The organism is Mesorhizobium sp. Cs1299R1N3 (genome assembly GCF_037179625.1).
In the GTDB taxonomy this organism is placed as follows: domain Bacteria; phylum Pseudomonadota; class Alphaproteobacteria; order Rhizobiales; family Rhizobiaceae; genus Mesorhizobium; species Mesorhizobium salmacidum.
In genome coordinates this window covers 1-47,413 of the sequence record NZ_JAPYKQ010000030.1, presented here as the reverse complement: position 1 = coordinate 47,413, position 47,413 = coordinate 1, and the positions used below count along the sequence as shown (strand labels likewise).

Here is a 47,413-nt window from a genome sequence, read left to right as displayed (position 1 = left end):
GATCGACGCTGGCCGTGCCATGGGCGGCGGCGGCGCTCACCGAAAGGGTGTGGCTGTCGCTGGTGTCGACGTCGCTGAAGGTGACCTTGCCGGTCGCGACCTGCGCCGTGGCCGGAAGATCATCGCCTTCCGAGACATTGCCGGACTGCGCGGCCGAGGTGATCTGCGGCGCGTCGTTGGTGCCGGTGATGGTGATAACGACATCGCGGGTGACGACACCGCCATGCTGGTCGTCGAGCGTGACCGTATAGGTCTCATGCACAACCTGGCCGGCCGCGAGCTTGTCGAGGGCCGAATCCGCAGCAGTGAAGGTCCAGGTGACAAGACCGCCGGAGCCGGTGCCGGTGGTGTCGGTGGTCTTGACCGCGTTCAGCGAGCCGAGCTGGCCGCTATAGTCGGTGCCCTTGAACACCGCCGAGGCCAGATGCACGTCGGTAAGGTCGACGTCGCCAAATGCGATGGTGCCGGTCGCGGTCTCGGTCGGCGTGTGGGCATCCTCGGTGACGGCGCGAACAAGACTGGCAGCGCCAATCACCGGCGCGTCGTTGGTGCCGGTGATGGTAATAACGACATCGCGGGTGACGACACCGCCATGCTGGTCGTCGAGCGTGACCGTATAGGTCTCATGCACAACCTGGCCGGCCGCGAGCTTGTCGAGGGCCGAATCCGCAGCAGTGAAGGTCCAGGTGACAAGACCGCCGGAGCCGGTGCCGGTGGTGTCGGTGGTCTTGACCGCGTTCAGCGAGCCGAGCTGGCCGCTATAGTCGGTGCCCTTGAACACCGCCGAGGCCAGATGCACGTCGGTAAGGTCGACGTCGCCAAATGCGATGGTGCCGGTCGCGGTCTCGGTCGGCGTGTGGGCATCCTCGGTGACGGCGCCGACAAGAGTGGCAGCGCCCATCACCGCCTTGTCGTTGGTACCGGTGAACTGAACGGTGGCCGTAGCCCAGCTCAGCGTGCCGTTGCCGAGTTGAATGGCATAAGTTAGCTTGTCGGTAAGAACCTGGCCTGCCCCAAGCGCCTGAATTTTCGCGTCGATATCCGCCTTGTCGTAGTGGATCATACCATCCGTGCCGATCCAGATCCGTGCGCCCAAGGAACTCGTTTCCGCGGTCGCGACAGGAACAGCGAGTGCCGCAGCATCACTCGAATAGGCGGCATCACGAATGAGCAGGTCCGACGGCGCGGGTGTTTTCGTCGCCGTAAGAGCGCTATCTGCGTTGTCGATCGAGTAGAGCTGCTTGGCCGCCCCGCCAGAATCATTCGCCAGCACATTCAGGACAAGTACACTGCCGTTCACGTCTTCCGAAAAGATGAAGGCATCGTCCTGTGCCTGCGGTGTATTGGAGAACGACGTCGTAGTACCGCCGGCACCGGTGACCTGAGTAGCCATTTTTCAACCCCTGTTTTTTTACGCAGACGCCCCTACGCCTGTATGTTGATAGTCCTGTACGACCACGCTCTATCCGAGCGTCGATCCCAAAGATCGGCACACTGCTGGGTTGGAAGTGAAGTGCAGTGCATCATCAGCGAGCCTGCCGGAAGAAGAGCCGGCTGGAGCTTGCGGATGATGATCGCTTGATGGCGGCTGCGACACGGTGATCGCTGCGCTACGTCTCCCTGCCCCAATTGCTCGTCTAAAACGTCGGTTTCCGATCAGCGATTTTAGACGGTTCTTATATTAGGAGATTATTAACTCTATGATGCTGGAAACGTCAACGTCGTAGTTTGCAAACAGTTAATAGTTAAATGTTGAAGCAGAGCCACGGCCGCGGTGGCCCAGAGAACGTACCAAGAACTGTGATTTATTAGCATTTTCGGCGCGGGACCGACTGCGGCGACGTAAGAGGGCAGCCGTAGGAGCGTCAGCATAGCGCCGCCACAGGCGGGACGCTGGACCGACGGCCCCGGCGAGGAGTGCCGCGTAGGACGCATGTTGCGATAATATGATGGGGCCGCCCTTTATCGTGAGGCCGTAGAGAAGATGTTGCGGCTACTCGGCCATCCACTCTAACGGGACTCTCGGGGCTGTTGCGATCCGACGCGGCAGATTGGTCCCATGACCGACAGATTCGCCACCCAAATAACGACAATGGCGCCCGGAGGATCAGAGTCGATTCGTCATGAGCACTTGGGACGGCGCGAAAGCTCGGCCTGTTCGAAGATCGCCAGTTGATCGTCGAGTTGAGGTAACGGGCGGTGCTCTCTCAGCCCGAATCTTGGCAAGTTCCCGCTTTATGAAAGGTTGATTGCGACGTTGCGCAGGAGCGCAACGGATTTTCGCATACCTTCCATCGCGGGCAACATCATGTCCTCGTGCTCGATTGACAAGACATCGTCGTAGCCAACCTGCTTGAGCGCGGTACAAAACTGCCGCCACCAGGTCTCACCGTGGCCGTATCCGAGTGTGATGTAATTCCAGGCCCGTTCGGCATAGAGGTTGGGGGGGCGCGGATCGAGCGTGCCGTCGATGGCCGCGGTGATTGGCTCAATCCGGGTATCCTTGGCGTGGACATAGTAGATGGCCGAGCCGAGCGCTCGAATGGCGGCAATCGGGTCCGCGCCCATCCACAGCGGATGACTGGGGTCATAGTTGGCGCCGACCGTTTCTCCGACAGCGTCACGGAGCTTGAACAATGTCTGGACATTGTACACGGCCTGATGGCCATGCAGCTCCAGGCACAGTTTGTGAATGCCGACATTGTTTGAAAACGCTACGAGGTCGCGCCAGTAGGGAATTATCCGCTCTTCCCACTGATAGCGCAGGATCTTGAGGCATTCCGGCGGCCAATCGGTGATGATCCAGTTCGGGTTGGCGTCACCCGGTCCGCCCGGCAGGCCCGACATCATTATTACACGATCGATCTCCATCAGGCCGGCCAGCCGAATGGTGTCCCGTGTCACGCTATGGTGGACGTTCCCCTGCGGCCCCGGGTGCAGTGGATTGCCCGAGCAATTGAGCGCTGCAATCGTCAGTCCGTGATCCCGGATCTTGGCAACGAATTCCTTGCGCGTGGCCGCGCTCGCCAGCATGGCCTGCAGGTCGATATGGGGCGCCGACGACCAGTTGCCGCAGGCGAACTCCAATGTCTGAAGTCCAAGCTCGGCCGAGGCGCGCAGCATCTCGTCGAATGAGAGGTCGGCGAGGCTGTCTGTAATCATCCCGATCTTCATCTGGAAGCTCCTCGTTTCGATTTGCACTAAAACCTGACGGTCTCGAACCTGCCCGACTTGGCGGAGGCAAGCGCTGCCTCGCACAGGATCATCGCTTTGCGGCCGTCGCTTGCCGTGACGTCCGGCCGTCGTCCTGTTTCGACGCAGATAATGAAATGATCGATCTCGGCAGCGTAGGACTCGGCATAGCGCTCAACGAAGAAGTAGTAGGGCTTGTCGCGCGATATCGCCTTTGCGCCTGATAGTTCGACCGATGTCGGGATCCTGTTGCCGGCTCGCAGCATCCCATCCGCGCCATGCACCTCGATGCGCTGGTCGTAGCCGTAGGCGGCCCTGACGCTGTTGTTAATGTGACACTGCCGGCCGGACGCCGTGCGCAGCACGAACATCGCGGTATCGTAGTCGCCCAGCTTGGCATATTGCGGCGCGACAAGTGACGACCCGGTCGCGAAGAGCTCCACCGGCTCCTCGCCCAACAGGTTTCGTGCCATGTCGAAGTCGTGGATGGTCATCTCCCGGAAGACGCCCCCTCCCCCGGCCAGCGCTTCCTCGGTTTCCGGTTCCGGATCCCGGCTGGTGATAATGACCTGTTCAACGGCGCCGATCTCGCCTTGCGCAAGGCGCGCCTTCAGCGCCCGAAAACTGGGGTCGAACCGACGGTTGAATCCGATCTGAAAGGGCACACCTGCCTTCTCGACAGCCACCAGACATTGATCCGTGCGCTTGAGATCAAGATCGATCGGCTTTTCACAGAAGATCGCCTTGCCCTTGGCGGCCGCGGCCATGGCCAGGTCCGCATGCGTTCTCGTTGCCGAAGCAATGAAAACCATGCGGATCGATGGGTCATTGATCGCGGTCTGGGTGTCGGCGATCTCAGCTCCTGTTAGGGCCGAGACCTTCGAAGCGGCCTCGGTGTTCGGATCAACGATGTAGCGCAGGCGCACCCGGGGATGGCGCGCCAGGTTGGCTGCATGCACCTGGCCGATAAGGCCCGCTCCGAATAGACAGACATCGATCATGCGCTTGATTTCCCTGAAAGGCCGCGTGGTGTCGGGCGGCCTTGAGCGTGGCCGGGACGGCGACTTGATTGAGGTGAGTGGCTGCCCAGCAGGGTCGTCATTTGACGGCTCCCATGGTCAGCCCGCGAACCAGATGGCGCTGCACCAGGAGCGCGAAGAAGACGATCGGCAGCGCGCCGATGACGCCGGCCGCCGACATCGAGGCCCAGTCGGTGTCGATGCGGCCGATCAGCGTGGCGGTGCCGCGCGGCATCGTCATCGCCCGCGGCGTGGCCGTCAGCGCCAGCGCGAACAGGAATTCGTTGAAAGTGACAAGCACGGCAAAGATGGCGGTCGCCGCGAGGCCGGGTGCTGCCAGCGGCAAGGTGATGCGCCGGAACGCACCGAAGCGGGAATCACCGTCGACCATAGCGGCTTCCTCGAGGTCCACGGGGATTTCGCGAAAAAAGCTCTCCATCATCCAGACGCAGAAGGTGATGTTGAAGGCGGTGTAGGTGGCGATCAAACCCAACCAGCTGTCGAGCAGGCCGAGCTTGAGCATCAGCAGATAGACCGGGATCAGGATGACGACCGGCGGCACGATGCGCAGCGTCAGCAGGAACAAGCCGACCTTGCGCTCCATCGCGAAAGGCAAGCGAAAGCGGGCGATCGCATAGGCGCCCATGGCGCCGGCGACCAGGGCGATCGCCACGGAGAAGAATGTCACCACCAGCGAGTTGGTCAGATAGGCGCCAAACTGCTTCTCCGTGAACAGCCTGATGTAATTGTCCAGTGTCGGAACATGCGGATAGAGCGTGCCTTCCTGGGTGATCTCGCGATTGGACTTCAGCGAGGTCGAGACGAGCCAGTAGATCGGCAAGAGGACGATGGCCAGCACCGCGCTCATTACCCCGATGCGGGTCAGACGACTGTTCATGATGCGTCGACCCTGCGCAAAAGCCGCACGGCGCTAAAGGCCAGGGCAAGCACCACGAGACCGATGGTGACGAAAAGTGCTGCCGCATAACCCGTCTGCTGGAACTTGAAGGCAGTGTCGTAGCCATAGATCGAGACCAGCCGCGTCGCCTCGCCCGGTCCGCCCCGGGTGAGCACGAACACCTGGTCGAACGTGCCGAAGGCGTCGATCGTTCGAAGCACGATGGCGATCGCCAGCACGGGCCGCATCATCGGAAAGGTCAGGTCGGCAAACACCCGCCAGTTGCCGGCGCCGTCGACGCGGGCAGCCTCGAAGGGTTCGTGCGGCAGCGACTGCAGGCCGGCCAGCAGGATCAGGAACATCAGGGGCGTCCATTCCCAGACATCGAGAACGACGAGGCCGATGAAGGCCTTGACGGGGCTGCCGAGGATCTGCACCTGGCCGCCGCCCATCCACTCGGAGATCGCCGTCAGCATACCGGCGTCGCTGGCATAGATCAGCCTGAAGACGATGGCGACGACGACCGGCGTGATCACCATCGGGATGATCAAAATGGTTCTGAGCAAGCGGATGCCGCGAAATTCCCGCAGGCAAAATAGCGCCAGGGCAAAGCCCAGGATCGCCTCGAAGATGACCGACAGGGCGACGAATTCGACCGTCACCCAGAGCGCGTTCAGAAACTGCGGATCGCTCCACAGCTGGATGTAGTTCTGCATGCCGACATCGGCGACGACCGAGCCGTAGCGATAGACCTTGGTGCTGGCGCGCAGACCGTCCCACAAGGGATAGACGAGCACGCCAAGCACGATCAGCACGCCTGGCGCCAGCATGAGATAAGGGAGGGCGAGGTCGAGCCCCGCCCCCTGCAGACGGTATTTGCGGCTCTGCGTCCCGCCGTTTGCCATCAATAGTAGCCGACCGAAGACAGGTAGTCCTTGACCTGCTTGGCGGCATTGTCCAATGCGGCCCCGCCACCCGAGCCAGCCTGCAGCGCCTTGTTGAGCTCGATGCCGAGCAGTTCCTCGACCTTGGCCCAGTCTGGCGTGCGCGGCCGCGGCAGCGCGCCGGCGTCGAGTTGCTGCAGAGCGACCGGGATCAGCCGGTTGCCGGGCTTGGCAATGCCGAAGGCGCTGCGCTTGACCGGAATGGAACCTGCTTCCGACAGCTTGGCCTGAATGTCGGCGCTGACATACCACTTCAGGAATTCGACCGAATTGGCCTTGTTGGGCGCCGATTTCGGAATGCCGGCGATGAAGATGCCCATCTGGGCGATCGCCGCAGTCTGCTTCGGCACGACACCGAAATCGAGCTTGCCCGCCACTTTGGTCTGCGTCGGATCGTCGGCCTTCAGCGCATTGCCCGAATACTGGATGATCGCGCCGGCGTCGCCGCCCAGGATCGCCGCACCTTCCTGATCCGAGTCGAATTCGACGACGCCGCTCGGCGCGTTCTGCTTCATGGTGCCGACGAAGAATTCGGCGGAGGCCTTGCCTTCGGCGGAATTGAAGACCGGGTTCCATTTGTCGTCGAAGAAGGATCCGCCAAACGACAGGAAGACCGGATACCAGCTGGTCACGATCGGATTTCCGGAAACACCGCGGAACACGACCGGATATTTGATCTTGCCAGCCGCAACGCCTTCCTTGCCCTTGGCGATGACTTCGTCCCAGGTCTTCGGCGCACCGCTCGTGTAGACATCGTTGCGGTAGGTCAGGGTCTGCAGATCGCCGACGAACGGCACGCAGATCAGCGTTGGCGTGGCAGTTTCGAAGCCTCTCACGCGTGCGCCCTTCTGCGGCGGCCAGTAGCCCATGTCGATCATCGAGCCGATCCAATCCTTGTCGCCGCCGTCGATGCCGGCCGCGCCGAGATCCTCGAGCACGTTGGCCGCGCCGAACTGCGGCACCCATGGATCGTCGAGAAGGTAGAGGTCGTACTGGCCGGCGCTGTTCTTGGCGTCGGCGAACCACTTCTCCAGCGTCACGCCATATTCATCCTCGAGGAATTCGATATCGAAGCCGGCATTCTTGGCGAGCGGGATGATCTTCTGTTTGAACGGCGTCAGGCCGCCATCGGCGAAAGCGCCGATGATCACCTTCTTGCCGGCCGCCCTGACCGGTACAGGCAGGCCGATTGCGGTAAGGGCGGTGCTGGCAAGCGCCAAGCCAAGTCCTCCCTTGAGTACGGAGCGGCGAGTAAGTCTGCTTCTGCTGGACTGTGTCATTTCACTCTCCATCACTGTTGACCCTGTGGACGGCTGTCAGGCCGGCCGAATTGAAGAAGCATGCGTTCGACACATCGAAGGTGACCGCGATATTGGCGCCGACCGCGCCCCTGAAGTCGCGGCCAGCGCGGACCGAGACATTGCCGCCGCCAAGCCGGACGTTGACCAACGTCTCGTTGCCCATGGGTTCGACGACATAGATCTCCCCGGGCAGTGCGTTGGGCGCGCCTGGCTTTGAAACGCTCATATCTTCCGGCCGCAGCCCGATCTCGACCACTTGCGCCGCGCGGCATGCCGCCAGCCGGGCGGCGGGAATCGCAACCGGCGTTCCACCGATCGCGATGCCTTCGTCGGCCAGTGTGACCGGAAGGATGTTCATCGGTGGATTGCCGACGAAGGTGGCGACGAAACGGTTGGCCGGGCGGTCGTAGATGTCGGCCGGCGGAGCCATCTGCTGCAGCTCCCCGCCGTGCATCACCGCGACGAAGTCCGCCATGGTCAAGGCCTCCACCTGGTCGTGGGTGACATAGAGGGTAGTTGCGCCGAGCCGCTGACAAAGCCGCTTGATCTCGCCGCGCATGGTCAGGCGCAACCTTGCGTCCAGGTTCGATAGCGGCTCGTCCATGAGGAAGGCCGCCGGATCGCGAACGATCGCGCGCGCAAGCGCCACGCGCTGCCTCTGGCCGCCGGAGAGCTGGCGCGGCCGCCGATCGAGCAGGTGGCCGATCTCGAGAACCGCTGCGACCTCATCGATCTTGGTGCGGCGCTCGCTGTCCGGCATGCTGCGGATCCACAGCGGATAGCCGATGTTCTCGCCAACAGTCATCTGCGGATAGAGCGCATAGCTCTGGAAGACCATGGCGATGTCGCGGTCGCGCGGCTGCAGCCGGGTGACCTCACGCTCGCCGATGAAGAGCTTGCCGGCGCTTGGCATGTCGAGGCCGGCCAGGATGCGCAGCGCCGTCGTCTTGCCGCAACCCGAAGGACCGAGCAGGGCCAGGAACATGTGGTCGGGGACGGCAAGGTCAAGCGAGCGCAAGACGTTCAGCGCGCCGTAGTTCTTGACCACACCTTTGTACAGGACAGAACTCATTGCCGCTCCCCAGCGCCCCGAAGGGTATCAGTTCTCCCGTTCCTTGACCTCGAAACCGGCCGTGAGGGCCAGGTCGCGCAGGTTGCGATAGCCCATCGTCGCATAGGTAAGCGGATGGGCCTTGCCAGGATCCTGTTCGGCCTCGACCACCAGCCAGCCGGCATAGCCATTGTCGGCCAGCACCCGCAAAAGCGTCAAATAGTCAATGGACCCATCTCCTGGCACGGTGAAGATGCCTTCCATCACCGCGCCCATGAAGCTCATATCCAGGGCGCGAGCGCGCTTCAGCACATCCGGTCGCACATCCTTGCAGTGCACGTGGACGACGCGGCCGACATGCCGCCGCAGCAGCGCCTCGGGATCGCCGCCGGAAAACAGGCAATGGCCGGTGTCATAGAGGAGGCCAACGGCTTGCCCTGAACTGGCCATCAGCCTGCCGATCTCGTGATCCGTCTCGATGATGGTTCCCATGTGATGGTGAAAGGCCATGCCGACGCCGAAATCCGCGAACCGTTCGGCCAGTCGCGTTATCTTGTTGCCGTAGGACTTCCACTCGCCGTCGGCAAGCTTGGGACGCTGTGAGATCCGATCGTGAATGGCGCCATGGCGGCCGCGCGATGTGTCGGCGTAGACGACGTGCTTGGCGCCGAGGTCGCGCAGCAGCATCAGATGCGGCAGGATGGCGTCGAATTCCTCCTCGACCTCCTTTTCGCAGATCCGGCCATCGTACCAGCCGGAGACCAGTTCAAGGCCATGGGCCGCGAGAACCGCAGCCAGCGCCTTGCTGGCACGCGGGAACTTGCCGCCGAGCTCCGTTCCCGCATAGCCGGCTTCGGCCGTTTCGGAAAGGCAGACCTCGAGTGGTATATCCCCGCCCAGCTCGGGCACGTCGTCGTTGCTCCATGTGATCGGATTTATGCCTATGCGGACAGCCATTATCGCTCCTCATCGTACAGGCCACGCCATTGCTGGCGGCGCCTCATCCGAACCAATCAGGTCGGTGAAGGCGTTCCGCTTGTGGTCTGTCTGGCCAGTCGTTCCCTCTTGCTTTTCATTTAGGCGCCGATCTGTCTCCATCGCGAGAGCCAGTTTGGCGGGAAGTGAAGGTGCCAGTTTCAATTGGCGCGGCGCGCGCCTAAGCTCGATCCGCTCTCTAGCCGCGAGGCCTTTCCGATGCAGATATCAAGGCGAAGGCGCCAAGCTTTTCCGATGGACGCGCTGATTATCGATCGGACAATCGATGAACCGATCCATCGCCAGCTCTATCGGCAGATTGCCGACATGATCCGTGGGCGTCGCCTGGCGCCGGGATCGGAATTGCCATCGACGCGCGCGCTGGCTGAGGATCTGGGCCTCGCCCGTAACACTATCGTAGGTGCGTATGACCAGTTGGCGACGGAAGGCTATCTGGTAACCCGGCAGGGCGCGCGCGCGGTGGTCATCGACCTGCCCGTGAACTCGACCGATCAGGGCAGCAAACCCATTGCCACGGCAGTCCATCGACCGCTTTCCAAGCGCGGCGAGAGCCTGATGCAGCAACCCTTCCATCACGGATCGCCGGGACGCTTTGCCTTTCATCCGGGCATGCCGGACCCGCAAAACTTCCCGTTTGGCGTCTGGGGCAGGCTGCTCGCACGCCGGGCAACGTTTGGCGCCGACATGTTGTTCGGTACCTATCATGTGACCGGCCTGCCGGCGCTCAAGGAGGCGATTGCCGGCTATCTGATCTCGGCCAGGGGGGTGCGGTGTTCTCCCGAACAGATCGTCGTGACGACGGGAGCACAGGCGGCGTTCGATCTGCTGGCGCGTCTGCTGCTCGATCCGGGCGACACGGTCTGGCTGGAGGAACCGGGCTATTACGCGGCCAAGGCGACTTTCACCGTCGCTGGTGCCAATATTGTGCCGCTTGTCGTTGACCACGACGGCTGGCAGATGAGCCCGCCCGAGGTTTCACCGCGCCTGATCTATGTGACGCCCGCCTGCCAGCATCCCTTGGGGATCACGATGCGCATGGACCAGCGGCTGCGACTGTTCGAAATCGCCGAGCGCAACAATTCCTGGATCATCGAAGATGATTTCGACGGCGAGTACAGATTTCAGGGAAGGCCGGTCCCCGCCATACAGAGCATGGATTACGCTGACCGGGTCATCTATGTCGGCACCTTTGCCAAGCTGCTGTTTCCAGCGCTCAGGCTGGGGTTCATGGTCTTGCCCACCGCCTTGTGCAAGGGCATTCCGCATGCACTGAGCACCACCGGGCAGTTCGCACCCCTGGTGCTTCAGGCGGCGCTGGCCGATTTCATCGATGAGGGCCACATGAGCCGCCACCTCAAGCGCATGCGTCGCATCTACGCCGAGCGACGTAAGCTTTTCTACGAATTGTGCGAGACCGAACTGGCCGATCACATGACCCTTTCGGCGGCGGAAGCCGGTATCCAGGTCGTTGCCTCGCTTCACGAACGTTGCGACGATCGGGCGGTCGTGCATTGCGCTGACAAACTCGGTGTCAACGCATCGCCGCTGTCGAAATATTACTGGTCATCGTCGGGCAATGGCCTGGTGCTTGGCTATGCCGCCTGCAACAAGGCCGAGAGCGAAGCGGGTATCCGACGTCTACGCCAGGCCATCGAGCACGTGCGGACTTTGTCGTGAGTCCGTCTGCCGCCATGAACTGGTGGTTGGCGCCGCCAGATTGGTCGAGTGTTGCCAACTACTCGGCGCTAACTACTTCCGGGTTGTCTGAAGGGTGAAACATCCGGAAATTGGGCGGACTGAATGGCAGGCCCAGAGGATTTACAAGGTTTGTTGAGACTTGCCGCTTCGCTGCAGTCCGCCGTCGCCGATCCCGCTGCACAGCGTGGTCGGCTATGCGCCGAATGCTCCTCTGGAGCCTGTTGTGCGGCCGGCTCGACCCTACCGGCAAAGGTTAGTTCACCTATCGGCCAATGTTGAAAAGCTATCCTAATGTGGCCGACCAAAAGACCCCGATGGCTCCGACCCTGTTTTATATCATCGCAGTTGGGAACTACACACCTAGGACTTTTGCTCTGGAGGGAGAGAGATCCTTTCCCGTACGGACTGCTCCGTCGTGTCAGCCGCGGACTTGACGATTTCACCAATCTGGTCGGCCACCGTGCCTGGTTGCGTGTCCTGCCGTCCAGCTTCCTGCTTGATCGTCTCATAGGCGTCTGCGGCAACGTGCTTGGCCTGATCGACGCCTTGCTCGAGCATGCTCTCCGAGCTCTCGCGAAGCTTCTCGCGATATCCGCCCAGTTGCTCATCCTCCATCGCGGTATGGGGCAGCATGGCGCCTATCGCGGCGCCGATGGCGAGACCGACCGCCGCAACGGCCAAGGGCTGATCATTCAATAGCACCTGTGCCGAGCGGCTGGCTTTCGCAGCCATGTCGCCGGCCGTCGATCCTGCACTGGCAGCGTTGCTCGTCAGTCCTTCGGCGGCCCCCCTTGCTGCTCCTGATATTGTGGCGCCAACGCTGCTTGCGGCCGACGAGAGCGATTCAGCGGTTTCGGAGAGCGTGCTGCCCAAGCCGGCCCCCTCCGCCTCGTCACGCCTGCTGGGGGGAGTAGTCGCCGCATACGCGGCCGGGCCGCGGCTGCCGTTCGACGGACCGCTGCCCAGCATCAGCCAAGCCAGACCTGCGCCCACCATGGTCACGGGCAAAGGATTGTCCCTGACCTGTGTTCTCAGGTTGTCGAGCATGGCCGAACTTTCTCCCCCGGAGAAGATGCCGGTGAATTCGTCCAGCAATTGCCCCGGTGTCATCTTGCCTCGAATGGATTCGGCGGTTTCCACCACCCTGGCGCGCGCGGCCTCCGCCTCGCGTTCAAGTTCGGCTGCGGATTTCTCGGTCATCTCACTTGTTCCTTGATCACATTCGCGTCGCGCCTGAGCTGTTCCTGGGTCCGCTCGGGAGTCAGTTCGGAAGGCGCCATGCTTGCCGTCCCGGTGCGCAGCAGGATAACGCCAAGAATTGCCACCACCACGCCGACCAACAGGGAGGACCACCCGGCGCCCAGCCCTGCCCGCGTCAATGCGATGACCAGTGCTTGCAGCAGCACGATCAGGGCCGCGAGCAGGCAGATTGCTCCGCCCAGCACCTCGGCGGCGCCAGCGCCCGTCTTGGTAAGCTTTTCTGACAGCTCGGCCCGCAGAAGCCTGGCTTCGGTTTGCACCAGCGTGGTGACGTTTTGGGCCAAGTCGGTCACCAGGGTCGCGAGGCTGGGATTGTCCTGCGTGTTCATCTGTCTTGCTCCGCATGCTGCGTGGCCAGATCGTCATCTGTGCGGTCATGTCCTCGGGACCCGTCCGTCGACCGATCAGCAGATCGAGCGGTCTGGGTGTTGGCTTCTCGGGAGGCACTCCGAGCTGCTTGGGGGCTCGTCGGAGGGGAAGCTTTCATGAAGCGTCCAAGCGCCAATCCGGCCAATACGGAGCCAGCGAGCAGGGCCCCGGGGTTTTGCCTGCCGAAGGACTGCACATCCTCAAGCACCTGGCCGAACGGTTTTTGTTTCAACGAGGAGGAAAGCCGCTCCAGGCCGCCGGCGGCGTCCAAGGCAAATTTCGATGCAGTCCTTTCATCATTGTTGGCCAGGTGATCACTGGCCGCGCGTAGGGCGCCGCCCAACGCCGCCAGGCTCGATGCGATGTCGCGCTGCGTCTCCTGCGCCTTGTCTGAAACAACCTGCGTGGCTTCTGTCGCGTAGTCGCCAGCCTTGCGGCTCAATTCGTCGCGAGCATTGTGAAGCAACTCGCTCGCGCGCTCTTGTTCCCGATCAAGCCTGTCGGAAACGTCAGTTGTCGCCTTGTCGAAATCAGTGGGTTTACGGCCCTGGCCATCATTACGTTGCATGGGTCACCTAGTGAAAACCGAGGAAGGAGAGGACCGCGAGCACGACAACGACGAGGCCGATAAGATAGATGACACTGTTCATGGCACGTTCCTCCGTGCTGCCCAACTTCATGGAACCTGCGATGTTCCGTCGGCAAAGAGCTTTTTGAGGTCCAAGAGCAACGCAGGCAGAGTTGCCGAAAGTTCCTTCTGAGAAGAATGCCTTCCGAGCCAATCCATTAAGCCACCATCAAAGTGCGCGTGAGAGAAATCGCTGGTGCCGTCGCGGGCTTGGCTGCGCGCGACGCCGTCGCTGGGCAGCTAGCTGGGCTGATGGGCCGTCAAAGCGCAGATGTGATACAAAGCGCACTGCAAAGCGCATCCAGCAAGGCGGGCGACATGCAGATCGTCAATCTCGACTGGAAGGAACTGGACGGCCCCAACGTCGAGCCGCCAACACGGCGCGGTTTCGGCACGACGCTGCTGGCGAGGGTGGTGGCAGTGCAATGCGATGCCAGCATCCAGCTGAATTATCTTCGGGAGGGCCTGCATTTTCACCATGGCGCTGCCATTGCGCGAGATCAGGCTGGTGCCGGCCCACTCATGAAGCCGATAGCAGTGCCGCTTTGGCGATAGCCCGCGCAAGGCTTCGCTGATATTGATGGCAGCCGGAAAATTCCTGGATGCACCAGATGACATCGAATTCGGATAAGGCGGAGACGGTCGAGCAGTTGCTCGAAACGCCGGACCTTGCCAGCGCGCTTGAAAGCGAACAATTCAAGAAGTTCCTCGACCAGGTGCCAATTGCAATCGCCGTTTCGGATGTCAGCGGGCAAGAACGTGTCGTCTATGCCAATCCGGAGTTCGAGAAACTGTCCGGTCTGAAGGCGGCCAAGCTCGCCCAGAAGCATTGGGCGGCACTTTCCGGCATCGGCCTGCACCAGCAGAAGGATCGCGCGCTATCAAGTGCGGTGGTCGACGAAACCGATTTCGTCGGGACCTTCCGACTGGAGCGGGGCGAGGACAAGCCTGCAATCGTCGACGTCTATTCCAACGTCATCGAGGATGACAATGGCAGAGCCTGCTTCCGGCTGGTGGCTCTGGTCGACGTCTCGGCCCATGGCGAGACCGAAGATGCGCGCTCGATCGAGGAGCGCGTTCGCGAGAAGGACACGCTGTTGCGGGAATTGCAGCACCGGGTGAAGAACAATCTGCAGATGATCACCGCCCTGATCCGCCTCGAAACACGCAATGCGACCGAGCCGCACCGCAACCGCTTCGAAAGACTGGCCGGCCGCGTCGACGCCCTGGCCATCCTTTATCAGACCCTTTCGGGCGAGGAGCACAAGGAGGAGGTCGATCTCGGCGTTTATCTCAGTCAGATCGCGTCGGCCGTAATGGCCTCGCATGCCGTCGAGGGCATTCGCCTCGACATGAAAGTGGACACCTATCCGGTCTCGGTCAACGTTGCTATGCCCACCGGCTTGGTGGTCAACGAACTGCTGACCAATGCGCTCAAGCATGCATTTCGCGGGCGCGACAGTGGGACGATCACCCTGCACAGCGTCGTAAACGGCGATGGTTGCCGCATCGTCGTTGCCGATGATGGGATCGGGTTGCCGGAAGGCGAGAGCTGGCCCAAGCAAGGCAAGCTCGGCGCGCTCATTGCACAGTCGCTGAGCGAGAACGCCAAAGCGGAGTTCCATGTGACTTCCAGCGCTGACGAAGGCACGCGGGTCACAATCGTGTTCAAGCGCTCTGCCGCCGAAGGCTAGGCTGGATTACAACCGAACCCGTTCTTCTTCTCCCACGTTGAAACTGGTCGACCTGCCTTAAGTTAATCGCAGAAAGTCGACGGAAGGCACGCAACAGGTTTTGGCTCTTCTCTCTTCCTCTAACGAGCAACCACCCCTCCGGGGTTCGTGGGGTCGGTCCGCGACGATAGAACCTGACGGGCCTAACGTTGGTCTTGGTCTCCTCCGCCATGGGAGAAGGATTGGAGTTCCTGCATGTCGACGCTTTCATCGCCGTCCTCGTCGACAGCGTTGAAAATCCGCCCAATGAAATCCTGAACCTCCGTCTGCGACAGCGCACCATCACCATTGGTGTCAATGACAGCAAACATGATGCGTATTTTTGCGCCCTGCATCATATCGGCTGCCGCTCTGCGGCCATGTCTCATGCGCCGCGTTTCACGATCGCTCATTTCGTCGTCCTGAAGCGTTGGGACGCTATGCAGCCGCTCTGGCCCAGGGCCTCGGTCCATTTCTGTCCTCTCCTGCAGCATCTCACCCATCATCTGGCGCATCATCCGACGCATAGCGTCCTGGTTCTGTCCGGCCTCTCCGGCGGTCTGATTCTGGGCTGGTACTGCGGGCTTGGGATCTGTCGATTGAGCAAAAGCCGACGAGGCGAGCATAGCGAACGCCGCGGCTAATACTGTAGTTGTGAAGGGTCGTGCCATTGGGATCTCCTTTGACGATTGCCACGCCGACTACCCGGCGTACCGCCCAACCAGCAGCTCAGTTCATGGTTCCTGGGAATCAGGCGCAAAAGCGCCGACTTCTCCTGCTGTAGGGCCGGCACATCTGAGAACGGAGCCGATCATAGTCGACGAGGTGCCCAACGAGGGCGTGCAAGCAGCGCGATCTACCCGGTCGTATGCTACGCGGTTAACAACCATCGGCCCTTAGCGATCTCACCATGCGAACGACAATCGAATCATAGGGGAGCTTTTCGGCGCGGCTATAGTTGACGGTAAACAGGGCCGCACGATCGCCGCAGACTTTGATGGCGCGAACATACAGGATCTGCCCGTCCTTCACGCCCGAATAGCTGGCCCATTGCGGCCTCACTCGCCTATAGGTCAGCCTCCAGCCTTCGGTTTCGTTTACTGCCATGCGATGCTCAATCTCGGTGCGAAAACTCGCCTTGCCGAGTTGCGCGCCCCACACGGCAAGAAATGCTTTATTTTCGCCCTCGAAGGCTGCCCCTTGATCGGAACGCTGAGTCAGCACAAACCCAGGTGGAACATCGAACACGAAGCCAAAGTGCTTGATTCCGAAGGCCTGCCATCCCTGAGCACCGAGCAGCGATGTGGGCATCATCGTGATAACTACACTCAGCAGAATATGGAGAACATGTCTCATGGCGTGATCCTAGCGCCTCGGCGGCCCGCGCCAGGTCTGTGTGCACGTCGTCGAGCAGCGTCGGCTCGCCCGAGGCATTCGTTTGGTGATCGACTGGGTTGCCGCTTGGGGCCATTTAGTTAGTGGCATAGGGAAAATCCCTGGTGATCCTGGCAATTAGGCCGCGCAAAAAGCCTGTCAGCCCTGGAAAGTGCTTCCAGCGTCTGCGCGCCAATGCCCGTTTCCACCTTCTGAGGTCCGCTCGGCTCGTTCGGGCCGGAGCCAAACCCAAGGTGTCCCTTTTTTAAGGCGGCGACAGCACTCTCGGAATTAGTCTCGCCCGCTCGGCAGCAGCGTGAAGCACCGCGTCAGCTCGGCGTTCAATCCTTCAAAGCGTCCCGAATTGCGTCCTTTGCCTTGCCAACCCCTTTTTGCAGGCTGCCTTCGGCCTTGTCGGCGGCTCCGTCAGCGCGAAGCTTGTCATCACCCGTTGCCTTACCGATTTTGTCCTTTACCTCGCCGCGCAGCTTCTTTGCTGAGCCCTTGACTTGGTCCTTGTGCATGGTTCTTCTCCTCGTTTGATCAGAACCAACGTGTGCGATATCTGAAATGTTCCAGAGGAGCAGGATCGGAGTAGCCCCGCGCTGGGCCCGTGCCACACCACGTCCACATCCCCACGCGCTAACATCATTGCACACCTTCCCAGTTACGGACAAATGGCGCGGGTGATGAACACCGTTCTCCCGCAGTTGATTGCACCTTTTGCCCTCGAACAGCCACCGAAGCTTTGAATGGACGGACGTGTACTGAGCATTTCGAGGGGAAACGTTTTAGTTTCATCGACGTTGTTCCTGGGCTCGTGTCAGATCAGGGAAACATCGATGGACAACGAAGGCACATCCGCTCTCCACGGTGATAACCCGGTCGCCGTTACCGATCGCGCTATGCCTGACGTAAAGGAATTGGCTGCAATAGCTTTCCAACGGACGCGAATGCCGATGGTGGTGACTGATGCCACCCAGAAAGATTTCCCTATCGTGCTGGCGAACCAAGCTTTTCTGAACCTCACGCGCTATGGGACGAGTGAGGTACTTGGACGCAACTGCCGGTTTCTTCAAGGCCCAGCGACATCCCCTGCGGCGATCGCCGAGATCCGAGCAGGATTGCAGGAGGAGCGTGAGATCAACGTCGAGTTGCTGAACTACCGAAAAGATGGATCGGCGTTCTGGAATCTGCTGCACATCAGTCCAATCCATGATGACGATGGCCGTCTGGTTTACCATTTCGCATCTCAAATAGACCGCACAGATTTTCGCAGGATCGAGAGCCTGGAAGCGTCAGAGCATCGGTTGCTTTTGGAGGTGGACCATCGAGCCAACAATGTACTTGCCCTTGTCGACAGCATCGTGCGCTTGACGAGATCTGACGACGCCGCGCTATATGCCGCCTCCGTCCAAAGACGCATACAGGCCCTGGCTAGGGCGCATGGCTTGTTGTCGCAGCGGGCCTGGCACGAGATTCCATTGCGGGAAACAATCTCATCTCAAATTGAGCCGTACGGAGCGACACGCGCTCTGCTGGATGGTCCTGATGTCATGCTTGCAGCACATTCTGTTCAGCCGTTGGCGCTGTTCATTCACGAACTAGCAGTCAACGCGGCTTCCCACGGCTCGCTCTCGAAAGAGAGGGGTCAGCTACAAATCAAATGGCAAGCCAGACCGCAGAATAGTGGTTTCGTCCTCGTGTGGGAGGAAACCGGGGGACCACCCCCACCTACGTCTCCGCCAGAAGGTTTTGGAACGTTGATGACCGAAGCTACAATTCGCCGACAGCTTAAGGGATCACTAAACCGCGAGTGGTCCGATCAAGGGCTAAGGATCGTAGCTGAAGTGCCCAACGTCACAGTCTCGCGGTAAAGAGACTGCATGGGTCCACGGCGGTCTCTGCCTAGCATTGTGCTCGCACCTGAACGCCATCGCTCTTCTATCTGGTTTGCAGGATGGCTGCTTCGGCAGCGACAAAGCTGCTGCCGTAGGCCAAAGCTTGCGGAAATGAAGAGCAAAGGCGGAGCGGTTCCGGGCTCGACCTTGATGGGCCCGCGCAAGCGGGCAAGGGAGGTGACAGCGCCCGCTTCGCCGGACCAGGTGAGTGAAGGTCCAACTGCGCTATACTCGCTTGAACTAACGCTTGCTGTTCCTGGCCCGTTGATTATCGTTGAGCGTTCCTGAGGCAGCACGGGATATGGACTTGCCTCGTCGATGAGTTCGATCGCACCTGCTTGCTTTGATCGCCGCCGCGGTGGTCCCGGTTTGGCTGTGTTAGCGCCGGCCTCGGCGCTTCGGCGGGTGGCTCGAATGGCGTCAATGCAGGAGCCGGCGTCTCGGTCGGCAGTGGTGGGGCCAACGCCGGCCTTGGCGCCTCTGTGGACGGCACGAGTGGCGTCAATGCCGGAGCCGGCGCCTCGATTGGCGGATCCAGCGGAGCCCTGCTCTGTCAGGGGATAGCTACACCAACTCCATCAGCCGCTGCTGCAGGAGATTTCCGCGAGAGCATCCGGGAGATTAGGCCTGTCCTGGTGCCACGCGATCGGCGAGTTCAGGCGCGATCAGTACCGTGCTCTCCGGCGACCAGTTCAGCACAACTTCCTGGCCCTCGGCCAGCCTTTCGGCACCTGTATTCTGCACGATCACCTTTAGCGTCTGGTCACCGCGCTCGACGAAATAGGTGCTGTTGTTGCCGGCGAAGATGCGCTTCGAAATCTGGCCCTTGAGCGTGTTGGCATTGGCGTGATCAGACTTCCCCGTGCCAGTCGAGAACTGGATGCGCTCCGGCCGCACGGCGCAGCTCGCCTTTCCACCCGTGGGCACGGACGCGCCGACAGAGGCAGCGATCGTCGTGCCGTCCGGTAGCTTTACGCCGTTGCCGGTCGCATCGCCGCGGAAGATGTTGGCGTCGCCGAGGAAGGTCGCGGCGAATTCGCTTTGCGGCCGGTCGTAGATTTCTTCCGGCGGCCCCTCCTGTACCAGCCGGCCGTCGCGCAATATGCCGATGCGGTCACTCATCGTCAGCGCCTCTTCCTGGTCGTGCGTGACGAAGATGGTGGTGATGCCGATCTCGCGCTGGATGCGTTTCAATTCGATCTGCATGTCGACGCGCAGCGCCTTGTCGAGCGCGCCGAGCGGCTCGTCGAGCAGAAGCACGCGCGGCTTGGTGACGATGGAGCGTGCCAGCGCAACGCGCTGCCTCTGGCCGCCGGAGAGTTGATGCGGCCGGCGGCCGCCGAGCTTGCCGAGTTGGACGAGGTCGAGCGCGCGCTGCACTTGCGTGGCGATCGACGCCTTCGCCTCGCCGCGCACCGAAAGGCCAAAGGCGACGTTGTCGGCGACGCTCATATTGGGGAACAGCGCATAGTTCTGGAACACCATGCCGATGCGGCGCTTCTCGACCGGCACGCGCTCAACGCTTTCACCGCCGATGGCGATGCGGCCGGTATCCGGAAAGTCGAAGCCGGCGATTTGGCGCAGCAGCGTCGTCTTGCCGCTGCCCGAGGGGCCGAGCAGCGCGTAGAAGCCGCCATCGGCAAAATCGATCGAGACATCGTCCAGCGCCTTGTGCGCGCCGAAACTGCGGGAGACGTTCGCTACCTGGACGCCGGCCATTATTTCTCTCCGCCGAATTTGAAGAAGCGTGCCGTCAGCAGCATGAGCGCCATGGATACGACAATGATGATCGTCGAGACCGCATTGATCTCGGGCGTGAAGCCTTTGCGGATCGCGGCATAGATTTCGACCGGCAGCGTCGTCTGGCCGGGCGTCGACAGGAAATACGAGACCACGAACTGGTCGAACGACACGGCAAACGCAAACAGCCCGCCGGCGATCACCCCAGGCATGATCCATGGCAGCGTGACGCGCATGGTCACCTGCCACTGATTGGCCCCGAGTGAGCGCGCCGCCTCTTCCAGCTCCGGGGCGAAAGTCTGTAGCCGGGCCGAGACGACGACGATGACATAAGGCAACGCCAGCGCCACATGGCCGAGCAGGATGGCGAACAGGCCGCGCCCGATGCCGACGCCGAAGAAGAAGATCAGCATCGCCGTGCCGGTGATCAGCCACGGAATGGCAATCGGCGGGAAGAGCAGCGCCTGCAGGAATTTCTTGCCGCGGAACTCGTAGCGGTAGAGCGCGAGCGAAGCCATCACGCCCAACACCGTCGAGATGATCGTGGTGATGACGGCAATCTCGATGCTGTTCCAGGTCGCCGCGATCAGCTGGTCGTTCTGCCAGAGCGAGGCATACCAGTCCGTCGTCCACTCGAACGGCAATTGGTAGAAGGGCGATGTGTTGAACGACATCAGCGCCATGATGATGATCGGCAGATAGAGGAAGGCGAGCAGCAGCACGATATAGAAGCGCCCGAGCCATTCGAGGATGCGCGTCGTCGCCATCAGCCTGCCCTCCGCAAAACTGGAGCGGCGAGCGCCAGGATAATCAGCACGACCGCCAGCAGGATGAAGGACAGCGCAGCACCCAGTGGCCAATTGAAGACGGCGACGAACTGGTCCTCGATGACTGTGCCGTAGAAGGTCCCGGTGCGGCCGCCGAGGATGCGTGGCTCCATGAAGGAGCCTACCACCGGCACGAAGATTAGCGCTGAACCGGCGATCAGGCCGGGCATCGACAGCGGCATGATCACCCGCCACAGCACCTGCCGCCGCGAGGCGCCGAGCGACCGGCCGGCTTCGATCAGCGAGTCGTCAATGGCCTGCAGCGTCAGGTAACAGGTCAGAACCATGTAGGGCACGTAGGAGTGCACAAGGCCGATGATGACGGCGGGATAGGAATACATCAGATCGATGTTGATCTTGAACGGCAGGACCGCGTTGAGCGCCGTGTCGAGAATGCCGCCTTCGCGCAGCACCATGGCCCACGAGAAGATGCGCACCAGGCCATTCGACCAGAAGGGCAGGATGACGAGCAGGAAAATCGCCTCGCGGCTGCGGCCCTTCAGCACCTTGGCCAGCACATAGGCTGCCGGGTAGCCGATGACGACGCACCACAGCGTGACCTCGAGCCCGAGACGCAGCGACGCGAGCAGCAGTTTCGAATAGAGGCTTTGCGAAAAGAAGGCCGCGTAGTTGCCGAGCGTGAACGACCACTCCTTCCCGGCCAGCGGCAGATCGGTCATGAAGGAGAAGAACACCATGGCCGACAGCGGCAAGAAGATCGCCACCGTCAGCCACAGATAGGCGGGCAGGAGAAGCGGCAGAGCGGGCCTCAATCCACGGCGCGAACCGATCGCAAGCTGGTCGGCCATTTTGCCTCTCCTCCGAAAGACGCGCGTTATTTCACGTTGACCTTCAGCTCCTGCCACAGCGCCAGGTACTTCTCGCGCTGCTCGTCGGTGATCGGCGCCTGGAACTGGATGCGCTTGGCGACCTCCGGATCACCCATCACCTTGCGGTTGAAGGCATCCCCGGGCAGTGCCTCGACCGCCTTGGTGTTGGCGGAAACAGGAGCGCCGACCTTGGTGACCCATTCGACATAGAACTTCGGATCGATCATGTAGTTGATGAAGGCCTCAGCGCCGGCGACATTCTTGGAGCCGACCGGGATCGAGAAGGCGTCGAGCCAGGCGACCGAGCCTTCCTGCGGGATGACCAGCGAGACCGGCAGCTTGAAATGCGTCTTGGCGCGATCGGCCGAGCCGCTCCAATAGGTGCCGATGTCGATCTGGTTGGAGGCGACCATCTGGTTCCAGTCGTTCTCCGAGCTCCAGAAGGTCTTGATCTGCGGCATGAGCGAGGTGAGCTTCGCTTTGACCGCTTCCATATCCTTGATGTCATTGATGTTCTGTCCCGAAGCCAGCGCACCGAACTGCACCGCCTCGACGGCGTCGTCACGGATGATGACGCGCCCCTTATGCGCCGGGTTCCACATCTCGGCGATGCTCGTCGGCGGCTTGTCGAACGACTTATCATTGATGGCCAGCGCTGTCAGGCCCCACACCCACGGCACACCATAAACCTTGCCGTCATGGTCGAGCATCGGCGAACCGGCCTTGTCCTTGGCGATGTCGGCATAGTTGGAGAGTTTTGAGACATCGATCGGCTGGATCAGCTTCCCGGCCATCGCCTGGTCGTTGAAGGCGGCATTGATCATGACGACGTCGTAAAGGCCCGGATTGGTGCGGATCTTGGTCAGCATCTCCTGTTCGGAGTTGAAGAAGTCGTTGACCACCTTGAAGCCGGTCGCCTTCTCGAAATTGGCGACCGCCCACGGCTCGTCGGCGCCATAGCCTTTCCAGTTGAGCACATGCACTTCCTCGGCTGCTTGTGCTGCCAAAGGGAATGCATAAACCGTGAATGCAGAGACGAAGACGGCGGTCGCCTTCAGAAAAGCTGTCAGGCTGGGTATGCGCATGTTTTCTTTCCTCCATTGTTTGCCCGGTTGATGGGCTTGTTAAGTTGCAGTCGCTTCCTCTCGGCCATGCGCGGTGGTTGCTGGGCCGTTCCGGTTCAGGAATTCCTGGATTTCTGCATGGGTGGGCGCCGAGGACCCGCCATGACGAGTGACGGAAAGGGCGGCCGCGGCATTGGCGTAGCGGGCCGCCTCGCAGGGTGGCGTGCTCCGCGACAATGCGCTGACGAAGGCGCCGATATGCGTGTCTCCGGCCCCATTCGTGTCGACGGCTTGCACCTTGAAGCCGGGCACCGTACGAGTGCCGCCATCGGCTGTGCGCACGGTGCAGCCATGCGTGCCGGCGCGGATGACGACGCCTTCGGCCGTGGGGCAATGCTCGGCAAGCAATCTGATCGCGACGGACCGGGCATCGCCGGCGCCGGCGATTTCGGCGGCCTCGTTGGTGTTGCAGCTCAGCCAGGTCGTACGCGCCAGCACCCTGTTCAGGATTGGCCGTGGAATGTCGGCGATCACAGGTGTCGGGTCGAAGACCAGAGGAATGCCGGCCGGCAGCGCCTCGATCCAGTCGGCGAGCACATCGCGGCTGCCTGGATAGCTCAGCGTGTAGCCCGAAGTGAAAACCCAATCGCCCGGGACGACTTGGATCGGCTTCATCATTTCCAGCGCGAGCCGGCTCTCGGCGCCTGGCCATGAAACGAAGGTGCGTTCGGCGTCGCCGCTGATCATGGCGACGCAATTGCCGCTGTCCATCGAGGGAGACGGCGGCGTCAGCGTCTCGATGCCTTCGGCCGGGAAAGCGGCGCGCAGAAAGTCGCCGTCAGGTCCTGTCCCCAATTGCCCACCGAACACCACTTTCATGCCGGTGCGACTTGCCGCGACCATCATGTTGAAGCCGCCGCCGGCGACGCGCGCATAGCTCGTCGCGGTCTTTTCCGTGCCGGGCGCCGGCAAGGCATCGATACGGTAGACATAGTCGACCACGGCGCTGCCGACATGGACGAGCCGCCCGCTCATATGGCGTCCTCCTTGCCTGGGCCGGTCTTGGAGTCGCGTGCGGCGACCAGATCGGCAACCAGTGCGCAGACGTCCGCGACGTCGATACCATGCAGTTCGGAGATGCGATCCTGCGGCAGCTTCGACAGGCCGGCGCAGGCGCCGGCCATGCCGGCGGCGATGGCGCCAATCGTGTCGGTGTCGCCGCCGAGATTGGCTGCGATGACGGCAGCCCGCCATGCGTCGCCTTGCGCGACCTCCAGCACCGCGAATGCCGCCGGCACCGATTCCTGACTGGCGACACCGGTGCCGACCAAATCGACGATCAGCTTGATTGCTTCTCTTTCGGCCTTGCCGCGAACAAGCGCCTGCGCCCAGAGAATGCGCGCGGCGATGTCGCCGCCTGTGACCCAATGGCCGAGCGCGGCGCCAAGTCTTGCCGCTGCGACCGCATGGCCGCAAGCGGCGCGCCAGTCGCCACCCGAGACGCCGAGACTGACAGCGGCAGCGACCGCGGAAGCCGATGCAATGGCTATCGAGGTATTGTGCGTGGCCCGGCAGGTTTGTGCGACCTTCGCGACGACGGCGTCGAGCGGCTCCGGCGGCATCATGATGCCGACCGGTGCGATGCGCATCGCCGCGCCGTTGGTGTCGCCGCCGCGCCCCGCCTCTTCGGCCGGCACGCCGCTGTTGATGGCGTCGATGGCCCGTTTGGTCGAAGGTCCAAGCAGGTCGTAGCTGCCGCGCGCCTTGACGTCGCGCTCCCAGTCGAGCAGCGCGTTGACCCAGCGCGCATGGTCGAAACGCTCGCCGGATTCGACAAGGATGCGGCCAAGCAGCAGCGCCTGTTCGGTATCGTCGGTAACCGTGCCGGCCGCCAGCCCCTTCGACACCGGATGATCGGCGGCAGGCACGACGAAATCCTCGACATGGCCGTAGAGCTCGGCGATGCGAGACGTCGACAGAAGTTGTGTCGGCATGCCCAGCGCATCGCCAAGCGCCCCGGCGATCAGCGCGCCCATTGCCCGATCCATCAAGGCAGCGTCCGCCATGCTCAGAACTCCAGATGGAGCGCGAAATGCGCGGGATTGAGCAGGCTGGTGACGAATTCGATGGCGCGTCCGTCAGCGGCGCGCGTCAGGCGGCGTGTGCGCAGGAAGGGCGTGCCGGGCGCGCAATCGAGGATCGCGGCGTCGGCAGCGCTCAGCATCTCGACGTCGACCCATTCCTCGCCATGATCGGGAACAAGCCCTGCCACGCGCAGTGTCTGGTGCAGCGAGCCTTCGCGCAAGCCGCGCAGCGGTATGTCCTCCAATTCGGGCGACAGCGGCAGACGGCTGCGCTCGATCGAGATGGCGTGGCCGTCATCGGCATTGGTGCGGGCGCGATCGACGGCGATGAAGGACCGACTCCCGACCCCGAGCCTGGCCGCCAGTTCCGCGTCCTCGATGATCTCGAGCCGCAATGTGCGGGTCTCGGCATTGGCGCCCGCATTGGCAAGTGCGCGCGACCAGCCGATCGCGTCATCGACCGGCATGCCGTCGAAGGTGACAAAGGATCCGATGCCGACCTTGGTTGTGATGAGCCCCCGGCTCGACAATTCTTCGAGCCCCTTGCGGACTGTGTTGCGACTGACGGAGAAGCGCTGGACGAGCTCGTTCTCGCTCTGCAGGCGGTCGCCGAACCCAAGCAGGCCGGAGCGTATCTCATGCTCCAGAACCGTCGCGATCTGCTCGGGCTTGCCCGTGCCGGGAGTGAGTTGCATCGCGCGGCGGGCGATATCGATACCTGTTCACTGAACCTGTATGATCCTGTTCAATAGCTTATCTGAAAACAACCGTCAACGGGGCACTGCCTGCTTATCACCCACCGAACTCGGTTGGCATTAGGCTACGCGTGCTTCGCGCCCAAGCCCTCGCCACGACCCCTTCCAGTTGTCAGACGCGGAGGAAATGCCACCGCGCCAACCGTCCAATTTTGTACGTTAGATGTGAGCCTTCAGGAGGTCGTCCATTCGGACCTGGTGGCGGTCAGTAGCGGGGGGTTTGCTTACTGCATCGGCAAAGGCTCGCGGAGCTTCCTGATAAACAATGTGCGCGTCGTTCGATATCTCGCGCAGAAATTCCCCGCAGACCCTTCAGAATTTTAAGGGCGACCGAGCCTAAACAACCAGATGGTTAGCCGCGTCGTTGACGTGGTGGCGCAGACAGTGTTCATGGCCGGCGCCGATCCGGCCATTTTCCCAACAGCGGCGTTGCATCGTTCTCAATTGCCGAAGTGCCTTTTATTGGGATCAGTGACGGCTCTTCAGTGTTGCGCTTACGTCCAATTTTCAGGGCTTCGATTTCGTCATCACGCCTTGCGATCCGGCTTTCCAAGTTTGCAATGCGCTCTGTCAAAAAATAGCGGCCAACGATGAACCCTCCGCCTCCAAAAAGAACTGCGAAAGTCATGAAGGCTATAGGGTTGGCGATCACCAGAGTCGCATTGGTCTGGAAGAAAGTGATCAGATCGTGCATTTTGAACATCCTCTCAGTTCCGGGGAAGTTTGTGGATTTCCAATCTCACCGGGCCACCTCGATCGCAGTTCGTGCAGAGAAGCGCCCGCTCAACGGTACTGAATAGTGCGTCCTTCCCGTATCGCCCGATCAGCGCAGCCGCCTTCACCTCGGCGTGATGAGAGCAAGTCTTGCACCACGCCCGCAGCCTGTGCCATTCGCGTAAGTCCCCGAGGGAGACATCCAGATCGGCATGAATACTTCCGTCGACAATTGCCTGTGGCGGGATCTTCACCTCCCCAGGCGTCAAGATTTTTTCCATGACATGCCGGCTGTTGTAATGGATCAGCAGCATGCCGGGTCGACGGCGAATTGCAGCCTGCCAGGCGGCTTGGCTGACTGTCGCATCCGGGGACGTTGAAATCGTTTCGAGATGGGTCTTTTCCTCCCTGTCCCAGACTTCGATGCGGAAATTGTCCTCGGCCGTATTCGCCATCAGGTCCGTCCCCTGTGCCAGCCGCGAGAGAAGCCGTTGGAAACTGCCGCGCGCGACAGCGCGAGCTCACGTTCGAGTTCAGTGTTCCTGGATAGAACGTGCAGCAGTGCGACTACGCAATCGCCGCCCGCCGCAGCGATGGCCTGCTGCACCGCGGTTTCCAAATCCGACATAGCTTCGCCGCCCGGCGCGTTCTGGCGCTTTCCCATAGCCCTTCCTGCTCATATGTCTTTTCAGGAATAAGGAATATATTCCTTCCTCGTCAAGGCCGCTCTTGACTTTTTGTTCTTATTTCGTTCACTGTTGACCAGATTGGCCGCGGGAGGCGAGTTATGAGGCGTCAGCTGGAAATCAAAGGCGCTTCGCCGGAAGAGAAGCACCGCGGCATCGAAGCGGCCAAAGCTGTTCTTGCCGCAGCGGGAATATCCGCGGAAGAGGCAACGGATGGGATGTTCGCGCTCGAAAACTGGGACGATTCCAGCTTTGACGACGATGAAGCACCCACGGAGGACGAGGATGTAGCGGCGGCGATCTGGATGGACGCCAACAAGGCGGCAATCCTGGCGTGCTGCGCTGACTGGCCAAGTGATGCGGTGCCGGAGAACTATCAATTCCTTGAGTTGGTGGATTGATGTCCGACCACGGCCTGCCTTCCCAGAAAAAGCCGAAACTCATCGTTGTCGTGGCCTTTGACCGCGGTGACGATGGCGAACTGTTCACGGCCTATGGCCCGACTGATCAGCAAAGCGAGGAGCGCGCGCTCAGGATGGCCAAGGGGCTCGCCTCGAAGCATATTGGCGTGATCGCCTGGAGCCGAGATGCCGACCCTGCACTAGGCGATTACGGTCCGCCCACAACGCTATTCGTCAGCGGCGATGTCCCAGACATGGAATAGGCGCCGCCGTGTCACGCGCTTTCAGGCCGCACAGTCTCCACCGAGAGCGCCCCGGCCGAAAGCGGCCGCAAGAGTTCGGCCTCGGGCTTTGTAAGATCGAGCCAAGCCGGCCAATTTTCAGGCTTGAGCACAACCACCTGGCGGTTGTGATATGGCGCAACGTCCGCCCCGGGATCGGTCGTGAGCATCGTGAAGGTCGGCGGCTTGTTGCCGGTGCCCTCACGCCATAAGCCGGCAATCGCCATAAACGGAGCGCCGTTGAGCGTAAACCGATGTTTGGCCTTTGGATACTTGATGCCAGTGAATTCGAAGAATGCCGACGCAGGAACCAAGCAGCGATTGCTGTTTGCGAATTGCCTGCCTTCCGAGCGGAAATTGAACACTGGTCCGCCTTTCGGTCCTGATGGCGGGAACCCGAACGTCATCGATGCAAGTTCTATGACGTCGCCGCCGGCACGCATAATTGGAGCTGGGTCGTTGATGCGAATGTCGTCTGCGTGCGGCAGATCGAGTTCGGTCTGATGGTTCGGGATCTTCAACGTCAGCGAGGCCATCATCCGGCAATATTCGGCCCAGAGGACGTGCTGCTCGTAGTCATTGCACATGGGAGCCCCTTCGGCATTCTTGCAGGAACAGAACGAAGACCTGGACGCTTGACAGCGCCAGCATTTCTACGCCGACTTTCGGCTCTTGGCTTTTGCGCCGCCCTTGATGCCTTCCTTGGCCAGGCTCTTGCGAAGAACCGAGGCCAGATCGACGACATTCTCTTTTGGTGCGGGCACCGGCTTGGGCGGCGCTTTGCCTTTGCGCTTGGCGTCGATCATGGCGATTAACGCGTCTTCATATGTGTCTTCGAATTTCGACGGATCGAACTTGGTGACTTTCTTGTCGATCAACAGTTCGGCTATCTCAAGAAGGTCTTCATCGTATTTGTGGCTTTTCAAGCTATCAAACACGGTCTTTTCCGACGTCATCTCGTTGTGAGTGCGCAATTCGGTCAGCAGCATCCCCTTCTGGAAAGGTTGGATCAGCACCTCGCGCCCGCGCTGGTAGAGCACCACGCAAGAGCGCGCAGCCACGCGCTTGTTCGCCATCGCGTCGCGAAGAACGCAAAAGGCTTCGAGGGAGGCGCCGTCCGCCGGGATCAGATAATAGGGCTTTTCCAGATATCGGGTGTCGATGTCTTCGATCGCGACAAATGAATCCACCTCGAGCGTGTGGGCCGATGTCAGCTTGAGTTTCTTGATCTCGTCAGGCTCGATATTGATGAAATGGTCCTTGTCCACCTCATAACCCTTAACCTGGTCCTGGCTCTCGACGACATCCCCGGTCTCTTCATCCACATACGCGCTTTTGACAGGCAGGCCATCTTCACGGTTCAAAATCTTGAAGTGGATCTTGGAGGCCTCGCTGGTCGCACCGACAATCTTCACGCCGCACGAAACCGACCCGACCTTCAGGAAGCCCTTCCAAACCGCTCGGGGTGCCGCCATGACGTTGCTCCTTTTGTTGCCGCCAGTAACAACACTCGAAGTCGTCGCCCGTTCCGCCGAAGTGTCACGAGACTCCTCCGGGCGAGGTTGGCGACAGCATCGACCATGACTGCGAAAATGCTGTCAACTTCCTCCCCATCTCTGTTGCCGATATCCCTTCACGGCATTGCCGATCACGCGTTCACTGGTTCCGCCGAGATCCGGCGTGGCATTGAAAGCCGCCGCTCATACGAAGACGACTCGCCGTCCGCTCTGGTGAACCCACATGGCAAAGCTAAAGTGCTCTCGGCTGCTAGCCACCTGAGAGTTGCCCGGCAGAGGTCGTAGGCGCGCTCTGCGTCAGTGCGATGAAGACCTACGGTGCCTTCTCAGCCTGGTAATCGCCGAGCGTCCGACAGTGACTACGCCGCCGCAGTCAATCCGCACCGTCAACTTGTCGGCTTTGCGATCAATGCGGATAATGTCCCCAACAAGAACGACTTTATCTCCAGCGCGGGTTTTAGGTGGTGGGTCAACCGAATAGGGTGAGTCATAGGACGGAATGCTTACTTTGGCGCGTCCGCTAGGCAGGATCGTGGTGACCGTGCCCGTCAACGCGACCTCGTCGCCGATCTCAAGTTCCCGGGGCACACTATAGTGTAACATAGGCCTCCTCCGGCGCGTTCCAGATGTTAATGCCGGTAAACTGACTTGGTTGCGTGAAATCGCAAGTCTCTGCCCCCTCGCCTCCATCGGGCCGAGCACCCTTTCCAAGTGGGGCTTCCGGAAGCGCGGGTGGGAATTTCCAGCGCCGCCGATCAATGAAATATTTGATCGCTGGCGATCAGAAACCGGAACTCACCAAGCGTGAGAAGCTGTCAAGCGTGATCGCGGCGACACTTTCCTCGCCTTCGGGCGCCACCGATTCAGGTCGAGTAATCTGAGCCCGCTCCGACTGGCCGGCTTCGTACTCGGAACCTTGTCTTGCACGGCATGTTGAGCATGCGGTGGTCAATTCCTCAGGTGCAGTCACCGAGTCCGTCGGTGGCCATGCGGCGGGCTTTTTCATTGGTGTTTAATGGCGGCACAGTTCACTCGGCACCGAAATTGCATCCTGCTATGAGCCTGGGTCACCCCGCCCCGGGCAGTCCCTTGGTTCATCCCTAGGGACGCCCGCCGCTGCCGTGAATGGGGCGGCGGGTCTATTTGCGGGCGACCCTGACCTTACGTTGAGGAGGGATCACGCCATTAAATGGACCAAGTGCGTACCACCCAAATCGCGAATGCGATGGGCATAGACCACCGCCTCAATCGGTCAACCCGCCGCAACCACTCCAGACTCTCCCGCTGCCGAAAGGTGGCGGGCTTCTTCCAGCACGGAACCTTGTCCGTCGCTGAAAATTGACCCAACGGCGACAGCGTTGCACAGGGCTGTCGCTGACCAAAGACCCAATCTCTGGTCGGCCCGCACCGCCCCGAGCGGTGCGGGCTTTTCAGCCACGCAGAGGGAATTCCCATCGAACCTGAAGGCCAAAAAGCGCCCCGCCGAGTTACAGGACAACGTGGGTCCGCGCCATGCGAGACATCGTTCGGACCGCCATACAAAAGCCCGCCGGCGGAAGCTGGCGGGCTTTTGACGCCGCGCGCCCAACGTCAACCGCTGGCCCGAGGGCGGGGGAGAGTCGAAGCGCGCGTCTCGCCGATCGCTGGATCCCCTTCATCGGGTGGCGATATGAAAGGATGTGAAGGGGGCCGACGCAGAGCCTGAGAGATACCGCGCCGGTCTCGGCGACCCGCAGGCCCGCCGCGCGCTCACGTCGTGGCTTTCGCCTGCTTATGTTCCATTAGCGATGCGGATGCCCAAATGGAACCGTCCCCCTCCCGATGTGCATTCATGGTCAGGTCCAACGGAGGACAGCGCAATGTTCATCATAGTCAATGCGCGGTTGGAAGCTGATGCCTGTGGATCACGCAAGCTGCATGCGGCGCCTTAACAGAACCCCGCTCTGGAGCGGTTTCTCGTGAGAGGGCGAGCGTGTGACCCAACGGCCTTGTCAGATTCTGCCTCTGCCTTTGACCGACTCCGGTTCAATCCGGCCATGTCCCGGCGTCGGCAAGTCTGTTCGTGCCGAGGAGGTCCTCCATTCGGCGATGGTGCCATCCGGAAGACTTACTTGCGTCCCCGCGCGGCAGGCAACACCCTTTCAGCAATTCCATTGGCCGCAGCAGCGCTTGCCTGAGCCCGTGCTGTGGTCAGGAACGGGAGTAGGAACCCGCTCCGTGTAGAGTTCTGGAGCGGGTTCCTGCTGCCTCAATGGTGTCTTATCAAAGCCGCGCCGAGGGCGGCGGCAATGCCTTGGTCGAGCAACAGTGGTGTCTACTGGCCCGCTGATCTGGACAAGCTCCAGCGGGTGTTTGATCGGCTGTGTAGCGAGCGCCGTCTAGCCAAAAAAGACAGGGAACAGCGGGAATCCCTGGCCAGGGAAGTGTTCCAGGTTTTCGATGCCGGGACCACGAACGAAGCGGACCTATTGCGGGCCATTTCGAGGCGGGTGAGACGTCCCGCTTGATGGAGCTTTCTATGTGGCCTTGTCCATCAGTGGCGTCTTCCGCGTCGGCGTTTTATAGGGCGTCACCAGTCTGACGGTATCGGCATCGACGGTGACGGGAATGCCCAGGTTCACCGTCACGTGATTTTCGTCGATGTGGGTGACGCTGCCAATCAGCTCGATGTGCTGCCCCTTCTGCACCTTCGTTGTTTGATCGACGATCGAATGCGGCTGTCCATAAGAAGGGATGGAAACGCTCACATGGTCCTCAGTTACCCGCCGCCGGACGGTTGCGGTTATCGCGACCTCATCGCCGATCTTGATGCCCTGAGCCATACGATGATTCTGGGGCGGTCAACGCCCTCGTCAAGCAAGCGCTAATACTTGCATTTTCGCCACCCCGGTGACACGGCTTAGAGCCGCCAAGTTATGCGGGCCAAAACATTAGTGCTCCGAACACCACGGCAACTCCGCCTGCCGCCACAGCCATACTACGACTAGTTGCGATCTCGAACGGGTCGCCGCCATTTAGTTGGTCGACGATCGCTTCGCGCCATACACCGATCGCAGTTCTTTTTCGATCTGTCGCTGGAGGATCCGCGATAGCTCGATGGCCCTCTCCTCGTCACCGACCAGGCTGTTGATAAGTTCGGCGCCGACCCAGCCGTGCGCGTAAATCGCTCCGTCCTGCGAGAGCTTGTTCAGCAACTTGCACACGCACTGGCATAAGGCGCGACCCTAAATGGCAGACAAAGCCGCTTGGCAGGTAGCCGGCGCCGCCCCGGCATGCTGCTGATCCACTACAACAGCCGCCATGTCACGGAAAAGATCATCACACCAGGCCAGGTCGTGATTCCGCCGCAAACGTTCATCGATGGCAGCGTTCACGCCGGCTTGGATGTTTCCCTTGGCGACCTCCGTGAGTGGCACACTTTGCGGGCCTGGTGAACAAAATGCTTGCATCATGCCGAGATGAAGCCGGCCGGGCTGATCCGACGATATGGCAAAGGCGCGCTTTTTAGCACCATCGAACGCGCGCTGTTCTGCATGAGCCTCGACCGGGGCGGGCCGGTCCGGCTCGAGGTTCACAATGTGCCACGAAACTGTGGGAGTTGGAGAATGCATAGCCACTCGACAACTCGTGGAACTCCTCAAAATTGCCGGGAAACGTGTGCGCCAGGTAGCGCACGATCTTGGAGTTATCCATCAGCCGATGGAAATATGCGTTCCCGGCACCGAGTTCCAGGCTCGCCAAACCACGCCGCTCAAACGCGCTCAGAAACGCGGCACCTAGGGCGCTGACCTCGGGTTCCATCATGCGGTACTGATCCTGAGTCAGGTTGGCGATCATGGTCGGATGGAAGTCCTTGACCAGCATCCTCTGTGGCGTAAGGGCGACGAGCATCTTCACGTAAGTGAATGTGACCCGGTCCATGGCAACCATTAGCCTCGCAATCTCCAATTGCCTGGCTGGGAGAACATGCCGGAGCAAACCGAAGATTTTCACCTTTACCGGGCAATCACGAAGGCGGTCGAGAACCTCGGCGCAAATCCCGTGGGCGGGTTGCCAGGCCTCGCTTCCGCAGGGAGAGATTTCACCACAAGGTGGAGTTGCTGCCGGTCCGACCCTCGTGGCTTGCAGCCTTTGAGCCAACAGTTTCGGTATGGTGGGAAGTCCCTCGGACGCCAGCAAAGAGTGAAACCGCATGTCACTCATTATCAGACGAAGCGCTTCGACCAAACGCCCCAAGCGTTGTTCTGTTTCAGCTACTTCCCTTATGAAATCGCGTTTGCGTCTGCACTCCGCCTCATAGGTTGCCAGGAGCCTGGGTGCGAAGAGCTTTTCTTTTGATCCCGGCTGATCAGCGACAATGTTCCGGGCGTGTCGCTGGTTGCTGTCGCGCAAAACTTTGTGAGCGGCTTCGCGGGTCAGACGACGCTTCGAACTCACCATAGGTCCTCAGCACCTGTTCGCCCTGCCAGCCGGACAAGCGGACCGAGCGTGGCAAAGAGGTAGGTGTCCAGCGGTGCTCCATTGTTGGCGCGCAAGACCGATTTTCCGAGGATTTCGGACGCAGGGGCAATCAGATAATCCCGAATGGCCAGATCACCAGGGCTCATCCTGATCAGGGTGAAGATGTCGGCGAGCGACTGGCGCTTTGTGTCCAAAGACCAGAAGGGATATCCGTGGTCGGAGGCGCAGCACCGCGCGATCTCTATCGCAACAGAGAACTCCTCATTGATCCGGAAGACGTCGCTCTTTGTATCGTGAGTCGCCGTTCCGCCTGCCACTTCAATCGCTGCCAGCAGGTCCTCGATCGCCTGTGCACGCAGCGACGCCATTCGCTGCTTGGAGGTGATAAACTGCCAGTTCTTCGGCGGCTCATAGCCAATCAATTCGTAGGACTTTAGAAGGCTTCCGAAGCGATGGTGGTATAGACTCGCTGCGGGGCAATCGGGTGCAGCGTCGATGATGGAGGTAGACAAGGCGCCTCGGCGCGCCAGGACCTTCCTTAATGCCATCAGCATCTCTTCGTTGCTCACACGCGTATGCGAATAGAGCCTCTTGTGAATGACTTGCGCCCGTTCGAACAGCTTGAGGTCGATAATGGGCTCGAATGCCTCTTCCGCTCGCACCCACTGTTCGGGAGGATTGTGCACTGCCTTTCCTTTGAGCTTGCGGGAGCGTCTGTTCCAGACATTGGTGCCAATGTATTTTTCATTGGTCAGCACCCCGCGCACCGTTTCCTGCTTCCAGGGTCGACCAAGGTCCGTCAGCACGCCGCGCTTGTTCAGCAGCCTTGCCATCTCAAGATCTGTCTTGTTTGTTTTGACGAAGTGATTGAAGATCCACCGCACCGTTGCAATCTCTTCTGGCGGCCCGGGTACCAGGATCATCCTGTCAGTGTGCAGGCTCTTTTGTTCGTGCTCGGAGAGGATAAGTTTGGGATGTCCCGAGTGGTCCAGCAATTGGCGTCTTAAACCGAGCCCTGGCTTGCCGCCTTGGCGGAACCCAAGCCGGACCAGCCTTGCCTGGCCTATGAACGTCTTTTGCGAGAGCATGCGGCTGTGCTCGGCTGCCATGCTGCGTTTAATGGCCTTAAGCACATCGGAGCCGACGCTGCCGTCGTTCAAGAACTGCTCGGCGCAGAATTCGATACGCACGCCGGCCATATGGCAGCGGTATTCGTAGGAGGCGCTTTCATCGATGTTCTGAAAGCGTCCCCAGCGGCTGACATCATAGACAACGATGGTTTCGAAATCGGCACGCCCGCTCTCCACATCGGCGAGCAAACGTTGAAGGCCGAGGCGCCCTCCCAATTTGAGGCCGCTGCGCCCGGCATCCTCGTAAGTGGCGACGATCGCGTAGCCCATTATGTCGGCATAGTCGCGGATGGCATCTTTCTGGTTGTCGATCGAGTAGGTCTGGTGCTCTTTCGACATGCGCAGATATTGAGCAGCGCGTACTACGCGCGTGCCTGCAGTCCGAAGGGTTGCAACCTTGTCCATCGCGTTGCGCCATCGCATCGATGTCTTGAAGATAGCGAAGGACGGCCTGCGAGTTGGTTAGCAATTCCAGTCCAGTTTATGTCGAATCCCCGGCGTCGTTCGTTCGTCATTGCGGCGCAACCGTGTGCGGATGGCGCAAGCGCCTGGGCATGCTCTCGCTCGGCATGGCGAAGCCAATTGGAAAGGGCTTTGTCAAGCGCCGACCAGCGATGATGGGAACGTGAAGGCTGGGTGAGAACACACATTCGTAGTTTCCGCTTTGGAAACCATGGCTTTCAACTACCGGCAAACCTTGTCTCACTTCGTGAGCCGGCGCGCCGCCGTTCCGCCGCAATGCAGCCGCACTCGGGCCATCGCCCCCGCTTGTCAGTTCCCGGGGCGTCAGAGGAGTTCCAGTCATGATCGTTAGAAAGGCTATTTTGGCGGTGCTGGTCACCGCGGCACTCGCGGGCTGCCAGTCGCGGACAGAAGGCCAGCAGCGCGCCACCACGGGTGCGCTATTGGGCGGCGCCGGCGGTGCTCTCGTCGGCCAGGCCATCGGCGGCAATACTAAGAGCACCGTCATCGGCGCGGCCAGCGGCGCGCTGCTTGGCGCCGTCGTCGGCTCCGCCACCACCCCGCAGCGCCGGGAGGACCAGCTCTGCCGCTACCAGGACCGTTACGGCCGCATCTACACCGCGCCTTGCGACGACCGTTACTACAACGGCAATTGTTGACGAGCTTCCGACTGTGTGAGCCGGCGCGTTAACGCCGGCTCACACACACCGTCGTTCCGTTGTACGCTTTGCGGGATAGGACGGTATTGCGGCGGGCAGCAGGAGGTCGAGCATGATGAGCCTTGCCGGTGCCCTGAAAAATCGCGGCGGGCATGCAGTGAAGCTGCTGCTTCGCTACGACAACCGCAACTGGCTGAGCATCCGCCAGATCGAAGCCTTCACGGTTTTCCTCGAAGCCGCCAACCGCAAGTCGCGCGAACGCGCCCTCCCTGCTTGAGCCGGGAGGACGCGATCTCCGTCGAATGGCTGACCTAGTTGACAGTCATTTGCTTGCGCCATTTCCAAGGCCTATCGAACGATCCTGCCCATAGGCCGTACTTGGCTTTCCTAGCGTCAGTCTGGGCCTTGGCATAGAAGCCAGCACTATATTTCGGCCAGTCGACCGCATAGCCCTTCTTGACCACCCATTCGCCGATATCGACACCGCCTGCCGTGCAGACGGCCACCATGCGCCTGAACTGGTCGCGGTCGACCTCGATGCAGGATGTCGGGCGATGCGCCTCGAGAAAGTCCGCCAGCGCGAGAGATGCCTTTTGCCCGCAATGATATTTCTAGCCGCGGCGTCAAGGCACAGCTGCGCGCTTTCCGGCGCGTCAATGCCGTTCAAGCGAATTCGCTGCCCGTGAATTTCGATGGTGTCGCCGTCGATGACAGAGGGGACGCCCGACAGCGGCGCGGCCGTGGCAGGCAGAGGAAGGATAAGTAGTGCAGCGGCTAAGAGGCAGGCGCCGCTAGCCTAGGCAATTGCTAAGTCATGTCTAGTTGTGAGCTTTCCATAGATTATCCATTCGGCCCGACTGTGGAGACTGGAGTTACCAAGTCCAGATTCAACGGAGGGTCCGAATGAACATCCATAAGAATGCCCGTCTGACGCTGCTGCGTCGAGAGGAAATGGCGCTGTCGGCGATAGAAGGCGGCCTTTCTCAAGGCCAAGCGGCGTTGAAATATGCGGTGACGGCGAAGATCGTGGCGGGTTGGGTCGAGCGCTATAAAGCTGAGGGCCGGCCGGCATGGCCGACCACTCGTCGCGACCCAAGCAAATCCCCAGCGCCACCGAACCGCCGATCGTTGAGCGGATCGTGGCGCTGCGGCGCCAGCGCCTCACCGGTCAGCATATCGCGCATGAGGTTGGCGTTCGCCAGCAACGGTGAGCCGGGTGCTTGCGCGCGCGGGCCTTTCGCGACTGACGGACTTGGAGCCGGCCGAGCCGGTGCTACGCTACGAGCGCGAGCCATCCCCCGCCGCATGAAGTCGGTAATGTGTCGATATGAATGAAAGATCCCGCGACAGTCGTGAATGACCGCTGACTTGGAATGACCGCTGAGGGCGGCTTCCCATCGGTTGCGCCGACCCGTCGAATGGCAAAATTCCTCACGCAGCGGGTCGCAGGGCCGCCCTCAGCAGCATTCCGAACAAATCGCGCGGCTCGTCGGGGTCGGCCAACAGATCGAGTTCCTCATAGAGGCCGGTCGCCTGCAGCTGGTCGCGCACATAGCGCAGCGCCGAAAAATCCTCGATCGCGAAGCCGACTGAATCGAACAGCGTGATCTGCTTGGCGTCTCGGCGGCCTTGCGCCTTGGCGGCAATCACTTGCCAGAGCTCGGTCACCGGATGGTTTGGATCCAGCTGCTGGATCTCGCCCTCGATGCGGGTCTGTGGCGGGAACTCGACGAAAATGTCGGAGCGAAGCAGGATGTCTCTGTGCAGTTCGGTCTTGCCTGGGCAATCGCCACCGACGGCGTTGATATGGACGCCGGACCCGACCATGTTGTCGGTGAGAATGGTGGCGCACTGCTTGTCGGCGGTGACGGTCGTGATGATCCCGGCACCTTCGACCGCCTCCTGTCCACTCCCACAGATGGTGATGTCAAAGCCCATGCCAGCAAGGTTCTTCGCGCATTTTTGTGACGCGGACCGATCCAGGTCATACAGCTTCAGCGTATCGACGCCGGTCAGCGCCTTGAAAGCGATCGCCTGAAATTCCGACTGGGCGCCATTGCCGATGATGGCCATGGTGCGAGTTCCGCTCGGCGCCAGATACTTGGCGGCGACCGCGGACGTGGCGGCGGTGCGAAGCGCGGTCAGGATGGTCATTTCGGTGAGCAGCATCGGGTAGCCGTTCCCGACGTCGGCAAGCACACCGAAGGCGGTGACCGTCTGCAAACCCTGACGCATGTTCTTGGGGTGACCGTTGACATATTTGAAGCCATAGAGCCGCCCATCGCTTGTCGGCATCAGCTCGATGACCCCGTCATGGCTATGCGAGGCGATACGAGGCGTTTTATCGAACAGTTCCCAGCGCCGGAAATCTTCCTCGATGTAGCTGGCGAGCTCGGTCAGGAAGCGCTCCACGCCGATGGCAATGACCAGCTTCATCATGCGATCGACGCTGACGAAGGGGACGATGTTCAGCTTTGCCGCGGTCATGATCAAAAGCTCCCGGAATGGCTGCGGGTGGGACGGTCCATGATGCGGCGGCCCATCAGGCTCGCCGTCAGGTCGACCATCAGCGTCGCGGTTCGGCCACGCTCGTCCAGAAACGGGTTCAACTCGACCAGGTCCAGGCTGGAGACGAGCCCGCTATCAGACAACATCTCCATCACCAGATGCGCCTCGCGGAACGTCGCGCCTCCGGGAACCGTGGTGCCGACTGCCGGAGCGATCGAAGGATCGAGGAAGTCGACGTCGAGACTGACATGCAGCAGTCCGGCTTCCGCAGACACGTGCGCCAGGAAGGCCCGCAGCAGCGGCGCGATGCCATGCTCATCAATGGCGCGCATGTCGTGCACGATCACGCCTGCCTCATTGAGGGCCCTGCGCTCCGCCGGATCGACACTTCGAAGTCCCATCGTGCAGATACGCGATGGATCGACCGCTGCCGGCAAATCCGGGAAATAACCGGCGAAGCCCGGCTGGCCGCTGGCGTAGGCGAGCGGAACACCATGCAGATTGCCACTCGCGGTGGTGTCGAGCGTGTGGAAGTCCGGGTGGGCGTCCAGCCACAGCACGAACAGCGGGCGTCCGGTCGCGGCGGCGCGGCGGGCAAGGCCCGATACGGTTCCTGCTGAGACTGAATGATCGCCGCCGAGAAAGATCGGCATGGCATCTTCGCTCGCCGCATAGGCGGCCTCGGAAATGGCGGATGTCCACGCCGAGATTTCAGGCAGAGCCTTCAGCGCCAGGTTGCCGTGCACGACGCGTCTTACCGGGATTGCCTGGACGGCGCCCATATCCTCCACCGCATGGCCGAGGCTGGACAGCACCTCGACAAGTCCGGCGGTTCTCAGCGCGCTCGGCCCCATCTCACATCCCATTCTGCCAGCGCCGTCTTGCACCGGCGCCCCGACGATTTTGCAACGCATTGTTTTTCCCGCGACCAAGTTCTGATAAGCCGCGAGGAGATCATGGCGAGCCGGCGATATGAAGGGGCAGAATTGGCAATTCGGGAACAATGTTTATTGTAATGGCAGCAAAATTGGTCAAAATGGTAACTCGATGGATGCGCTGGACGAACGGCTCGTTACCTTGCTTCGGCATGACGCTCGGCGCAGCGTGTCGGATCTCGCTGTCGATCTCGGCGTCTCGCGCGCTACGGTCAGGGCACGTATGGAGCGGTTGGAACGGTCCGGCGACATCATCGGCTACACGGTGGTGCTGCGCGCTGACGCTGTCGACCAGCGCATTCGCGGTATCATGATGATTGAGATCGAGGGGCATGCCGCCGACCGCGTGGTCCGGACGCTGGGGGGCTTCCCCGAAGTTTCGACTATCCATACCACCAATGGCCGCTGGGATCTGGTTGTCGAGCTTGGGACCGCCTCGCTGACTGATTTCGATGCGGTGCTGCGGCGCATCCGGCTCATTGCCGGGATAACAGGCAGCGAAACCAGCCTTCTCTTGGCTACACCGCGCACGACCCGAGCGCGGCTGACCTAGGTATGTCGACTAAGATCGGTTCGAGCAGACGTAGTCGCAGCAATGGCGCGCCGTCCAACCGGCCGAGGCGGCGACGCCACAAGGTCAGTATCGGAATATTCACGCGTTCTTCAAGCGTCACAGCGTCGGCGAGGCGCTGGCCACAGCCGGAATTGGCCAAGCAAGTCCACCTCCAGCGACCGGCCGGGATGCTTCGCGAATGGCCGGGATCGCGCCATTCACCAAACGTTGTTTCTATTCCTTTTTTCTGATTCCGAGCTCGATTTGTATCCCAATAGGTAGCACAATATGTAGCACATTTCTCGGCAACTTCAGGGACATGCTGTAGTTGAACCGCACCGGGTTTGCCGGGGGCTCGAACTCGTGAGACCGTCGAGCTATGACCAGCAAAACAACGAACAAATTCATCTGAAGTCCGCGCCCGAGCGGTGCGGCTTGTTTTTGACTACGAAACCGAACATACCTCTCGATGGGCGACCGTTTTCCTCGATCGCAGCCAACATCGGGTGTTCGGCGCTCACACTCGGGCGAGGTGAACAACGGTTCAACACCGGGCATTCCCGGGGGCGTCCCGGAGAAGATGAAGGCTCTGGAACGGGAGAACCGGGAGCTTCGTCAGGGCGATGGCCTGATGGGTCCGCCTCTGTTCAAGTAGGCTGCGACGAGTTCGCCCGCGAGATGAACCGTCTGCGGACGGGGAGCGGGCATCCATCGATGCGGCTCAGCGAGAAAGTCAAGCAGCCCTACCGAGATTGTAAAGTAAGGTTCCGGAACCCTATCTATGGACGCTGAACGTTGCAGTTACACCAAGCAGGCTGAGACGTCTCGGCCTTCGTGGCTTGGTCGCCTCCCAAGCGCCTGGAATGAGTTGTACGGCCCCCCGATACGCTTCCAGAAACAAGACGTTCGTTCCGATTGATAGATGCTGCCGCAATGCAGTCGACGGTTGCATCTCATCGGCGGCGCCCTGCGAGTCAAGTCGCATTTTTCGGCTAGCTGGGCGTAGCCCCCCGAATAAACCTTGCGGGCTTCGCGCGTCGCCGTCTTGGACTTCCCTCCGCCATGTTCTTGGCGAGTCCGACGAACCGGAGGACGGCACGCTTTGGATTCGATTCTAGCCACACGCCCCTGATCGAACTGACGCTGTTTTTCCCGCGAAGCGGCTTCCACAGGGCAGAATCGGTGGCGACTGTCCTGACATAGCTCGCCGCGGCTAAAGTGATGCCTTGCCCCAGTCCCACCTGGAAGATGACTGTCGCCTGGTTCGCGCGACACGTATGAATAGCAGGCCCGCCATCGGCCGCAATGCGTTCGAGCAGGCACAGGTCCGACGGCGGCCCTTCCACCCCAACCGGGACGAGCAGAGGCATGTCCGCGAGGTCGGACCATCTGAGCACCGGCCTCTCGACAAGAGAATGACAGGACGGCAGGAGCACGAAGAGGCGCTCTTGCCAGAACACTTCGCTGCTGCAGAATTTGGAGGTGCCAATGTGATGTGTGAACATAAGGTCGAAGCGCCTGCGGCGTATTGCAGAAAGGTATTGGCCCGATGGGACATCCTCAATGGTCAGCCTTACGTCCGGGTACAGCTTGCCGAAACGCTCGATGAGGCGTTTGAGGAATTCTCCTCCTGTCACCCAGCACAGCCCAATCCTGAGTGTCTTGGCATCCTTGTTATCGCGCACACGCTCGGCGAAAGCATCGAGCAGGCCGTCGTAGTGAGCCCGCACGTTTTCGATCCAGGCGCGGCCTGTCTTCGTCAAGCGAACGCCGCGCACATCGCGCTCGAACAGCTGCATGTCGAGAAGCTGTTCGAGTTTGACGACGTTGCGGCTGACCGAGGATTCCTGGACTCTCAGGGCTCTTGCGGCCTGACGCAAGCTTCCGTGATCCATGGCCGCAAAAGCATAGGTCAGCAACTGGATGGCGTTCCCGTTCCGCGTCATGTCCATCGAGCTTCGTGACCATCGCTGCAGGAGGCGCCTGTCCCGCCGGCATGCGATCGGATGCGTATTGCGGACAGGCGGCACTCAGGCGGATCAACAATCTCGCCTGCCCGCCTGGAGCCTCGCGCAGCTGCCACCCCATGGCTGCGTCACATCGGATTGTCCGTTATGGCGATCGTCGCTGCGTCAGATACGCTGGTCTCGTAGACATATTCATGCGGAATGGCGGGCGCTGACATCTGTGAAGCGTAGAGGCCGAGATTTTCCTTGCTGTTGCTCGCCGCAAGACTGCAGAAATTGCCGCTGTTCCACGTCATCGTGCAGTACTTGAAATGCGCACCTACGGAGCGCGCCATCTCTGCCAGTGTCACCTCATTGTTGAACATGGTCCCGAGGACGTCCGTCTTCTTTTTTGCAATTTCGTCCGGGGGAAAGTACCTCGCCTTGAAGCCATAATCCTTCTGGTACTCTCGACGCTGGTAGTCGCTTTCATCGGCCGCCCTGAATTTCTCGACGAAGACGAAGATGCCACCGTCCTTGAGGTGCTGGGTCACGAACTCTATCTGCTTGGGTCTGTTGGGCGAATACATCTGGAATGTTGTGTCCTCCAGGATGACGTCGAAGCCTCGCGTGAATTTCTTCAGCCGCCGATCGGATCCGAGCGCATCCTTGGTCAACCAGTGGAACGGGCCGATGAAGAATTCGGCGTGGGCCGGTTCGCCATACGCCATGAAGGATTTGTAGTTCTCGGGGTTCGGGCTGCAGGACAGCGAAAGAATCTGCCCATCCGAAAATTCGGACAGTGTTCTGGCCATCGTGCCTTCCGCCGTTCCAAGACTGTACAGCGACAGCGCAGCACCACGGCGCCGGGCATAATTCAGCACCGCGTAGGCCATCCGGCACTCCTCCTCCAATCTGTAGGGAATGCTGCCGTGATAGTGCTGGTCGAAAAAGCCTTGCCGGGCGGCGTGCAGGCGAACGAGATCGCGCACGAGTTCATCGCTGGGCAGAAGGCGGGGGTCGGCCTGAGGCTTGCGAACTGGCATCCCGCTTTTGCCCGCTGCGGTTGCCGCAAAAAACCCTGCCAGTTGGTTGATCCGTGGTCCTTGGTCGCACTCGGCCAGAAAATCATTGAGCCCTCGCATCGCACTATGTCTCCCGCACCGTTGCTTTGGTGAGATGCCAAGAGATCAATGAGAAAACTCCACTCATTAAGAGCGGTCTAATGTTTCAAACTGCTTTGAGTCTTGGCCAGGGCACTGTTAGGCCTACCGAACACGATCGGCTTTCCTGAGATTGCCATTTTTTTACTAAAGTCACATCTTCTACCAATCCTGAGTTAGTTGTGATTTGTCCAGCAACCTATGGTTAGGCACAACACCGGAGGGCGGGCTACTCTTAGTATGAAGGCTGCTCCCATCCGTGGACACCCCTTGCTTCGATCCGAACAAGATCCGCCGTTCACACCACCAGACGCTTACACACCAACATGAGAGCTGGGGCAACGTGCGGGCTGACTTGATCAGGAGAACTGGTCTGGAGCGCCAGGAAACAGCAATTTCGTTCCCGGGCCATATATTCCTGATGAACCTGAAAGGGGCGGCAAGCCGCGGAGAGGATTTCGTCGACGGGCATCGGATCTCGTTTTCGCCGCGGCGGGCTGGCTCGGTAATCCATATGCCTGCTGGCAGTGATTGGACGGGGTGGGACGAGGGAGAACCCACGGCCGCCTACCTGCTCGTCTCAATTGAAAAAGGATTTACCGACGAAGCGTTCGGCGGGATGGTGCGCCATTGCGACCTGCCGGCTTCGATCGGATTTCGGGACAGCACCGTGGAGATGGCTTTGCAGCGGATCGCCATCGAGCTCAGGCAGCCCGATCCGATCAGCGTGACGATGGTCGAGAGCCAGGCGATGCACTTGCTCGTTCAGATGGTCAGGCGCAACGGCCACTATCACGAGCCGGCGAAAGGCGGGCTGTCAGCCTTCGATCTCAAACGGGCAATCGCAATGATCGAAGCCTCGTCGGACGAGACACCCACCCTCGCCGATCTGGCAAAGGAGGTCGGTATCAGCCGTTTCCATTTCAGCAGGGCTTTCAAGCAATCTACCGGGATGACGCCACACGCGTTTATCGCGCGGCGTCGACTGGATCAGTCCGCCGACATGCTGCGATCGACCAATATGTCGGCGACGGAGATCGCGCTAGAATGCGGGTTCGGCAGCTCAAGCCATTTCGCGATCGCCTTTAAGCGGGCATTCGGAGCCAGTCCGACGGAATACCGCCGCCGGTCCAGGATTTGATTCAATACTTCCGCTGATTTCAGCAACGAACTGAAAAAACAAGCGTGATTGTTAAGCGGCAATCTGGGCAGTGGGTATGACAAGCGCCCATTGGATGCGCAGCCCTTGTCAAATGCAATTCAAATTCACGCTGACCTGAGATCAAGCATCCAGTCCCGTCTATGGCTTGGATTCATGGCGAGCACGCTATCGGCGGCAGTCGGACGAAACGGATATTACATCGCATCCGCCTGGACTGTTGTCGCAGCAGGCTACGGAAGCGCCGGCGTGGCGATACTGCTTGCGACCGTCAGTGTCGTCGAAATCGTTGCGAGCCCTCTGGCCGGCCTGGCAGCGGACCGGTTTGACCGACGGCGATTGAACATCACGGCCGACCTCGGTCGCTTTGCCATCTTGCTCGCCACGGCTTGCACGCTTCTCTACAAGGACGCCTTTTTAACGCTCTGCCTGTCAGCGGCGCTCTTTTCCATTTGCGATCGTGTCGCACTGACCGCCTCGCAAGCGATGATCCCTCTCGTGACGGGAGGCGCCGAACTTGCGGCATCGAATTCCATCATCTACTTCATCATGCAGTTTGGCAGCCTCGGCGCAGCGTTGCTAGCCGGATCATTACTGGGTGGGCGCTCCCCTGCCCTGACGCTCATGGCCCTCGCCCTGTTGTTCCTCGTTTCAGCCGGCTCACTGTTCTGGATGCCAGGCCTCCTCCTGCAACGTGTCAGAACGGCCAAAGGCCTGGCACCGAACTTCGATAAGCATCTAGTTCGTCTGTTTGCCGCTTATGCCCTTCTTTATGGAGGCGCGGTGCTGGTCACGGTGATGGGATCAAGCTTCGTCTTCGAAGAGCAGCACGGCACAGCCGCCGATTTCGGCTACCTTGAGGCCGCGTGGTCGGCTGGTTCGGTTATTGGGGCGGCTGTTCTCGTCAGGCTGACACGAGCGACAAGTGGTCCTATACTGCACCTCATGCTTTTGGCCTCAACGGCGCTCGCGTTGATGTCGTTGATCACTGCGCGCGCGCCTTGGACATTGATCGTCTTCGCCGCGCTCGGGTTTCTCTACAATCTGGGCCGGGTGAGCATCGAGGTCACACTGCAGTCGCGTACGCCTGACAATGTATTGGGCAGGGCCAAGGGCGTCATGCACAGTCTCGCTGTCGCGCTGGGACTGGTCATATTCAGCATCGCTGGCGTTATGGGCGAGAGTGTATTTCCTTCGACGATCTTCTTCGGATTCGGCGTGGTGCTCCTTATCAGCATTCCTGCATTGAGCATCGGCATCGCACAGCGAAAGGACGAACCGTGAGGTGGACGAGCTAGCGACCGACACAGGCGCCAAGCAGGCGGTGCTGGACTCTCTGGCGACGCTCTATCCTTGGACGCGCTCCTATCATCGCCGCCGGCTTCGCGATTATGCGTCCCGCTTGTTCGAAGCGCCTGCCCAGAAATCGGAACCCGAAATTCGCAGCCGCGCGTTTGCCAGGCTGCTCGACACGATCAGGAATGCGGGAACGCGAAACGGATTGCCGATCAACGCCGTCTCCCAAATATGCAAAGATCTAGAACAACGCCGCGTGTTGCAGACCGGCCCGCATTTGTTTCTCCTCATGGAGCCAGAGGCCTATTACACGCACATCTTCAGCCTGCTTGGCCTCTCGGCGCATGGCTGCTCGACCTACGTTTCCTATGCCGTTTCAACGGTGAGTCTCGTTGAAAAGCCCCGCAAGGGGCCAGGCTGGATCACGCTTGGCGGGAAGCCGGTCAACGTCTTCGGTCTCAGCCGAAGCCGGATGATCGGATACGGCCTTCTGACCGGGCCTGGATCATACCGGTTGGAGCTGGTGCCAACGGAGCGAAATGCCGAGGGAGAGGCCCTCGCCCTGCTTCACAGCCTTCTGCCGAAGACGCAGTTCGAGCGGCCTGCGCATGCCATCAAGGCAGCCAATCGCATCCTCTGGCCAAAACTGTTCGGAGAGAGCTTTGCCTTCCTGCAAATCGACGATGAGGATGTTGCCGACCTGGTGGCGGACCACCTGTCAGACGAGGGTTCCTGGCTGCGTACGAGGTTGCTGGAAAGCCCAAAGCTGGCTTTGAATATCCTTGACGAGATCGACAGGCTGGCGGCTGGCCCCTGGGGTGGCTGGCTCGCGCGCGGTACCGATTTCTTTTGGCACTATGAAAACGGAAAGCGCCTGCCGCTGCGCATGGTGGGTGGAGAACTCATCAATCTGGCGACCAGAATGAAGGTAGCTCGCTTCGCGGCTCCCGATATCGTTGAGCGGCTGGCGAACCGCAGCCTTATTCCCAACCTGCTCCTTATGTTTCTGGTCCTGTCGATCCTGCCCGGCGTGCGCGCGCTCGGAGGCAGTCACCAGCCGGTCTATTATCCCCTGATGCGCTACGTCATTTGTCGGGCTCTAGAGACCGCAGACATGGATGCGGACTTTCGACGCGCTCTCGCGAGCGATGATGTGCCAGGAGCTTGGGGGCATCGCGTCATTGAATGCGATGAGGATCCATTCGAGTCAATCCGAAAGGGCAGCATAGGCGAAACCAGGGAGGTCATCGACCGCTTCGGCGATATGCCTTTCGCTGATGCCTGTGGCGGTCTGAGCAGTTTCGTTTCTGATCCGTCGTGGACTGAACTTTGCTCACAGCTGCGGGAGCGAGCGATTGCCCCAAGCGTCTTTTCCTAAGAGTGGGCAACCGCCCGTGGCTGAGGTCAAAATGAGCAGCACCTGCCGTCGCAAAATCGATCACGGAATGGCGCATTCTTGGCCGAAAACAGTCCGCCCGCTTTTTGGTGATCCAGGTAAGACGAGCTGCCGCTACCCGATACGCAAGCAGTCGATCGGAATGAATTTGGCCTGGCTTGGCAGCCGCAGAATATTCAGGACGCTGAGGCCAGCCAGAACGCCCAGAGATGGAGCACAATTCGCAACGTTATTCGCGATGGCGGCTTGATCCTCTTGTCTGCAGTTGTTGCAGCGGAGGTTCTCCGCTGCACGGATGACGGATTAGCCATTCTTGCACGGAGATCGGGATCGTAGTGACCCGTCCGGCGTTGAGAGGCGCTGCCTAGCCTACGGAAAGTTCAAATGACCCGCATCGCTACCTTCAACGTGAACGGCGTCAACGGCCGCCTGCCCGTGCTGCTCAAATGGCTGGATGAAACCGCGTACGACATCGTCTGCCTTCAAGAGCTCAAGACATCCGA

General features: G+C 60.6%; 48 protein-coding genes and 3 pseudogenes. 16 read left to right on the top strand and 35 right to left on the bottom strand.

What is annotated here, in order from left to right:
* The 8 genes from O7B34_RS30800 to iolE all read right to left on the bottom strand — a co-directional run.
* The coding region (locus O7B34_RS30800) for a VCBS domain-containing protein (RefSeq protein ID WP_337143518.1) at nucleotides 1-1,393 on the bottom strand (1,393 nt) is incomplete at its 3' end.
* 842 nt (nucleotides 1,394-2,235) lie between these two features.
* Nucleotides 2,236-3,174: a sugar phosphate isomerase/epimerase family protein gene (locus tag O7B34_RS30795; RefSeq protein ID WP_337143517.1), complete on the bottom strand. Its 939-nt coding sequence runs from the start codon at nucleotides 3,172-3,174 to the stop codon at nucleotides 2,236-2,238.
* A gap of 26 nt (nucleotides 3,175-3,200) precedes the next feature.
* Complete coding sequence (gene iolG, locus O7B34_RS30790; RefSeq protein WP_337149481.1) at nucleotides 3,201-4,193, bottom strand: inositol 2-dehydrogenase; 993 nt, start codon at nucleotides 4,191-4,193, stop codon at nucleotides 3,201-3,203.
* Between the two features lie 97 nt (nucleotides 4,194-4,290).
* Nucleotides 4,291-5,109, bottom strand: a complete 819-nt coding sequence (locus O7B34_RS30785) for a carbohydrate ABC transporter permease (RefSeq protein ID WP_337143515.1) — start codon at nucleotides 5,107-5,109, stop codon at nucleotides 4,291-4,293.
* A complete protein-coding gene (locus tag O7B34_RS30780) occupies nucleotides 5,106-6,014 on the bottom strand; it encodes a carbohydrate ABC transporter permease (RefSeq protein WP_337143514.1) in 909 nt (302 codons plus the stop codon). Before O7B34_RS30780 ends, O7B34_RS30785 begins: the two co-directional genes overlap by 4 nt.
* Nucleotides 6,014-7,273: an extracellular solute-binding protein gene (locus O7B34_RS30775; protein WP_337149479.1), complete on the bottom strand. Its 1,260-nt coding sequence runs from the start codon at nucleotides 7,271-7,273 to the stop codon at nucleotides 6,014-6,016. The genes O7B34_RS30780 and O7B34_RS30775 overlap by 1 nt, the downstream gene beginning before the upstream one ends.
* A 61-nt stretch (nucleotides 7,274-7,334) precedes the next feature.
* Complete coding sequence (locus O7B34_RS30770; RefSeq protein ID WP_337143512.1) at nucleotides 7,335-8,426, bottom strand: ABC transporter ATP-binding protein; 1,092 nt, start codon at nucleotides 8,424-8,426, stop codon at nucleotides 7,335-7,337.
* 27 nt (nucleotides 8,427-8,453) lie between these two features.
* Entirely contained in the window at nucleotides 8,454-9,362 is a 909-nt protein-coding gene (iolE, locus tag O7B34_RS30765; protein WP_337149478.1) for a myo-inosose-2 dehydratase, read from the bottom strand.
* Between the two features lie 273 nt (nucleotides 9,363-9,635).
* Between iolE and mocR the strand changes: the two genes are divergently transcribed.
* Nucleotides 9,636-11,078: a rhizopine catabolism transcriptional regulator MocR gene (gene mocR, locus O7B34_RS30760; RefSeq protein ID WP_337143510.1), complete on the top strand. Its 1,443-nt coding sequence runs from the start codon at nucleotides 9,636-9,638 to the stop codon at nucleotides 11,076-11,078.
* Between the two features lie 381 nt (nucleotides 11,079-11,459).
* Here the strand turns inward: mocR and O7B34_RS30755 are convergent, their stop codons facing one another.
* From O7B34_RS30755 to O7B34_RS30745, 3 genes are read right to left on the bottom strand one after another with little or no spacing between them, the layout of a single operon-like run.
* Entirely contained in the window at nucleotides 11,460-12,299 is an 840-nt protein-coding gene (locus O7B34_RS30755) for a hypothetical protein (RefSeq protein ID WP_337149477.1), read from the bottom strand.
* Nucleotides 12,296-12,688, bottom strand: a complete 393-nt coding sequence (locus O7B34_RS30750) for a phage holin family protein (protein WP_337143508.1) — start codon at nucleotides 12,686-12,688, stop codon at nucleotides 12,296-12,298. The genes O7B34_RS30755 and O7B34_RS30750 overlap by 4 nt, the downstream gene beginning before the upstream one ends.
* The gene (locus tag O7B34_RS30745; RefSeq protein WP_337143507.1) at nucleotides 12,685-13,296 is read right to left on the bottom strand and encodes a hypothetical protein; all 612 of its coding nucleotides are present in this window, start codon (nucleotides 13,294-13,296) and stop codon (nucleotides 12,685-12,687) included. The genes O7B34_RS30750 and O7B34_RS30745 overlap by 4 nt, the downstream gene beginning before the upstream one ends.
* Before the next feature lie 378 nt (nucleotides 13,297-13,674).
* On the opposite strand from O7B34_RS30745, the gene O7B34_RS30740 reads away from it, so the two are divergent.
* Nucleotides 13,675-13,911: a hypothetical protein gene (locus O7B34_RS30740; RefSeq protein WP_337149476.1), complete on the top strand. Its 237-nt coding sequence runs from the start codon at nucleotides 13,675-13,677 to the stop codon at nucleotides 13,909-13,911.
* A gap of 56 nt (nucleotides 13,912-13,967) precedes the next feature.
* Nucleotides 13,968-15,050, top strand: a complete 1,083-nt coding sequence (locus O7B34_RS30735) for a sensor histidine kinase (protein WP_337143505.1) — start codon at nucleotides 13,968-13,970, stop codon at nucleotides 15,048-15,050.
* 182 nt (nucleotides 15,051-15,232) lie between these two features.
* Here the strand turns inward: O7B34_RS30735 and O7B34_RS30730 are convergent, their stop codons facing one another.
* The 3 genes from O7B34_RS30730 to O7B34_RS30720 all read right to left on the bottom strand — a co-directional run bounded on the left by O7B34_RS30730 (nucleotide 15,233) and on the right by O7B34_RS30720 (nucleotide 16,966).
* Nucleotides 15,233-15,739, bottom strand: coding sequence for an EF-hand domain-containing protein (locus tag O7B34_RS30730; protein ID WP_337143504.1), 507 nt, complete (start codon nucleotides 15,737-15,739; stop codon nucleotides 15,233-15,235).
* Between the two features lie 208 nt (nucleotides 15,740-15,947).
* Nucleotides 15,948-16,424, bottom strand: a complete 477-nt coding sequence (locus tag O7B34_RS30725) for a hypothetical protein (protein ID WP_337143503.1) — start codon at nucleotides 16,422-16,424, stop codon at nucleotides 15,948-15,950.
* Between the two features lie 359 nt (nucleotides 16,425-16,783).
* Nucleotides 16,784-16,966 (bottom strand): CsbD family protein, encoded by a 183-nt coding sequence (locus tag O7B34_RS30720; protein ID WP_337143502.1) that lies wholly within the window; start codon nucleotides 16,964-16,966, stop codon nucleotides 16,784-16,786.
* Between the two features lie 318 nt (nucleotides 16,967-17,284).
* Between O7B34_RS30720 and lov the strand changes: the two genes are divergently transcribed.
* Nucleotides 17,285-18,319, top strand: coding sequence for a blue-light-activated histidine kinase (lov, locus tag O7B34_RS30715; protein ID WP_337143501.1), 1,035 nt, complete (start codon nucleotides 17,285-17,287; stop codon nucleotides 18,317-18,319).
* 645 nt (nucleotides 18,320-18,964) lie between these two features.
* Here lov and O7B34_RS30705 read toward each other — a convergent pair.
* The 10 genes from O7B34_RS30705 to O7B34_RS30660 form a co-directional block, all read right to left on the bottom strand.
* On the bottom strand, nucleotides 18,965-20,062 hold the full coding sequence (locus O7B34_RS30705) for an ABC transporter ATP-binding protein (RefSeq protein ID WP_337143500.1): 1,098 nt from the start codon (nucleotides 20,060-20,062) through the stop codon (nucleotides 18,965-18,967).
* The gene (locus O7B34_RS30700; RefSeq protein ID WP_337143499.1) at nucleotides 20,062-20,850 is read right to left on the bottom strand and encodes an ABC transporter permease; all 789 of its coding nucleotides are present in this window, start codon (nucleotides 20,848-20,850) and stop codon (nucleotides 20,062-20,064) included. Before O7B34_RS30700 ends, O7B34_RS30705 begins: the two co-directional genes overlap by 1 nt.
* Nucleotides 20,850-21,719 (bottom strand): ABC transporter permease, encoded by an 870-nt coding sequence (locus O7B34_RS30695; RefSeq protein ID WP_337143498.1) that lies wholly within the window; start codon nucleotides 21,717-21,719, stop codon nucleotides 20,850-20,852. Before O7B34_RS30695 ends, O7B34_RS30700 begins: the two co-directional genes overlap by 1 nt.
* 26 nt (nucleotides 21,720-21,745) lie before the next feature.
* A complete protein-coding gene (locus O7B34_RS30690) occupies nucleotides 21,746-22,825 on the bottom strand; it encodes an ABC transporter substrate-binding protein (protein WP_337143497.1) in 1,080 nt (359 codons plus the stop codon).
* A gap of 39 nt (nucleotides 22,826-22,864) precedes the next feature.
* Entirely contained in the window at nucleotides 22,865-23,839 is a 975-nt protein-coding gene (locus tag O7B34_RS30685) for a PfkB family carbohydrate kinase (protein ID WP_337143496.1), read from the bottom strand.
* Nucleotides 23,836-24,870, bottom strand: a complete 1,035-nt coding sequence (locus tag O7B34_RS30680) for an ADP-ribosylglycohydrolase family protein (protein ID WP_337143495.1) — start codon at nucleotides 24,868-24,870, stop codon at nucleotides 23,836-23,838. The genes O7B34_RS30685 and O7B34_RS30680 overlap by 4 nt, the downstream gene beginning before the upstream one ends.
* Nucleotides 24,871-24,872: 2 nt before the next feature.
* Nucleotides 24,873-25,598: a GntR family transcriptional regulator gene (locus O7B34_RS30675; RefSeq protein WP_337143494.1), complete on the bottom strand. Its 726-nt coding sequence runs from the start codon at nucleotides 25,596-25,598 to the stop codon at nucleotides 24,873-24,875.
* Nucleotides 25,599-26,031: 433 nt separating this feature from the next.
* Nucleotides 26,032-26,337 (bottom strand): hypothetical protein, encoded by a 306-nt coding sequence (locus O7B34_RS30670; RefSeq protein WP_337143493.1) that lies wholly within the window; start codon nucleotides 26,335-26,337, stop codon nucleotides 26,032-26,034.
* 13 nt (nucleotides 26,338-26,350) lie between these two features.
* Nucleotides 26,351-26,812, bottom strand: coding sequence for a hypothetical protein (locus O7B34_RS30665; RefSeq protein WP_337143492.1), 462 nt, complete (start codon nucleotides 26,810-26,812; stop codon nucleotides 26,351-26,353).
* Nucleotides 26,812-27,021, bottom strand: a complete 210-nt coding sequence (locus tag O7B34_RS30660) for a hypothetical protein (RefSeq protein ID WP_337143491.1) — start codon at nucleotides 27,019-27,021, stop codon at nucleotides 26,812-26,814. Before O7B34_RS30660 ends, O7B34_RS30665 begins: the two co-directional genes overlap by 1 nt.
* A 123-nt stretch (nucleotides 27,022-27,144) precedes the next feature.
* Between O7B34_RS30660 and O7B34_RS30655 the strand changes: the two genes are divergently transcribed.
* Both O7B34_RS30655 and O7B34_RS30650 read left to right on the top strand, forming a co-directional pair.
* Nucleotides 27,145-27,444 (top strand): hypothetical protein, encoded by a 300-nt coding sequence (locus O7B34_RS30655; RefSeq protein ID WP_337143490.1) that lies wholly within the window; start codon nucleotides 27,145-27,147, stop codon nucleotides 27,442-27,444.
* Entirely contained in the window at nucleotides 27,444-27,707 is a 264-nt protein-coding gene (locus tag O7B34_RS30650; RefSeq protein WP_337143489.1) for a hypothetical protein, read from the top strand. The genes O7B34_RS30655 and O7B34_RS30650 overlap by 1 nt, the downstream gene beginning before the upstream one ends.
* Before the next feature lie 11 nt (nucleotides 27,708-27,718).
* On the opposite strand, the gene O7B34_RS30645 is transcribed toward O7B34_RS30650, so the two are convergent.
* From O7B34_RS30645 to O7B34_RS30630, 4 genes are all read right to left on the bottom strand, one after another.
* Nucleotides 27,719-28,312, bottom strand: coding sequence for an SOS response-associated peptidase (locus tag O7B34_RS30645; protein WP_337143488.1), 594 nt, complete (start codon nucleotides 28,310-28,312; stop codon nucleotides 27,719-27,721).
* A 66-nt stretch (nucleotides 28,313-28,378) separates the two neighbouring features.
* Entirely contained in the window at nucleotides 28,379-29,200 is an 822-nt protein-coding gene (gene ku / locus O7B34_RS30640; protein ID WP_337143487.1) for a non-homologous end joining protein Ku, read from the bottom strand.
* 2,558 nt (nucleotides 29,201-31,758) lie between these two features.
* Nucleotides 31,759-32,064 (bottom strand): hypothetical protein, encoded by a 306-nt coding sequence (locus O7B34_RS30635; protein WP_337143486.1) that lies wholly within the window; start codon nucleotides 32,062-32,064, stop codon nucleotides 31,759-31,761.
* Nucleotides 32,065-32,256: 192 nt separating this feature from the next.
* Entirely contained in the window at nucleotides 32,257-32,436 is a 180-nt protein-coding gene (locus O7B34_RS30630; RefSeq protein WP_337143485.1) for a hypothetical protein, read from the bottom strand.
* A 78-nt stretch (nucleotides 32,437-32,514) separates the two neighbouring features.
* On the opposite strand from O7B34_RS30630, the gene O7B34_RS30625 reads away from it, so the two are divergent.
* Nucleotides 32,515-32,676: a hypothetical protein gene (locus tag O7B34_RS30625; RefSeq protein ID WP_337143484.1), complete on the top strand. Its 162-nt coding sequence runs from the start codon at nucleotides 32,515-32,517 to the stop codon at nucleotides 32,674-32,676.
* Nucleotides 32,677-32,746: 70 nt separating this feature from the next.
* Here the strand turns inward: O7B34_RS30625 and O7B34_RS30620 are convergent, their stop codons facing one another.
* Together O7B34_RS30620 and O7B34_RS30615 are read right to left on the bottom strand one after the other, a co-directional pair.
* The gene (locus tag O7B34_RS30620) at nucleotides 32,747-33,682 is read right to left on the bottom strand and encodes a plasmid partitioning protein RepB C-terminal domain-containing protein (protein WP_337149475.1); all 936 of its coding nucleotides are present in this window, start codon (nucleotides 33,680-33,682) and stop codon (nucleotides 32,747-32,749) included.
* Nucleotides 33,676-35,238 carry a recombinase family protein gene (locus O7B34_RS30615; RefSeq protein WP_337143482.1) on the bottom strand — a complete coding sequence of 521 codons (1,563 nt, stop codon included), beginning with the start codon at nucleotides 35,236-35,238 and terminating at the stop codon, nucleotides 33,676-33,678. Before O7B34_RS30615 ends, O7B34_RS30620 begins: the two co-directional genes overlap by 7 nt.
* A 398-nt stretch (nucleotides 35,239-35,636) precedes the next feature.
* Between O7B34_RS30615 and O7B34_RS30610 the strand changes: the two genes are divergently transcribed.
* Both O7B34_RS30610 and O7B34_RS30605 read left to right on the top strand, forming a co-directional pair.
* Nucleotides 35,637-35,954: a YMGG-like glycine zipper-containing protein gene (locus O7B34_RS30610; RefSeq protein WP_337149474.1), complete on the top strand. Its 318-nt coding sequence runs from the start codon at nucleotides 35,637-35,639 to the stop codon at nucleotides 35,952-35,954.
* A 112-nt stretch (nucleotides 35,955-36,066) separates the two neighbouring features.
* Nucleotides 36,067-36,231: a hypothetical protein gene (locus O7B34_RS30605; protein ID WP_337143481.1), complete on the top strand. Its 165-nt coding sequence runs from the start codon at nucleotides 36,067-36,069 to the stop codon at nucleotides 36,229-36,231.
* 34 nt (nucleotides 36,232-36,265) lie between these two features.
* Here O7B34_RS30605 and O7B34_RS30600 read toward each other — a convergent pair whose 3' ends face one another.
* Entirely contained in the window at nucleotides 36,266-36,493 is a 228-nt protein-coding gene (locus tag O7B34_RS30600) for a thermonuclease family protein (RefSeq protein ID WP_337143522.1), read from the bottom strand.
* A gap of 364 nt (nucleotides 36,494-36,857) precedes the next feature.
* Here O7B34_RS30600 and O7B34_RS30595 point away from each other — a divergent pair.
* Nucleotides 36,858-37,245, top strand: a pseudogene (locus O7B34_RS30595) (helix-turn-helix domain-containing protein); the annotation flags it as partial.
* 140 nt (nucleotides 37,246-37,385) lie between these two features.
* Here the strand turns inward: O7B34_RS30595 and O7B34_RS30590 are convergent.
* The gene (locus O7B34_RS30590) at nucleotides 37,386-38,441 is read right to left on the bottom strand and encodes an ornithine cyclodeaminase (protein WP_337143480.1); all 1,056 of its coding nucleotides are present in this window, start codon (nucleotides 38,439-38,441) and stop codon (nucleotides 37,386-37,388) included.
* 2 nt (nucleotides 38,442-38,443) lie between these two features.
* Nucleotides 38,444-39,376, bottom strand: a complete 933-nt coding sequence (gene rocF, locus O7B34_RS30585) for an arginase (protein WP_337143479.1) — start codon at nucleotides 39,374-39,376, stop codon at nucleotides 38,444-38,446.
* Between the two features lie 133 nt (nucleotides 39,377-39,509).
* On the opposite strand from rocF, the gene O7B34_RS30580 reads away from it, so the two are divergent.
* Together O7B34_RS30580 and O7B34_RS30575 are read left to right on the top strand one after the other, a co-directional pair.
* A complete protein-coding gene (locus tag O7B34_RS30580; protein WP_140508126.1) occupies nucleotides 39,510-39,950 on the top strand; it encodes an Lrp/AsnC family transcriptional regulator in 441 nt (146 codons plus the stop codon).
* Between the two features lie 379 nt (nucleotides 39,951-40,329).
* Nucleotides 40,330-40,584, top strand: a pseudogene (locus O7B34_RS30575) (IS3 family transposase); the annotation flags it as partial.
* Between the two features lie 358 nt (nucleotides 40,585-40,942).
* Here O7B34_RS30575 and O7B34_RS30570 read toward each other — a convergent pair.
* Nucleotides 40,943-41,902, bottom strand: coding sequence for a LysR family transcriptional regulator (locus O7B34_RS30570; RefSeq protein WP_337149473.1), 960 nt, complete (start codon nucleotides 41,900-41,902; stop codon nucleotides 40,943-40,945).
* Nucleotides 41,903-42,045: 143 nt separating this feature from the next.
* Nucleotides 42,046-43,041 carry a class I SAM-dependent methyltransferase gene (locus O7B34_RS30565; protein WP_337149472.1) on the bottom strand — a complete coding sequence of 332 codons (996 nt, stop codon included), beginning with the start codon at nucleotides 43,039-43,041 and terminating at the stop codon, nucleotides 42,046-42,048.
* 277 nt (nucleotides 43,042-43,318) lie between these two features.
* On the opposite strand from O7B34_RS30565, the gene O7B34_RS30560 reads away from it, so the two are divergent.
* From O7B34_RS30560 to O7B34_RS30545, 4 genes and pseudogenes are all read left to right on the top strand, one after another.
* Nucleotides 43,319-44,200: an AraC family transcriptional regulator gene (locus O7B34_RS30560; RefSeq protein WP_337143477.1), complete on the top strand. Its 882-nt coding sequence runs from the start codon at nucleotides 43,319-43,321 to the stop codon at nucleotides 44,198-44,200.
* A 174-nt stretch (nucleotides 44,201-44,374) separates the two neighbouring features.
* Entirely contained in the window at nucleotides 44,375-45,502 is a 1,128-nt protein-coding gene (locus O7B34_RS30555; protein WP_337143476.1) for an MFS transporter, read from the top strand.
* A gap of 1 nt (nucleotide 45,503) precedes the next feature.
* Nucleotides 45,504-46,892, top strand: coding sequence for a hypothetical protein (locus O7B34_RS30550; protein ID WP_337149471.1), 1,389 nt, complete (start codon nucleotides 45,504-45,506; stop codon nucleotides 46,890-46,892).
* 402 nt (nucleotides 46,893-47,294) lie between these two features.
* Nucleotides 47,295-47,413 (top strand): annotated as a pseudogene (locus tag O7B34_RS30545) (exodeoxyribonuclease III); the annotation flags it as partial.

Excerpts from the sequence above, each read along its gene's own strand:
- O7B34_RS30590 (WP_337143480.1), bottom strand. The coding sequence starts at position 38,441 with ATGACCGCGGCAAAGCTGAACATCGTCCCCTTCGTCAGCGTCGATCGC.
- O7B34_RS30645 (WP_337143488.1), bottom strand. The coding sequence starts at position 28,312 with ATGTGCAATGACTACGAGCAGCACGTCCTCTGGGCCGAATATTGCCGG.
- O7B34_RS30785 (WP_337143515.1), bottom strand. The coding sequence starts at position 5,109 with ATGAACAGTCGTCTGACCCGCATCGGGGTAATGAGCGCGGTGCTGGCC.
- O7B34_RS30615 (WP_337143482.1), bottom strand. The coding sequence starts at position 35,238 with ATGGACAAGGTTGCAACCCTTCGGACTGCAGGCACGCGCGTAGTACGC.
- O7B34_RS30650 (WP_337143489.1), top strand. The coding sequence starts at position 27,444 with ATGTCCGACCACGGCCTGCCTTCCCAGAAAAAGCCGAAACTCATCGTT.
- mocR (WP_337143510.1), top strand. The coding sequence starts at position 9,636 with ATGGACGCGCTGATTATCGATCGGACAATCGATGAACCGATCCATCGC.
- O7B34_RS30795 (WP_337143517.1), bottom strand. The coding sequence starts at position 3,174 with ATGAAGATCGGGATGATTACAGACAGCCTCGCCGACCTCTCATTCGAC.
- O7B34_RS30685 (WP_337143496.1), bottom strand. The coding sequence starts at position 23,839 with ATGAGCGGGCGGCTCGTCCATGTCGGCAGCGCCGTGGTCGACTATGTC.
- O7B34_RS30610 (WP_337149474.1), top strand. The coding sequence starts at position 35,637 with ATGATCGTTAGAAAGGCTATTTTGGCGGTGCTGGTCACCGCGGCACTC.
- O7B34_RS30755 (WP_337149477.1), bottom strand. The coding sequence starts at position 12,299 with ATGACCGAGAAATCCGCAGCCGAACTTGAACGCGAGGCGGAGGCCGCG.
- O7B34_RS30605 (WP_337143481.1), top strand. The coding sequence starts at position 36,067 with ATGATGAGCCTTGCCGGTGCCCTGAAAAATCGCGGCGGGCATGCAGTG.
- O7B34_RS30665 (WP_337143492.1), bottom strand. The coding sequence starts at position 26,812 with ATGGCGAATACGGCCGAGGACAATTTCCGCATCGAAGTCTGGGACAGG.
- O7B34_RS30635 (WP_337143486.1), bottom strand. The coding sequence starts at position 32,064 with ATGGCTCAGGGCATCAAGATCGGCGATGAGGTCGCGATAACCGCAACC.
- O7B34_RS30695 (WP_337143498.1), bottom strand. The coding sequence starts at position 21,719 with ATGGCCGACCAGCTTGCGATCGGTTCGCGCCGTGGATTGAGGCCCGCT.
- rocF (WP_337143479.1), bottom strand. The coding sequence starts at position 39,376 with ATGCGTTGCAAAATCGTCGGGGCGCCGGTGCAAGACGGCGCTGGCAGA.
- O7B34_RS30620 (WP_337149475.1), bottom strand. The coding sequence starts at position 33,682 with ATGGTGAGTTCGAAGCGTCGTCTGACCCGCGAAGCCGCTCACAAAGTT.
- O7B34_RS30625 (WP_337143484.1), top strand. The coding sequence starts at position 32,515 with ATGCTGCTGATCCACTACAACAGCCGCCATGTCACGGAAAAGATCATC.
- O7B34_RS30565 (WP_337149472.1), bottom strand. The coding sequence starts at position 43,041 with ATGCGAGGGCTCAATGATTTTCTGGCCGAGTGCGACCAAGGACCACGG.
- O7B34_RS30745 (WP_337143507.1), bottom strand. The coding sequence starts at position 13,296 with ATGCAACGTAATGATGGCCAGGGCCGTAAACCCACTGATTTCGACAAG.
- O7B34_RS30690 (WP_337143497.1), bottom strand. The coding sequence starts at position 22,825 with ATGCGCATACCCAGCCTGACAGCTTTTCTGAAGGCGACCGCCGTCTTC.
- O7B34_RS30735 (WP_337143505.1), top strand. The coding sequence starts at position 13,968 with ATGACATCGAATTCGGATAAGGCGGAGACGGTCGAGCAGTTGCTCGAA.
- O7B34_RS30780 (WP_337143514.1), bottom strand. The coding sequence starts at position 6,014 with ATGGCAAACGGCGGGACGCAGAGCCGCAAATACCGTCTGCAGGGGGCG.
- O7B34_RS30700 (WP_337143499.1), bottom strand. The coding sequence starts at position 20,850 with ATGGCGACGACGCGCATCCTCGAATGGCTCGGGCGCTTCTATATCGTG.
- O7B34_RS30750 (WP_337143508.1), bottom strand. The coding sequence starts at position 12,688 with ATGAACACGCAGGACAATCCCAGCCTCGCGACCCTGGTGACCGACTTG.
- O7B34_RS30720 (WP_337143502.1), bottom strand. The coding sequence starts at position 16,966 with ATGCACAAGGACCAAGTCAAGGGCTCAGCAAAGAAGCTGCGCGGCGAG.
- O7B34_RS30680 (WP_337143495.1), bottom strand. The coding sequence starts at position 24,870 with ATGGCGGACGCTGCCTTGATGGATCGGGCAATGGGCGCGCTGATCGCC.
- lov (WP_337143501.1), top strand. The coding sequence starts at position 17,285 with ATGGACAACGAAGGCACATCCGCTCTCCACGGTGATAACCCGGTCGCC.
- O7B34_RS30730 (WP_337143504.1), bottom strand. The coding sequence starts at position 15,739 with ATGGCACGACCCTTCACAACTACAGTATTAGCCGCGGCGTTCGCTATG.
- ku (WP_337143487.1), bottom strand. The coding sequence starts at position 29,200 with ATGGCGGCACCCCGAGCGGTTTGGAAGGGCTTCCTGAAGGTCGGGTCG.
- O7B34_RS30670 (WP_337143493.1), bottom strand. The coding sequence starts at position 26,337 with ATGCACGATCTGATCACTTTCTTCCAGACCAATGCGACTCTGGTGATC.
- O7B34_RS30725 (WP_337143503.1), bottom strand. The coding sequence starts at position 16,424 with ATGAGACATGTTCTCCATATTCTGCTGAGTGTAGTTATCACGATGATG.
- iolE (WP_337149478.1), bottom strand. The coding sequence starts at position 9,362 with ATGGCTGTCCGCATAGGCATAAATCCGATCACATGGAGCAACGACGAC.
- O7B34_RS30655 (WP_337143490.1), top strand. The coding sequence starts at position 27,145 with ATGAGGCGTCAGCTGGAAATCAAAGGCGCTTCGCCGGAAGAGAAGCAC.
- O7B34_RS30770 (WP_337143512.1), bottom strand. The coding sequence starts at position 8,426 with ATGAGTTCTGTCCTGTACAAAGGTGTGGTCAAGAACTACGGCGCGCTG.
- O7B34_RS30660 (WP_337143491.1), bottom strand. The coding sequence starts at position 27,021 with ATGGGAAAGCGCCAGAACGCGCCGGGCGGCGAAGCTATGTCGGATTTG.
- O7B34_RS30555 (WP_337143476.1), top strand. The coding sequence starts at position 44,375 with ATGGCGAGCACGCTATCGGCGGCAGTCGGACGAAACGGATATTACATC.
- O7B34_RS30580 (WP_140508126.1), top strand. The coding sequence starts at position 39,510 with ATGGATGCGCTGGACGAACGGCTCGTTACCTTGCTTCGGCATGACGCT.
- O7B34_RS30740 (WP_337149476.1), top strand. The coding sequence starts at position 13,675 with ATGCAGATCGTCAATCTCGACTGGAAGGAACTGGACGGCCCCAACGTC.
- O7B34_RS30570 (WP_337149473.1), bottom strand. The coding sequence starts at position 41,902 with ATGGACATGACGCGGAACGGGAACGCCATCCAGTTGCTGACCTATGCT.
- O7B34_RS30705 (WP_337143500.1), bottom strand. The coding sequence starts at position 20,062 with ATGGCCGGCGTCCAGGTAGCGAACGTCTCCCGCAGTTTCGGCGCGCAC.
- iolG (WP_337149481.1), bottom strand. The coding sequence starts at position 4,193 with ATGATCGATGTCTGTCTATTCGGAGCGGGCCTTATCGGCCAGGTGCAT.